Annotated in this window: 50 protein-coding genes and 1 tRNA gene; 32 read left to right on the top strand and 19 right to left on the bottom strand. The window is 60.9% G+C overall.

Annotated elements, in window-relative coordinates:
• Positions 1–190: 190 nt before the first annotated feature.
• The 4 genes from JIN81_RS17530 to nagZ all read left to right on the top strand — a co-directional run bounded on the left by JIN81_RS17530 (position 191) and on the right by nagZ (position 2,535).
• Positions 191–553: an Hsp20/alpha crystallin family protein gene (locus tag JIN81_RS17530; protein ID WP_200283021.1), complete on the top strand. Its 363-nt coding sequence runs from the start codon at positions 191–193 to the stop codon at positions 551–553.
• 17 nt (positions 554–570) lie between these two features.
• Positions 571–1,017: an Hsp20/alpha crystallin family protein gene (locus tag JIN81_RS17525; protein WP_200283018.1), complete on the top strand. Its 447-nt coding sequence runs from the start codon at positions 571–573 to the stop codon at positions 1,015–1,017.
• A 127-nt stretch (positions 1,018–1,144) separates the two neighbouring features.
• Positions 1,145–1,447, top strand: coding sequence for a KH domain-containing protein (locus JIN81_RS17520; protein WP_200283015.1), 303 nt, complete (start codon positions 1,145–1,147; stop codon positions 1,445–1,447).
• Positions 1,448–1,464: 17 nt separating this feature from the next.
• Positions 1,465–2,535, top strand: coding sequence for a beta-N-acetylhexosaminidase (gene nagZ / locus JIN81_RS17515; protein WP_200283012.1), 1,071 nt, complete (start codon positions 1,465–1,467; stop codon positions 2,533–2,535).
• On the opposite strand, the gene JIN81_RS17510 is transcribed toward nagZ, so the two are convergent.
• The 3 genes from JIN81_RS17510 to JIN81_RS17500 form a co-directional block, all read right to left on the bottom strand.
• Positions 2,529–3,986: a sulfatase gene (locus JIN81_RS17510; protein WP_200283010.1), complete on the bottom strand. Its 1,458-nt coding sequence runs from the start codon at positions 3,984–3,986 to the stop codon at positions 2,529–2,531. The genes nagZ and JIN81_RS17510 overlap by 7 nt on opposite strands.
• A gap of 5 nt (positions 3,987–3,991) precedes the next feature.
• Positions 3,992–5,377, bottom strand: coding sequence for a sulfatase family protein (locus JIN81_RS17505; protein WP_200283009.1), 1,386 nt, complete (start codon positions 5,375–5,377; stop codon positions 3,992–3,994).
• A 148-nt stretch (positions 5,378–5,525) separates the two neighbouring features.
• Positions 5,526–5,612: transfer RNA gene (locus JIN81_RS17500), tRNA-Leu, on the bottom strand.
• A gap of 261 nt (positions 5,613–5,873) precedes the next feature.
• On the opposite strand from JIN81_RS17500, the gene JIN81_RS17495 reads away from it, so the two are divergent.
• The 7 genes from JIN81_RS17495 to speA are packed head-to-tail and all read left to right on the top strand — an operon-like array spanning position 5,874 to position 12,684.
• Entirely contained in the window at positions 5,874–6,605 is a 732-nt protein-coding gene (locus JIN81_RS17495) for a hypothetical protein (protein WP_234045261.1), read from the top strand.
• Between the two features lie 25 nt (positions 6,606–6,630).
• Positions 6,631–7,362 (top strand): glycerol-3-phosphate 1-O-acyltransferase PlsY, encoded by a 732-nt coding sequence (gene plsY, locus JIN81_RS17490; protein ID WP_200283005.1) that lies wholly within the window; start codon positions 6,631–6,633, stop codon positions 7,360–7,362.
• Entirely contained in the window at positions 7,359–8,360 is a 1,002-nt protein-coding gene (locus JIN81_RS17485; RefSeq protein ID WP_200283003.1) for an NAD(P)H-dependent glycerol-3-phosphate dehydrogenase, read from the top strand. Before plsY ends, JIN81_RS17485 begins: the two co-directional genes overlap by 4 nt.
• Position 8,361: 1 nt before the next feature.
• The gene (locus JIN81_RS17480; RefSeq protein ID WP_200283001.1) at positions 8,362–8,991 is read left to right on the top strand and encodes a YqaA family protein; all 630 of its coding nucleotides are present in this window, start codon (positions 8,362–8,364) and stop codon (positions 8,989–8,991) included.
• Between the two features lie 48 nt (positions 8,992–9,039).
• Positions 9,040–10,266 carry a carboxynorspermidine decarboxylase gene (gene nspC, locus JIN81_RS17475; RefSeq protein ID WP_200282999.1) on the top strand — a complete coding sequence of 409 codons (1,227 nt, stop codon included), beginning with the start codon at positions 9,040–9,042 and terminating at the stop codon, positions 10,264–10,266.
• 17 nt (positions 10,267–10,283) lie between these two features.
• Entirely contained in the window at positions 10,284–10,712 is a 429-nt protein-coding gene (locus JIN81_RS17470) for a hypothetical protein (RefSeq protein ID WP_200282996.1), read from the top strand.
• A gap of 55 nt (positions 10,713–10,767) precedes the next feature.
• Positions 10,768–12,684, top strand: coding sequence for a biosynthetic arginine decarboxylase (gene speA, locus JIN81_RS17465; protein WP_200282993.1), 1,917 nt, complete (start codon positions 10,768–10,770; stop codon positions 12,682–12,684).
• A 10-nt stretch (positions 12,685–12,694) separates the two neighbouring features.
• Here the strand turns inward: speA and acpS are convergent, their stop codons facing one another.
• From acpS to JIN81_RS17445, 4 genes are all read right to left on the bottom strand, one after another.
• Positions 12,695–13,081: a holo-ACP synthase gene (gene acpS, locus JIN81_RS17460; protein ID WP_200282990.1), complete on the bottom strand. Its 387-nt coding sequence runs from the start codon at positions 13,079–13,081 to the stop codon at positions 12,695–12,697.
• Entirely contained in the window at positions 13,078–13,818 is a 741-nt protein-coding gene (locus JIN81_RS17455; protein WP_200282986.1) for a pyridoxine 5'-phosphate synthase, read from the bottom strand. Before JIN81_RS17455 ends, acpS begins: the two co-directional genes overlap by 4 nt.
• Positions 13,819–13,830: 12 nt before the next feature.
• Positions 13,831–15,372 (bottom strand): bifunctional phosphoribosylaminoimidazolecarboxamide formyltransferase/IMP cyclohydrolase, encoded by a 1,542-nt coding sequence (gene purH, locus JIN81_RS17450; protein WP_234045260.1) that lies wholly within the window; start codon positions 15,370–15,372, stop codon positions 13,831–13,833.
• 114 nt (positions 15,373–15,486) lie between these two features.
• On the bottom strand, positions 15,487–16,338 hold the full coding sequence (locus JIN81_RS17445) for a fumarylacetoacetate hydrolase family protein (protein ID WP_200282983.1): 852 nt from the start codon (positions 16,336–16,338) through the stop codon (positions 15,487–15,489).
• Between the two features lie 158 nt (positions 16,339–16,496).
• Here JIN81_RS17445 and tgt point away from each other — a divergent pair, with 158 nt between their 5' ends.
• The 9 genes from tgt to JIN81_RS17400 all read left to right on the top strand — a co-directional run bounded on the left by tgt (position 16,497) and on the right by JIN81_RS17400 (position 31,595).
• Positions 16,497–17,618, top strand: coding sequence for a tRNA guanosine(34) transglycosylase Tgt (gene tgt, locus JIN81_RS17440; protein WP_200282981.1), 1,122 nt, complete (start codon positions 16,497–16,499; stop codon positions 17,616–17,618).
• Positions 17,615–18,025 (top strand): preprotein translocase subunit YajC, encoded by a 411-nt coding sequence (gene yajC, locus JIN81_RS17435; protein ID WP_200282979.1) that lies wholly within the window; start codon positions 17,615–17,617, stop codon positions 18,023–18,025. The genes tgt and yajC overlap by 4 nt, the downstream gene beginning before the upstream one ends.
• A 78-nt stretch (positions 18,026–18,103) precedes the next feature.
• Positions 18,104–20,536 carry a protein translocase subunit SecD gene (gene secD, locus JIN81_RS17430; RefSeq protein WP_200282977.1) on the top strand — a complete coding sequence of 811 codons (2,433 nt, stop codon included), beginning with the start codon at positions 18,104–18,106 and terminating at the stop codon, positions 20,534–20,536.
• Positions 20,537–20,677: 141 nt separating this feature from the next.
• The gene (locus JIN81_RS17425) at positions 20,678–21,370 is read left to right on the top strand and encodes a hypothetical protein (RefSeq protein ID WP_200282975.1); all 693 of its coding nucleotides are present in this window, start codon (positions 20,678–20,680) and stop codon (positions 21,368–21,370) included.
• 277 nt (positions 21,371–21,647) lie between these two features.
• On the top strand, positions 21,648–22,898 hold the full coding sequence (gene nuoD / locus JIN81_RS17420) for an NADH dehydrogenase (quinone) subunit D (protein WP_200282972.1): 1,251 nt from the start codon (positions 21,648–21,650) through the stop codon (positions 22,896–22,898).
• A gap of 20 nt (positions 22,899–22,918) precedes the next feature.
• Positions 22,919–23,599, top strand: coding sequence for a thioredoxin-like domain-containing protein (locus tag JIN81_RS17415; RefSeq protein ID WP_200282970.1), 681 nt, complete (start codon positions 22,919–22,921; stop codon positions 23,597–23,599).
• A gap of 9 nt (positions 23,600–23,608) precedes the next feature.
• The gene (locus JIN81_RS17410) at positions 23,609–24,181 is read left to right on the top strand and encodes an NADH-quinone oxidoreductase subunit NuoE family protein (RefSeq protein ID WP_200282968.1); all 573 of its coding nucleotides are present in this window, start codon (positions 23,609–23,611) and stop codon (positions 24,179–24,181) included.
• A gap of 20 nt (positions 24,182–24,201) precedes the next feature.
• Positions 24,202–25,608, top strand: coding sequence for an NADH-quinone oxidoreductase subunit NuoF (gene nuoF, locus JIN81_RS17405; protein ID WP_200282965.1), 1,407 nt, complete (start codon positions 24,202–24,204; stop codon positions 25,606–25,608).
• Between the two features lie 179 nt (positions 25,609–25,787).
• A complete protein-coding gene (locus JIN81_RS17400; protein WP_200282962.1) occupies positions 25,788–31,595 on the top strand; it encodes a non-ribosomal peptide synthetase in 5,808 nt (1,935 codons plus the stop codon).
• A 100-nt stretch (positions 31,596–31,695) separates the two neighbouring features.
• Here the strand turns inward: JIN81_RS17400 and JIN81_RS17395 are convergent, their stop codons facing one another.
• From JIN81_RS17395 to JIN81_RS17375, 5 genes are all read right to left on the bottom strand, one after another.
• Entirely contained in the window at positions 31,696–32,232 is a 537-nt protein-coding gene (locus tag JIN81_RS17395; RefSeq protein ID WP_200282959.1) for a hypothetical protein, read from the bottom strand.
• Between the two features lie 78 nt (positions 32,233–32,310).
• The gene (locus JIN81_RS17390; RefSeq protein ID WP_200282956.1) at positions 32,311–32,931 is read right to left on the bottom strand and encodes a hypothetical protein; all 621 of its coding nucleotides are present in this window, start codon (positions 32,929–32,931) and stop codon (positions 32,311–32,313) included.
• Between the two features lie 78 nt (positions 32,932–33,009).
• Complete coding sequence (locus tag JIN81_RS17385) at positions 33,010–34,185, bottom strand: RsmB/NOP family class I SAM-dependent RNA methyltransferase (protein ID WP_200282954.1); 1,176 nt, start codon at positions 34,183–34,185, stop codon at positions 33,010–33,012.
• Positions 34,182–34,775 carry a ribosome biogenesis GTP-binding protein YihA/YsxC gene (yihA, locus tag JIN81_RS17380; RefSeq protein WP_200282952.1) on the bottom strand — a complete coding sequence of 198 codons (594 nt, stop codon included), beginning with the start codon at positions 34,773–34,775 and terminating at the stop codon, positions 34,182–34,184. Before yihA ends, JIN81_RS17385 begins: the two co-directional genes overlap by 4 nt.
• Positions 34,776–34,781: 6 nt before the next feature.
• On the bottom strand, positions 34,782–36,206 hold the full coding sequence (locus JIN81_RS17375) for a sulfatase (RefSeq protein ID WP_200282950.1): 1,425 nt from the start codon (positions 36,204–36,206) through the stop codon (positions 34,782–34,784).
• 150 nt (positions 36,207–36,356) lie between these two features.
• Here JIN81_RS17375 and JIN81_RS17370 point away from each other — a divergent pair, with 150 nt between their 5' ends.
• The 8 genes from JIN81_RS17370 to JIN81_RS17335 are packed head-to-tail and all read left to right on the top strand — an operon-like array spanning position 36,357 to position 42,189.
• A complete protein-coding gene (locus JIN81_RS17370; protein WP_200282948.1) occupies positions 36,357–36,785 on the top strand; it encodes a hypothetical protein in 429 nt (142 codons plus the stop codon).
• Positions 36,786–37,532 (top strand): metal ABC transporter ATP-binding protein, encoded by a 747-nt coding sequence (locus JIN81_RS17365; protein ID WP_200282946.1) that lies wholly within the window; start codon positions 36,786–36,788, stop codon positions 37,530–37,532. It abuts the gene before it with no gap.
• A 4-nt stretch (positions 37,533–37,536) separates the two neighbouring features.
• Positions 37,537–38,376, top strand: coding sequence for a metal ABC transporter permease (locus JIN81_RS17360; protein WP_200282944.1), 840 nt, complete (start codon positions 37,537–37,539; stop codon positions 38,374–38,376).
• 23 nt (positions 38,377–38,399) lie between these two features.
• The gene (gene crcB / locus JIN81_RS17355) at positions 38,400–38,789 is read left to right on the top strand and encodes a fluoride efflux transporter CrcB (RefSeq protein ID WP_200282941.1); all 390 of its coding nucleotides are present in this window, start codon (positions 38,400–38,402) and stop codon (positions 38,787–38,789) included.
• A 1-nt stretch (position 38,790) separates the two neighbouring features.
• Positions 38,791–39,681, top strand: a complete 891-nt coding sequence (locus tag JIN81_RS17350) for a glucosyl-3-phosphoglycerate synthase (RefSeq protein ID WP_200282940.1) — start codon at positions 38,791–38,793, stop codon at positions 39,679–39,681.
• A complete protein-coding gene (locus JIN81_RS17345; RefSeq protein WP_200282939.1) occupies positions 39,678–40,124 on the top strand; it encodes a GNAT family N-acetyltransferase in 447 nt (148 codons plus the stop codon). The genes JIN81_RS17350 and JIN81_RS17345 overlap by 4 nt, the downstream gene beginning before the upstream one ends.
• On the top strand, positions 40,121–41,545 hold the full coding sequence (locus JIN81_RS17340) for a glycosyltransferase (RefSeq protein WP_200282938.1): 1,425 nt from the start codon (positions 40,121–40,123) through the stop codon (positions 41,543–41,545). Before JIN81_RS17345 ends, JIN81_RS17340 begins: the two co-directional genes overlap by 4 nt.
• On the top strand, positions 41,542–42,189 hold the full coding sequence (locus tag JIN81_RS17335) for an HAD family hydrolase (RefSeq protein ID WP_200282937.1): 648 nt from the start codon (positions 41,542–41,544) through the stop codon (positions 42,187–42,189). The genes JIN81_RS17340 and JIN81_RS17335 overlap by 4 nt, the downstream gene beginning before the upstream one ends.
• Before the next feature lie 33 nt (positions 42,190–42,222).
• On the opposite strand, the gene JIN81_RS17330 is transcribed toward JIN81_RS17335, so the two are convergent.
• The gene (locus JIN81_RS17330; RefSeq protein ID WP_200282936.1) at positions 42,223–42,747 is read right to left on the bottom strand and encodes a hypothetical protein; all 525 of its coding nucleotides are present in this window, start codon (positions 42,745–42,747) and stop codon (positions 42,223–42,225) included.
• A 51-nt stretch (positions 42,748–42,798) separates the two neighbouring features.
• Positions 42,799–44,679, bottom strand: a complete 1,881-nt coding sequence (locus JIN81_RS17325; RefSeq protein ID WP_200282935.1) for an ABC transporter ATP-binding protein — start codon at positions 44,677–44,679, stop codon at positions 42,799–42,801.
• 154 nt (positions 44,680–44,833) lie between these two features.
• Here JIN81_RS17325 and JIN81_RS17320 point away from each other — a divergent pair, with 154 nt between their 5' ends.
• On the top strand, positions 44,834–46,420 hold the full coding sequence (locus tag JIN81_RS17320; protein ID WP_200282934.1) for an NAD(P)/FAD-dependent oxidoreductase: 1,587 nt from the start codon (positions 44,834–44,836) through the stop codon (positions 46,418–46,420).
• A gap of 1 nt (position 46,421) precedes the next feature.
• Here JIN81_RS17320 and JIN81_RS17315 read toward each other — a convergent pair whose 3' ends face one another.
• Genes JIN81_RS17315 through JIN81_RS17305 form a run of 3 tightly spaced genes read right to left on the bottom strand, consistent with a single transcriptional unit; the run spans position 46,422 to position 49,944 of the window.
• Positions 46,422–46,955, bottom strand: coding sequence for a SixA phosphatase family protein (locus JIN81_RS17315; protein WP_200282932.1), 534 nt, complete (start codon positions 46,953–46,955; stop codon positions 46,422–46,424).
• A gap of 12 nt (positions 46,956–46,967) precedes the next feature.
• Positions 46,968–47,714, bottom strand: coding sequence for a 3-oxoacyl-[acyl-carrier-protein] reductase (gene fabG / locus JIN81_RS17310; RefSeq protein ID WP_200282929.1), 747 nt, complete (start codon positions 47,712–47,714; stop codon positions 46,968–46,970).
• A gap of 52 nt (positions 47,715–47,766) precedes the next feature.
• Complete coding sequence (locus JIN81_RS17305; protein WP_200282926.1) at positions 47,767–49,944, bottom strand: sulfatase/phosphatase domain-containing protein; 2,178 nt, start codon at positions 49,942–49,944, stop codon at positions 47,767–47,769.
• Positions 49,945–50,059: 115 nt separating this feature from the next.
• Between JIN81_RS17305 and JIN81_RS17300 the strand changes: the two genes are divergently transcribed.
• On the top strand, positions 50,060–50,365 hold the full coding sequence (locus JIN81_RS17300) for a Dabb family protein (protein ID WP_200282923.1): 306 nt from the start codon (positions 50,060–50,062) through the stop codon (positions 50,363–50,365).
• Positions 50,366–50,443: 78 nt separating this feature from the next.
• Here JIN81_RS17300 and hrpA read toward each other — a convergent pair whose 3' ends face one another.
• Positions 50,444–54,169, bottom strand: a complete 3,726-nt coding sequence (gene hrpA / locus JIN81_RS17295; protein ID WP_200282920.1) for an ATP-dependent RNA helicase HrpA — start codon at positions 54,167–54,169, stop codon at positions 50,444–50,446.
• A gap of 180 nt (positions 54,170–54,349) precedes the next feature.
• Here hrpA and JIN81_RS17290 point away from each other — a divergent pair, with 180 nt between their 5' ends.
• The gene (locus JIN81_RS17290) at positions 54,350–55,828 is read left to right on the top strand and encodes a Gfo/Idh/MocA family protein (RefSeq protein ID WP_200283042.1); all 1,479 of its coding nucleotides are present in this window, start codon (positions 54,350–54,352) and stop codon (positions 55,826–55,828) included.
• 352 nt (positions 55,829–56,180) lie between these two features.
• On the opposite strand, the gene JIN81_RS17285 is transcribed toward JIN81_RS17290, so the two are convergent.
• Positions 56,181–57,236 (bottom strand): transposase, encoded by a 1,056-nt coding sequence (locus JIN81_RS17285; protein WP_200282917.1) that lies wholly within the window; start codon positions 57,234–57,236, stop codon positions 56,181–56,183.
• Here JIN81_RS17285 and JIN81_RS17280 point away from each other — a divergent pair.
• Positions 57,209–57,547 carry an integrase core domain-containing protein gene (locus JIN81_RS17280; RefSeq protein ID WP_234045257.1) on the top strand — a complete coding sequence of 113 codons (339 nt, stop codon included), beginning with the start codon at positions 57,209–57,211 and terminating at the stop codon, positions 57,545–57,547. The two genes, JIN81_RS17285 and JIN81_RS17280, sit on opposite strands and share 28 nt — an antisense overlap.
• Positions 57,548–57,671: the final 124 nt, after the last annotated feature.

The following is a 57,671-nucleotide window of genomic DNA, read 5'->3' as shown; positions in this document are numbered from 1 at the left end:
CGAGAAACCTCACCGACGTGACAGAACATCACGCCAATTTGACGCAGCTGGGACATTTTGATTCAGGTAGCTGCTATGATTGGGTTGCCCGTAAATCCACCTATCTCTCTGGCTTTCTGTCACTTGCGACAACCACCTCCCTTCTGGCATCCGCGCTGCATAGGAAGGGCCATCACCAAATCAAACCATCATGATTCTACCAAATTACCTTAGAAACAGCAGCCCATGGCTGAGCGAATTCAGCCGCTTCTTCGAATCCGGTCTTCGTCACGTGGCATCCACGCCTCCCGGTCTCCGGGTCTTCGATGACGAGTCCGGTTGGACCCTCGAGCTCGACTACCCAGGCGTCTCCAAAGACGAGCTGGGGCTGAAAGTCGAAAACAAGGTGCTCCTCCTCGAAGACAAACGGGAAGACGCCGGTCATCCGGACTACCGCCTGCCCTTGGGCGACAAAGTCGATCAGGAGCAGATCAAGGCCACCCTCGAGAACGGCGTCCTCACCGTCCGCCTGCCTCGACTCGAAGCCGCACTGAAATCCATCGAAATCCAATAATCTCAACCAATCATCACATGAACGATTCCACACAAACGACCTGCAAGGAGAGCTCCTGCAATGAGACTCTCACCGACCGCAAGAATGAGGTCCTCAGCCAGCCAACCGACACCAAGGCGGAAGTCTGCAACGAGGAAACCCTGACCACCGCCCAGCCCGCTTGGCATGCCGAGCGCACGGACGATGGGGTGGATCTCGAAGTCACCCTCCCGGGGGTGCTTCGTGAGAACCTCGATCTCCAGGTGGAGGGTCGCGAACTGCGACTCAGCGCCCGCCGCGAAAACGCGGGCTCCTCGCGACGACTGATCCTCGGCCAACCGGCCCCGGATACCTACGCCCTCAAGCTACGGCTTGGCGAGTCGCTCGACGGAGAGCAACTCTCCGCCGCCCTCAAGGACGGCATTCTCAAAGTGAGCGTTCCGCTGGCATCGGAGGCGAGGCCGCGAACGATCTCTATCGACTGAGCTTCTATCAGTTTCATGGAATGGGTAGGTCCGCATCGGGTGGTTCCGGTGCGGGCCGTTTCTTTTCACCCGGTTCCCGGCACGATTGCAGATTGAACCCTCGCCCATTCCGGTTCATTCTTCCCCCATGCAGGTGATCACGGATCAGATCCGGAACTTTCTTCAGTACGTTGCGGTGCAATTCATCGAGCACCCGGATCGCGCGCAGTTGAAGGTCGCCGAGGTCGCCCCCAACCGCTTGCGCTTCAAGATCGTGCTCGAGCGCTCCGATGTCGCCCTGATGATCGGCCGCGCCGGATTCAGCGCATCAGCCATCCGTGGCGTGGTCAAGGCAGCCTCCGAAAGGGCCAACGTACAGGTTTCCATCCAGATCCACTCACACGAGGAAGAGGAAGAGATGCTCGCCCGCGAGTCGAATCCCAGCGAGTAAGCCAAGCTCCTCCTTCCATGCACCCCGGCCAGCATCTGCTCCTCGGCATCGAGGGCCCCGAACTCACCGCCGCCGAGCGCGCACGTTTTCACAAGCTCAAGCCCGCTGGCTACATCCTCTTCTCGCGGAACATCGAGTCGCCCGAGCAAACGCGGGCACTCACCGACGAGCTTCGCGAGTTCGACACGCTCGATCCCATCATCGCGATCGACCAGGAAGGCGGACGCGTCACACGAACCAAGGAGATCGCTCCCGCGCTTCCCTCCGCCGTCGAACTCGCCGCCCACGGCAAATTTCCGGCCATGGCCGATGCCGGTCACCTGACCGCGGAGTCCCTGCGTCTGTTGGGCTTCAACATGAACTTCGGCCCCGTGCTGGATCTCGACCATCACCCCGGCGCCCAGAACGCTCTCCGTGACCGCTGTTGGGGACGCGACTCCCAGCGCGTGATCGACTGCGCCGGCATGTGGAACCGCTGGATGCGGAAAGCGTCGATGCGATCCTGCGGCAAACATTTTCCGGCCGGCGGCCGCGCGCTGTCGGACCCGCACCACGACCTCCCCGGATCCGATGCGACGCTCGACGAACTGCTCGCCGAAGACGTGATTCCCTACACCGCGTTGATGCCGGAACTCGACGCCATCATGCTCGCGCATGTCCGCTTCCCGAACATCGATCCCGAATCCCCCGCCTCGCTTTCAAGGCGCATCGTTCAGGGGTTCCTGCGCGACCAACTCGGGTTCGACAAACACATCGTTCTCACCGACGACCTCGACATGGGCGCGATCGCCGATCGCTACCCCGACAGCACCGACGTGCCCGCCGCCCTGCAGGCGGGAAACGACCTCGCCATGATCTGTCATCGCACCGACCGTGCGGAAGAAGCAGCGGCCAGGATTGCCGAGGTGCCTTCCATGTTCCTCGATGATTCCTCCCGCCGCCTCGAACGATTCCGCAAGAAGGCACTGCGTGGTCGGCTCGGCTGGGACAAGACGAAGTGGGTCAAGACCTGCGACAAGATGAGGGAGCTTCGCGAAAGCGTGCCCACCCTTACAGGCGAATCCAATTCGCCCGTGGCGGACTACTGAGACTCAGACGGCTCCGCGCGATCACGCAGCAACTCAGCGGCGGCCGCGAAAGCCTCGTGGCCGGTCGACCCCTTGCCGAGCACCGGAGCGAACTCGCGGGGCAATTGACGCGCATGCCGATCCATCGCTTCACGCATCTCCGGGTTGCGCGCCAGATTGTTCCACTCGTTTGGATCCTTGCGATGATCGTAGAACTCCTCCGAACCATCCGCGTAGCGGATGTAACGGAAGTTCTCGGATCGCAGCGCGACATTCTCCGGCCCGAAGCTGGTCCTCGCCAGATGGGGCCACTCCGCGTCCGGATCCTTCAAAAGCGGGCGCAGGGAATGACCTTCATGCACCGGATCGCTCTCGAGACCTGCCAGATCCAACAAGGTCGGATAGAGGTCGATCAGCCCGACCGGCTTCGGGGAAACCCCACCGGCCTGCATTCCCGGAGCCACGATCACCACCGGAACCCGGGTGCCGTCCTCCCACAGCGACCGCTTGGCCCACCGCTGCTTCTCGCCGAGGTGGAACCCATGGTCGGAGAACAGGACCACGATCGTGTTGTCGCGCGCCCCGCTCTCGTCCAGCGCGTCGATCACGCGTCCGACACAGTCGTCGACGAATCGGACCGATGCCAGATACGACTGCACCGCATGGGCCCACTCTCCGCTTTCCTCGATCCATGACTGCTCCGGTGCCACATGCTTCTTCCGCGTGAGGTCGATGGCGTAGGCTGATAGATCATCCAGATCCTCCGCCTTCACTTCCGGCAGGCGGATCTCCTCCAGCGGATGCATGTCGAACCAACGCTTGGGAACAAACATCGGCACGTGAGGCCGATAGAAGCCGACCGCGAGGAAGAACGGCTTATTTTCCGGCAAGGCCGCCAACTTCTTCTCCGCCCAACCGGCGATCTTCGAGTCGGGCATCATCTCGTCCTTTTCCGGGAACGCGCCCCAGTCCCAAAGCGGGTGGCCGTGAGGCTGGCTGATCTTCTTCTTCGGCATCGGGCCGAAGCCACCGAAAGATCCCGCCCACTCCGGGAAATACTGCTTCGCCTCGACACTGTGGAACAACTTCCCCGCCGCCGCGACCTCGTAACCCTCCTTCGCAAACCGCTCCGGCATGGTCAGCACATCCTTCAACTCCGGCACCATGTTCAGCGACGGCGAGAGGAAGTAGATCCCGGAGGTTTCCGGATAGAGCGAGGTCATCAGACTCGCCCTCGACGGGTTGCACACCGCCGCCTGGCAGTGGGCGTTGGAAAACAAGACTCCCCGCTCCGCCAAGCGATCGAGATGAGGCGTCTTCGCCTGCGGGTGCCCACCAAGGCAACCGACCCAGTCGTTCAGATCGTCGATCGCGATCAGGAGCACGTTCGGGCGCTCCTTGGCCAGCCCCGGAGCCAGGAAGCCGGCCGACACCATGGCGGCACCGAGGAAGCATTTGAGGAAGGCATGCATCGTGCCTAATCCTTCACGGGTTCCAACACGACAGGCTCATCGCTCCACGTGGTCACCGTCTCGCGTTCCTTCACCGGATACCACGCTTCCAGTTTCTTCACCAACCGAGCGACCTCATCCGGACGTTCCGCGGCGAGGTTCTTGTTCTCATGCGGGTCGGCAACGAGGTCGTAGAGCTGCGGCCGGAAGTCCGTCGGAGGGTATTTGATCTGCCCCTGACGCCCGTCATAGGTGAGCAGCAGCTTCAAATGGTCATCAATTACCCAGCGATACATCAACGATGCCTCGGGTTTCATGATGTCGGCGATGTCATGCGCAAAGGACTCGCCATAAATGGTCTTTCTCTCCAAGGGCGCTTCTCCCTTCAAGGTCGGGAGCAAATTCAGCCCGGGAAAATCATGCGGAGCCTTGGCGCCGGTTGCCGCCACGATGGTCGGGGCGATATCCAGACTTGTGCACAGTTCCTTCCGCTCCCCCGGTTCAATCACACCGGGCCAGCGGAACATGATCGGCGTGCGCGTGCCGCCCTCGTTCGGACTGCGCTTGGAACGAATCGCATAGCTGCCGTTGTTCGGCATCTGAATCCATCCATTGTCCGTTACGTAAATCACCAGCGTGTCCTTGCTGACCCCCTTCTCGTCGAGTCCATCCAGCAGCTCGCCACAGGTTTCATCGAACCAATCGCACATCGCGTAGTAGCGCGCGACGGTCATCGGCAGCCCTTCACGACGGTACTTCGAAAACAGCCGTTCGGGCGGATTGTGGGGAGTATGCGGCAGGAACGGCGCATACCACAGGAAGAAGGGCTTCTCCTCCTTCACCGCCAGGTCGATGAAGTCAAAGACCGGCTTCATTCCCTTCCGCCCGATGTCCAAACCATCGTCTCCATGGCGGCCGCCCTTCTGCGGATAACCACGCGTCATGCCGTGGGTGAAACCACCCCGCTTGAAGTTGCCTTCCCACCACTTGCCCGATTGGAAACTCAGATAACCCTCATCCGCCAGCCACATCGGCAGCGCACCATGCCGGTCGATGTTCGAGATCAGCAACTCCTTCGCCGTTTTCCCCGCTTCCTCCACATGCTTCGCATTCGCTGCGGTCTTCGCGGGGTCGTTTCCGGTGATCAAGGTCTGATGGGAATAGAGCCCGGTGGCGATCGAGGTCAGCGCAGGACGACAGAGCGCCGTCGGCACGTAGCCACGGCTGAACACCGCACTCTCCTTCGCCAGCTGGTCAAGGTGAGGCGTCTTGATCTCCGGGTGCCCCATGAAACCGTAATCGGTCCATGACTGGTCGTCCGAAAGGATGATCACCACATTCGGCTGCTTGGCCTCAACAAGGCTACTCGAGAGGCCGACCGCGGCCACGCCCATAAGAATCCATTCTTTCATGTCCGGCCTTTACGCAGCGGCATTTGCGCAACCTTACAGAATCCTCCCTCATCAGCGACATTTTCGTGGCATCGCCGGGATCCTCGACCAAGACGCACAAAAGCCAGCCCCGGAGGACTGGCTTTTGGCTCAACTGAGTTGAAAAAAGTGGTGCGCACGAGAGGAATCGAACCTCCACGTCCGTGAGGACACATGAACCTGAATCATGCGCGTCTACCAATTCCGCCACGTGCGCTGTGACCGGTGAAACGCCGGGCGGCGAAAGCATCACGCCCGAGCAATTTTGGCAACACGAATTGTTCAAAAATCGATCATCCCCGCACGAACCCCGGGCGGACCCGCCTCAAACCCCGCCTTTCCCCGACCCCTCCATACCCACCACGGCAGGAAAAGCGCCGCCATCCTCCGGATTGCCTCCCTTTGCGCTTGGCAATCGACCACCAGCAGGCCGCAATCCCCGCCTTACAGCATGCCCGAGCCAGTCAACATCATCTGCATGAAGTGGGGCACCCGGTATCCGGCCCACTACGTGAACGTCCTCTATCGGTCGATTGAGCGGAATCTCTCCCGCCCCTTCCGCTTCATCTGCGTGACTGACGACACCACGGATCTCATCGAAGAAGTCGAGACCGCCGCCTTCCCGGAGAACCCCGGCATCACCCAGTCGAAGTGGCCGAATGTCTTCATGAAGCTCGTCATGACCCGGGACGGATACCTCAACCTGTCCGGCCCGACCCTGTTCCTCGACCTGGACCTCGTCATTCTCAATTCGATCGACTGCTTCTTCGACTACAAGCCCGGCAAGAACTGCATCATCCACAACTGGTGGGAGAAGCGGAAACAGATCTTCCGCAAACGGCCCGAGATCGGCAACTCGTCCATCTTCCGCTTCGAGGCAGGCAAGTCCCAGTACATCTACGACACCTTCATGAAGGAGATCGAGCGCGCCCAGGACCGTTCGATCTTCGTCACCGAGCAGCACTTCCTCACCTACGCCATGAAAGAGCGCTACTGGTGGCCCGAGGAATGGGTGCGCAGCTTCAAGTTCAACGTGCGCCCCCCCTTCCCGCTCAATCTCGTCATGAGCCCACCGCAACCGAAGGGCGCCAAGTTCCTCGTCTTCCACGGCCAACCGGATCCGCACGACGCCGTCAATGGATTCGAAGGCAAGAAGATTCACCACCGCGTCAAGCCGGTGCCATGGGTCGCCGACCACTGGAAGCTCTAGCAACCCCCATCGCTCCACCTCCTTCATGCAACTCTGGATCTGCCCAGTCCTCGCCTTCCTGCTTGGCTCGATTCCCTTTGGCCTCTTCATTGCCAGGCTCAAGGGCATCGACATCCGCGCCCATGGATCGGGCAACATCGGCGCCACCAACGTCCTGCGCGTCGTCGGCAAACAGTACGGCATCACCTGTCTCTTCCTCGATCTCCTGAAGGGATACATTCCCATCGTCATCGCGATCAACCTGATCCAGATCGACGGCAAGGCGATCGTGCCCCACCTCGGGTTCCTCGACGGACTCGCCATGCACCTGCCGGTGGAAAAGCAATTCACCGGTCAACTCGTCCACGTCATCACCGCGCTCTGCGCCGTGCTAGGGCACAACTACTCGCCGTGGGTCGGCTTCAAGGGAGGCAAGGGTATCGCCACCTCGGGCGGAGTCCTGCTCGGACTGATGCCGGCCGCCGTCGTCCTCCTCATCCTCGTCTGGATCATCCTCTTCGTGACCACCCGCTACGTCTCGATCGCTTCGATCGGTGCCGCCGCCGCCCTGCCCGTGCTGACCCACATCGGAGCTCGTTTTCACAAGAACGCCGACGGGATTTCACTGTGGGAAGCTGGAACCTGGAACAAGCCCTTGTTCTTCTTTTCACTCACCATCGGTCTGCTTGCGATCTGGAAACACCGCACCAACATCCAGCGCCTTCGTGAAGGCACGGAGCATCGCTTCAGCCGCAACAATACCAAGGAATCCTCATGATCCAACGCGCTGCCATTCTTGGAACCGGATCGTTCGGAACCGCCCTGGCCCACCTCATCGGCCAGTCGCTACAGGAAGTCGTCATGGTCGGCCGTGACCCGGAGGTCGCCGAGGGCATTACCCGCGACCATCGGAACCCGCGCTACATGACGAAATCGAGCCTGCCTGCCTCGGTCCGGGCTACGACTAGGCTCGAGGAAGCCGCCTCCGGTTTCCCCCTCATCCTCTTCTGTGTCCCCACCTCCGCCACGCGGGAAACCGCAACGCAGCTCGCAAATGCCGGACTCGATCCACAGACCGCCCTGCTTTCCTGTGCCAAGGGAATCGAACGTGGCACCGGCGAGCGCATGAGCACCATCATCGAAGCCTGCTGCCCGGGGCACCCGGTAGCGGTGCTGTCGGGCCCCAATCACGCCGAAGAGATCGCCACCGACCTCGCCACCTGCGCCGTCATCGGCTGCTGTGACGAGGCATTGGCCCGCGACCTCCAGACCCTCTTCACCTCGCCGAATTTCCGCAGCTACACCAGCGACGACCTCGCCGGCATCGAGCTCGGCGGGGCGATCAAGAACGTCTACGCCATCGCCGCCGGCATCACCTCCGGGCTCGGACTCGGCGACAACGCCATCGCCGCCCTCGTCACGCGCGCCCTCGCCGAAATGACGAGGCTCGGCGTGCAACTCGGTGGCCGGATCGAAACCTTCAGCGGGCTCTCCGGCGTCGGTGACCTGATCGCCACCTGCTTCTCGGTCCATTCACGCAACCACCGCGTCGGTCTCGCCCTCGGTGAAGGCCGGTCGCTGAAGGAAGCCGTCGACCAACTCGGCATGGTCGCGGAAGGCGTGCCGAACACCCAATCGATCTACGAGGCCGCGCGTCGGGTCGGCGCCCGCACTCCCATCATCGATGCCGTCTATGCCGTGCTCTACGAGCACAAGCCCGCCGGCCATGCCCTGAAAGAATTGCTCACCCGCGATCCACGCCCAGAAACCGACTGACATGTCCGATACCCTTGAAGCCCCTGCGGAACCAAAACAGGGCATCATCCGCCGACTCTACGCCTGGACCATCTCATGGGCGGACCGCCCCGGAGGCACTTGGGCCCTCTTCCTGATCGCCTTCGCGGAATCCTCCTTCTTTCCGATCCCACCCGACGTCCTCCTGCTCGCCCTCGTTTTTGGGGCCCGGGACAAGTGGGCAAAGTATGCCCTCGTTTGTACGGCAGGCTCCGTACTCGGGGGGATCCTCGGATGGCTGATCGGCTGGGGGCTGGCCGAGTCGGTCGCCAAGCCACTCCTGGGACTCTTCGACCCCGATGGACATACCCAGGAACAGATCCAGACCTGGTATGCCGAATACGGCTTTTGGGGCATCCTGATCGCCGCCATCACCCCCATCCCCTACAAGGTGTTCACCGTGGCCTCCGGACTCTTCCACTACAACCTTCCGCTCCTCATCGGTGCTTCCATCATCGGCCGCGGTTTCCGCTTCTTCGTCGTCGCCGGCATCATCCGGGTCTTCGGTCCGAAGATCCGCCCCTACATCGAGAAGCACCTCGAGTGGTGGTTCCTCGCCTTCGGAGTCCTGCTGATCGGCGGCTTGTTCGCGATCAAGTTCTTCGGGCACTGACCCCCGCCTCCCTGCACGCGCCGATTCGAAGCCCCGAAACCCGGTTCCATGGCCTCCTTCGTCATCTCCCTCGCCGCCCTGCAGTCCAATTCGGGCATCCTGCGGCACATCCGTGAAGAGGCCGATTGCCGCATCGTCCTCGCCCTGAAGGGCTTTTCATGCTGGAAGGCCTTTCCCTCGATTCGGGACGACCTCGACGGCTGCTGTGCCTCCGGACTCTGGGAAGCCCGGCTCTCACACGAACACTTCGGCAAGCACACCCTGACCTACTCCCCGGCCTATCAGGAGGATGAAATCAGGGCGCTGCTGGAATTCACCCACCACCTGGATTTCAATTCACTGACCCAGTGGCAGCAATTCGAGCCACTCGTCCGCAGTCATCCGCGCTACCTCGCGGGTGAGATCCAGTGCGGCCTGCGGATCAACCCCGAGCACTCCACCGGAGACACCCCGCTCTACGACCCGTGCACCCCGGGATCCCGGCTCGGCATCACCATCGACCAACTCGCCGGGCAGGACCTGACCGGTCTCAGCGGGCTTCATTTCCACACCCTCTGCGAACAGGGCGCCGATGACCTCGAGTCGACCCTCGATGCGGTCGATCGACGTTTCGGTGACCTACTACGCTCCTCGCAGTTCCAGTACCTCAATCTCGGCGGTGGTCATTGGATCACCAAGCCCGACTACGACCGCAGGCTTCTCGTCGACCTGATCCGTCGGACCCGCGAACGCTATCAGCTCGAGGTCTGGCTGGAACCCGGAGAAGCCGTCGCCATCCACACCGGTGTGCTTCGGGCGACCGTCATCGACGTCTTCGAAAGCATGGGGCATCGGCATGCCATCCTCGACGTCTCCGCCACCGCGCACATGCCCGACGTCCTCGAGATGCCCTACCGCCCGGATGTCTTTCTCGCCGAGCCCGGCACCCACCCGCCATCGGACTCGCCCCGTCCCGCCGTGACAATTGATGGCGAAAGCTACCACCCGACCACTGACCCGGCTCAGGCAAACGCTGCCCCCTCCGGGAACGATCGGATCTACCGGCTCGCCGGTCCAACCTGCCTCGCCGGCGACGTCATCGGCGACTACGGTTTCCATCGGCCCCTGGTGGCCGGGGACACCCTCGTCTTCGACGACATGGCGCACTACACGATGGTGAAGACCTCCACCTTCAACGGCGTCCCCCATCCCGACATCGTGCTGCAGCATCCGGATGGACGATTGGAAACCATCCGCCGGTTCGACTACTCCGACTTCAGGGACCGATTGGCATAAACTCATCCCGGCCATTCATGATCCCCGAGCTCCCCATCTTCAGCGACCTCTTCTGGCTCTTCTTCGGATTCGCCACGAGCATCCTCATGCTCAGTATCGCAGTGGCTTTCCGAAACCTCCGCACGGCTGCTTCGAGGGGCCTGCTGTTGGCGGCCATCATGGATCTTCCCTGCGCCACCTTCACCACCTGCTTTTGGAACGTCTGGCCCTACGGGTTCCTTGGTGACGGCGGGTTTTCAACCACCGACACCACCGATCTCGAAAGTGCTTTCGAGACCATCGAACCCGTCTTCAGTAATCTCTCGACTCTTCTGTTCCTGATCTGGATGGTTTGCCTCTTGTTCGTGGCGCTCCGGTGGCGACAGGAACACAAACGTCTCCACGAACTTCAGCACATCCTCGAGCAAAAGATCCACAGTGTGCCTCCATCCAACGAGGCCCCCTGAAATCCCTCACTTTTGTCTCTTCACCATCCAACATTTCCGAACTCCCTTCCGACCCATGGCACCGACCTCACCTGAACGCCCTTGGACCCCAGAACGCTCCGCCGAACTCTACGGCACCAAGGACTGGGGACACGGATTCTTCGACGTCAACGACGACGGCCACGCCACCGTGCGACTGCAGGATGGCGACGGCTTCCAGGACGTCTCCCTCCACAACATCATCGAGGGTTTGCAGGACCGTGGCACCGCCCTCCCTGTTCTCCTCCGTTTCCGGGACATCCTTCAATCCCGGATCGCCGAACTCAATGAGTCGTTCCAGTCCGCCATCAAGAAGACGAAATACCGCGGCAACTACCGCGGCGTCTATCCCATCAAGGTGAACCAGCAACGGCAGGTCATCGAGGAGATCACCGAGTTCGGGAAGAAGTTTCACTACGGTCTTGAGGCCGGATCGAAGCCGGAATTGATCGCCGCCCTGTCGCACATGCACGACACCGAGGCCTACCTGATCTGCAACGGTTACAAGGACGAGGAGTTCATCGACCTCGCCCTCCACGCCCAGAAGATGGGCCTGAAGGTGATGCTCGTCCTCGAGATGCCCACCGAGCTCGATCTCGTCCTCCAGCGTTCCCAACATCTCGGCGTGCTGCCGAATCTGGGAGTGCGCGTGCGCCTTTCCACCAAGGGCGCCGGACACTGGGAAGAGAGCGCGGGCGACCAATCGGTCTTCGGCCTGTCCGCCGCCCAGGTCATCGCCGTCGTCGACCGCCTCCGCGAGAGCGGACACCTCGGCTGCCTCAAGATGCTCCACTACCACCAGGGAAGCCAGATCCCCAACATCGCCTCCATCCGCGAGGGTGCGACCGAGGTCGCGCGGATGTATTGCGACCTGGTGAAGGAAGGTGCACCCATGGGAGTGCTCGACATCGGAGGAGGTATGGCCGTCGACTACGATGGCTCCCACACCAACTTCGAGTCCTCCTGCAACTACTCCGTGCCGGAGTACTGCGCCGATGTCATCGAAACGATCATGCAGATCTGCGACAAGAACGGGGTGAGCCATCCCGATCTCATCTCCGAGTCGGGGCGGGCCATCGTTGCCTACTACTCCGTCCTTGTCTTCAACATTCTCGACGTCTCAACCGTTCAGACCACCGAGGAAGCTCCCCCGGTCCCCGACGAAGCCCCACAGAACCTCGTCAACCTCATCCAGGTCGGCAAGGATCTGGCACCGCACAACCTGCAGGAGTGCTTCAACGACGCCACCTACTACCGCGATCAGGTCCGCGCCCAGTTCTTCTACGGGAACGCCACCCTGCGGGAGCGCGCACTCGCCGAATCGTGGTTCTGGCACCTCGTCACGCGCATCTCGAAGATGCTTCAGAAGCTCGACCACATCCCGGAGGACCTCAGGGAATTGTCGGACAGCCTCTACGACTTCTACTACGGCAACTTCAGTTTGTTCCAGTCGCTGCCCGACTCCTGGGCCATCAAGCAGCTGTTCCCGGTCATGCCGCTGCACCGTCTGGAGGAACGGCCCCGGCATCGTGCCGTGCTCGCCGACATCACCTGCGACTGCGACGGAAAGATCGACCGCTTCATTGATCGTGAGGACGTCCGCAAGGTCCTTCCCCTGCACGAACTGCGCCCGGATGAACCCTATCAGATCGGGGTCTTCCTCGTCGGCGCGTATCAGGAGACCCTCGGCGACCTTCACAACCTGCTCGGGGACACCAACGTCGTCGGCGTTCACCTCGAGAACGGCAAACCAGTCTACTCCCACGAGGTGGAGGGCGATACGGTGGCCGACGTACTTTCCTACGTCGAATACGACCCGAAGGAACTCGTCACTCGCTTCCGGGAGTTTGCCGAGCGTGCGGTCAGCCAGGGCCGCATCAGCCCCAAGGAAAGGCGCCACGTCATGGACCTGTTCCGCGCGGGCTTGAATGGCTACACCTACTTCGAGGACTGATTCCCCCGCATCAAGCGCCGCAGCACGCCAGCGCGTTGGCTGCGGCATACTGCTTGGCGTGACTCAGGCTGATCTTCACATCCGTGATGCCGTTCGCTTCCGCGAAGGCCTTCCCCGCACCGGAGAGCAAGAGCTTGGGAGCACCCAGGGCGTCGCGGGTGATTTCCATGTCGGTCCAGTTGAGGTCCTTTCCCACGCCGGTCCCAAAAGCCTTGGAAACCGCCTCCTTGGCGGCGAAACGGGCGGCATAGTGAGGCCTTGGGTCACGCTGGGAGTCGCAGTAGGCCCGCTCTGTCTCGGTGAAAACCTTCTCCGCGAAACGCTCGTCGTAACGGTCCAGAAGCAGACCGATTCGCTCGATCTCGACCACGTCCACCCCGATGCCGAAAATTGTCATCCCTGGTAAGCGGCCATGGCCTCCTTCATCTCACGCACAGCCGCGGTCATCCCGACTTGCACCGCGCGCGAAACGATCGTGTGCCCGATGTTCAGTTCGGACAGATGGGGCACCATGAACAACTGCGACAGATTCCGGTAGTTGATCCCGTGCCCGGCATTCACCTGCAGGTCCATGCCCGCCGCCACCCGGGCCGCCTCGACCAGACGGTCGACCTCGACCGCCACATCCTCGTTCTCCGCATTGGCGAAACAACCGGTGTGCAGTTCGATCATCTCGGCACCGCATTCCGCGGCGGCCTCGATCTGCGGCAGATCCGGATCGATGAACAACGACACCTTGATGCCGGCATCCTGCAGCCTCTTCGTGCAGGCGTTCACCTCCTCGAGACGGCTCAGAACGTCCAGCCCCCCCTCGGTCGTGACTTCCTCGCGGGTCTCGGGAACCAGGCAGGCGAACTCCGGTTTGAGACGAAGCGCCATCGCAATCATCTCCTCGGTCACCCCCATCTCGAAATTCAGCGGCAGCGATGATCCCGACCGCACTTCGAAGGCATCGCGCTCCTGCATGTGACGTCGGTCGCCACGCACGTGGATCGTGATCGAATCCGCGCCGCCAGCCTGCGCATCAAGCGCCGCCTGCAGGGGCGAGGGCTCCGCATTCGGCGAATCCGGCAGAAGCGCGTAGCGCGCCTGCCGGAGCGTGGCCACGTGGTCGATATTGACTCCCAGAAGCATTGCCGCGGCGGATCAGTGTCTGAAGTGGCGGTGTCCGGTGAAGACCATCGCAATACCGGCGGCGTCCGCGGCGGCGATGACCTCTTCATCCCGGATCGAGCCACCCGGCTGGATGCAAGCGGTGGCTCCGGCATCGATCGCGGTCTGCAGGCCGTCGGCGAACGGGAACATCGCATCCGATGCGATGACCGAACCTTCGAGAGAAAGTCCGGCGTCCCCTGCCTTCCACACGGCGATCCGTGAACTGTCGATCCGGCTCATCTGGCCGGCACCAATGCCGAGCGTGCGGTCTTCCTTCGCGTAAACGATGGCGTTGGACTTCACGTGCTTCACGACACGCCATGCGAAGCGCATTGCACGCATTTCCTCACTGGTCGGCGGACGCTTGGTCACCACCTTGCTCTCCAGGTCATCAAGACCGAGCGCCGAGTGGTCGCGGTCCATCACCATGAAGCCACCCGGGCTCGAACGAATGAGGGGCTCCTTCTTCGCGCTGAGATAAGCCTCGTTCATCTTCATCAGACGGAGGTTCTTCTTCTTCTGCAGCACGGCACGCGCCTCAGGCTCGTAGTCGGGAGCGATGATCACATCGGTGAATATCTCGGAGATGATCCGGGCCACGCCTTCGGTCAGAGGGCGGTTGCAGACAATCACGCCACCGAAGGGAGCCTGCTTGTCGGTTTCAAAGGCCTTCTTCCAGGCCTCACGCAGGTCACCATCATCCTGACCCACACCGCATGGATTCGTGTGCTTGAGGATGCCGATCGTCGGGCGGACGAAGTCGAGGATCAGGTCAGCCGCGGCCTCGATATCGAGTATGTTCGTGTAGCTGAGCTCCTTGCCCTGGAGCTGACTGAAACAACTACTAAATCCACCATAGATCGCGGCCTTCTGGTGGGGGTTGTCGCCGTAGCGAAGCTCCATGTCCAGGGGCAGGTTGAGCGAATAATTGCAGCCGGTTCCCTGGTCGCACTTGCCGAGGAAATTGGTGATCGCACCGTCATACTCCGACGTGCGCTGGAAAACCTTCACGGCGAGCGACTCGCGGAACCCAAGGGTGGTGTCACCCTCGTGATCCTTCATTTCCTCGATCACCCGTGCATAGTCAGCCGGGTCCGTGACCACGGTCACGCTGTTGTAGTTCTTCGCCGCGCTGCGGAGCATCGAAGGCCCACCGATGTCGATGTTCTCGATCGCTTCGGCCAGGGTGACGTCCTCCTTCGCGACGGTCGCCTCGAATGGGTAGAGATTGACCACCACCAGGTCGATCGCGGGAATGTCATGCTCCTTGGCCTGCTCGAGGTGGAGCTTGTCATCGCGCTTGTGGAGCAAGCCACCGTGGACCTTCGGGTGGAGCGTCTTCACCCTGCCCTCGAACAACTCGGGGGCACCGGTGAACTCGGACACGTCGATCACCGGGAGCCCGGCATCGCGCAGGGCCTTGGCGGTGCCGCCGGTCGAGAGGAGTTCGACTCCCATGTCGTGGAGTTCTTTGGCGAAGTCGGCGAGGCCGGACTTGTCGGATACGGAAAGGAGGGCGCGCTGGATGGACATCTGGGTGGAAAAGATTGTGCCCTCGCGTACCCCCACCCCTTGCCCCGGGCAAGCCTCAATCAACCGGACCCCACGCCGAGTCGCCACCCCCTCCGGCGGAAGCCGTGGTCCCGGTCAGGTTCCGACAATCCTCTGTTTCAGCTCCCCAAGCCCCTCCACCCCGCATTCCACGCAGTCTCCGGGGTCCAGAAACCGCGGTGGTTTCATGCCGCCGCCCACCCCGGCAGGGGTGCCGGTTGCAATGACGTCGCCGGGCAGGAGACTCATGAATCGGCTGATGTAGCTGATCAGGAAGGCCACGGGATGCATCATGTCGCCGGTCCAGCCGTTCTGGCGCATCTCGCCATTGACCTTGCACCAAAGACGGAGCCCCTGAGGATCAGGAACTTGCGACGCCGGAGTCAACCATGGCCCCATCGGAGCAAAGCCATCGCTGCTTTTCCCCTTCACCCACTGCCCGCCCATTTCCTTTTGGAAGGCCCGCTCAGAGTAGTCGCAGAATACCGAATAGCCCGCGACATGGCTCAGGGCATCCCGCTCCGCCACGTCCCGGGTGGTCCGGCCGATCACCACCGCCAGCTCCACCTCGTAGTCCAATTTGCGTGAGCCCCGCGGCCTCACGACCTCGTCGTAAGGCCCGCTCCACGCCGAATTCGCCTTCATGAAGAGAACTGGCTCGGTCGGGATCTCCTCGTCGAACTCCTTGGCGTGCTCGAGGTAGTTCTTGCCCACGCAGACGATCTTCGGCGGACGCTCGACCGGAGGCCCCAGACGGGCTCCGGCAGGGATCGATTCACCGTCCGGACATCCGTCGTCCACCCACGCCTGCAGGGCTTCCACGCCACCCAGGGCGAAAAAGCCCTCATCGTAGTCGTGAAACTGCCCGCTGGCATCCACACGACGACCATCCTCGAGAATCACTCCAGGCTCCTCGCGCCCCGGCTCACCAAAACGAATCAATTTCACGGCTCGTCACCTAACATAATCCGACAATCCAAGTCAAAGCCCCGAATTCCCCGATCCGTGCGCCCCATTTCCGTCGCCGACCCGGCCGCCATTCGCTCGTCCCGCCATCCTTTGGGCTTTCCGCTTCGGCGCGGATGGTCTATCCCCCGCCGCCCACGATGTTCGAAGTTCTCCATCGCGACCCAGCCACGTCCGCCCGGACCGGACGCCTCCAGCTTGCCCACGGCACGGTGGAAACTCCGATTTTCATGCCCGTCGGCACCCAGGGGTCGGTCAAGACCCTCCATCCCGATGATCTCGAGACGCTCGGCGCCCAGATCATCCTGGGAAATACCTATCACCTCTGGCTGCGGCCCGGCCACGAATTGATCCGCGACCTCGGCGGACTCCACAAGTTCGCCTCGTGGGACCGCCCCATCCTGACCGATTCAGGTGGATTCCAGGTCTGGTCGCTCGCGAAGCTCCGCAAGATCACCGAGGAAGGCGTGCGCTTCCAGAATCACCTCGATGGCGCGCGCATGCTCCTCACGCCCGAGCTGAGCATGGAAATCCAGGCGTCCCTTGGCTCAGACATCGCCATGCTCTTCGACGAGTGCCCGCCCTACCCATGTGAGGAGAAATACGCGGCGGAGTCCCTTGGCCTGACAACCCGCTGGGCAAGACGCTGCAAGGACTGGATCGTCGCCAACGAGCCGAAATCCGGCGACGGCCGACAGTGCCACTTCGGCATCGTTCAGGGCTCCACCTGGGCCGACCTCCGCGAGCAGTCCGCCCGCGAGCTCGTGGAACTCGACTTCGACGGCTACGCCATCGGCGGCGTCTCCGTGGGCGAGCCGGAGCACGAAATGTTCCGCGCGATTGAGAACGCCGTCCCATTTCTCCCCGAGGACAAACCCCGCTACGCGATGGGCCTCGGAACTCCACCCCAAATTCTCGAGATGATCGGCCGGGGTGTGGACATGTTCGACTGCGTCATGCCCACCCGCGTGGCACGTCACGGACAGGCCTTCACGCTGGACGGACCGATCCACATCAAGAACCTCGAGTTCGAGCGCGACGAATCACCGCTTTGTGAGTCGGCCCACCCCCACGTCGCACGCTTCTCCAGAGCCTACATCCGCCACCTTTTCCGTGCTGGTGAAATCCTCGCTTTGCGGTTGCTTTCCTTCCACAATCTGCATTTCCTCCTCGCTCTCGCTGGCCAAGCACGGTCTGCGATCCAAGACGGTAACTTCCCAGAATTCAAGGACTCCTTCATCCGCCGCTACACCAAGGCATGACCGACATGATCTCTCCAAGCACCTTCCTCCTCGCCCAAGCCGAAAACGCCGCCCAATCAACCGGGGGTGGCGGCCTCCTCGGGAACCCACTCGTCATGATGGGTTTGATGATCGTGATGTTCTACTTCCTGCTCATCCGTCCTCAACAGAGGCAGCGGAAGGAACTCCAACAACGGATCGATTCCCTCAAGAACGGCGACCGCGTCATCACGACCGCCGGCATCCACGCCATCGTTCACAACATCAAGGATAAGACCGTGACCCTCAAGATCGCCGATGGCACCATGGTCGAGTTCGACAAGCAGGCCGTCGCCAGCGTTCACAAGAAGGAAAGCAAGGGTGGCTCGAAGCCCAAGAGCACCAAAGCCGACCCGGCCGACATGACCGAGGCTCCCAAGGGCGAATGACCGCTCCGCTGCGACCCACCGTCGCAGCTCCCCCTCGTGGCCACCGCGCCGCCTGACTGACCAAAGTTCTCTTCCATCATGACTTCACCTCTCCTCGCTCTTGAGCTCGTGTCCGACCCGCTGGTTCTATTCCTGTCGGGTCTCGCGCTTCTGATCCTCTTCATCTGGTACTTCGCCACGGAGTCCGACCGCCGCAAGCGCAACATTGGCACCATCCTCATCCTCGGCCTCTGCTCGATCTGCCTTCTCGCACTCATCCCACCGAGCAAGACCCTCAAGGGCGGCATCGACATCGTCGGTGGCTCGGCCTTCACCCTGCGGGTGCAGCCGAATATCGATCCAACCACCGGAGAGGTCATCCCACTCAGCCCGACCAGCCTGGATCAGGCGGTCGAAACCATCGAGAAGCGCCTCAACGGTGGCGGTATCAGTGACATGCTCATCGCCAAGAGCGGCACCGACACCATCATCCTCCAGATGCCCGGCATGGACCCTGAGTCCGCTGCAGAGGTTCGCGAAACCCTTCAGAAGGTCGCCAAGCTCGAGCTGAAGGAAGTCAGCAACAAGAGCCGCCAACTCGCCGAACTCGTCTACAACGGCGAGGAAGTCGTCCCCGGTTTCTCCGCCTATAAATACGAAGGCGAAACCCGCACGGGTGAGCCTTACACTGAATACCTTCTCCTCGACAACCGCCCCGCCGTGGACGGCAAGGACGTCGCCGATGCCTGGCCGCAGACCCAAGGCGCGGACCACCAGGTCGGCATCAAGCTCACCGGTGAAGGCGGTGAGAAAATGGGCAACCTCACCCAGAACATGGAGCTCGGCTCGGACCGCATCGCCGTGCTGCTGGACAACGAAGTCATCACCGCGCCGGTCGTCCAGGACCGCCTGCGCAGCAACTTCGTGATCATGGGTCAGCGCAACTTCGACGAGGCCAGCAAGCTCGCGAGCCAGCTCCTCAACCCGATGGAGAACGCCCTCGACATCGAGGAAGAACGCACGGTCTCCCCCAGCCTCGGCATCGCCGTCGTCAAGCAGGGCACGACCTCCGCGCTCGTCGGCCTCGCCCTGACCGCTGTCTTCATCCTGATCTACTACCGCATGGCAGGCATCGTCGCGCTCTTCGCACTGGTGACCAATGCCATCCTGATCTTCGGAGCCATGGCCATGTTCGGCTTCACCTTCACCCTTCCGGGGATCGCCGGCATCATCCTCACCATTGGTATGGCGGTCGATGCCAACGTTCTGATCTACGAACGACTGCGGGAGGAACTGGAGAACGGCAAGTCGCTCGCAAATGCCATCGACACTGCCTACGAAAAGGCATTCTCCGCCATTTTCGACTCCAACATCACCTCGCTGCTGTCCGCCGGCGTCCTGCTCAGCATGGCAAGCGGCACCGTCAAGGGGTTCGCGGTCACGCTGACCGTCGGCCTCCTTGCCTCGATGTTCTCGGCCATCCTCGTCACCCGCGTGTTCTTCCGCTGGGCGACCGACACGGGAATGCTCAAGAAGCTCTCCCTGCTGAACCTCTTCAAGAAGACCAACTTCGACTTCCTCGGCAAACGCAAGACCGCCTTCATCATCTCGATGGTTCTGGGCATCACGGCCATCTCCGGATTCGCCATCAAACGCACCAATGCGCTTGGCGTTGACTTCACCGGTGGCACGATCATCAGCTTCCAGTTCCAACCCGATCAGGACGGCATCCGCCAGACCGATGCTGAGAACGCCCTCAAGGACCTCAACACCAAGGCTCGCCCGATGGTGCAGGAAGAGAAGGTTCCCGGCAGCGGTGAATTGCTCACCATCCGTGTCGATACGGAGGATGTCGTGAAGGTGGAGGAAACCCTCCGCGCCGCATTCCCCGTCCTCGGTGAACGCATCCCGAATCCCTCCTCGGCTGGCGACACCAAGTGGGCGATCGACGCATCCAAGGAAAGTGTCTCCGCCACCGCCGGTGCGGCATTCCTGACCAACTCCGGCATCGCCCTTCTCGTCGGCCTGATCGCGATCTCGATCTACATCAGCATCCGCTTCGAGTTCTCCTTCGCCCTCGGTGCCTTCGTCGCGGTAGTCCACGATGTGATCATCGCCGTTGGCCTCATCATCCTGATGGGCGGCGAGCTTTCTCTCATCCATGTGGGTGCGATCCTCACGATCGCCGGTTACTCGATCAACGATACCATCATCGTGTTCGACCGGATCCGGGAATCCCTGCTGACGACGTCCGGCAAGGTCGAGAACCTGATGAATCAGGCGATCAACGCAACCCTGTCACGGACCTTGCTCACCTCGACCACCACCATCACGACCGTGGCCATCCTGGCCATCTTCGGCGGTGCTTCGCTGCGCGAGTTCTCTACGATGATCCTCGTCGGACTCGTGATCGGCACCTACTCGTCGATCTTCGTCGCCTCGCCCGTGGTGCTGCTCTCCAGCAAGGGCAAGAACCTCCGCCGTCAGGTGCTCGACGCCAGCCTTGCCGGTGACACGGCCGCCAACGCCTGAGGCTCCGCAACCATTCCCCGTGTTTTCCTCGACTGCGGACCCTCATGGGTCCGCAGTTTTGCGTTCACCTGATCGGCTCATCTGCCGCGTCATCGATATTCTCCTTTCCAGCCAATCCGGGTTTCCTCCAGCATCGCCAACATGAAGCGCCTGCTTCCCCTGATTTTCCTCCTCCCCGCTTCGGCCCACGAAACCGACGACTCCTCCAGCGACCTGCTCTACGGCGTCGAAGTCCTGACCGGCTACCGATCGGAATACATCGATCGTGGCTTCAAGCTCGCCGATGGCCTGCTGGAAGTGCAGCTCGGCGCCGAGGTCGCGCTGAGCAACGACTGGATTCTCGATTTCGGTGCCTGGTATGGCACCGAGACTGGCTCCGGGTCCTTCGATCAAACCAGCGCCTTCCTCGGACTTCGCTTCGAGGCTGACACCTGGCAGACCGGACTCGATCTTGCCTACAACAGCTACTCAGACCTGATTTTCCAGGACGGCCTGCAGGTCGGCCCGTATTTTGATTGGTTTTTCGGCGATGACTGGCGCGTCGGAACCGCCGTTGAATACGACAGCGGCGCCGATGGCTGGTATGGCAAGGTCGAAGCCGAGTGGAGCAAACCCACCGGAGAGGACTCCTACCTGAGCCTGCTTGGTGGACTCAGCGCCACCTCGGATTTCTACAGCCAGAGCGGTGGTAACGACGGCTTCGCACGCCTCTCTTGGACCTACCAGATCAACCGCCACGTCGCCCTGACGCCCTTTATCGGCACCTCGATCGCCATGGATTCCAACCGCAGCAACCGGGTTTTCGGTGGGCTCTGGTTTGCCGTGAATTTCTGATTTCCCCTTGGTTGCGGCTTTCCCCCAGTGGGCTGCACCCCTCTGAACACGGCGGCAAGGTGTCGAAAGCGCCCGATCACCTCCGAAACGCCGCCAAATCGGCCTGTCGATCAGAGAAAACGCGTAGCTTGGACCCCATGGCTGACCGATCCAACCCACCCTGCAGAAACCTGATTTCCAAGTCATGATTTTCGTTCTGGCACGCTTGTGAAAAGTTTCACAAACCCCTTGCCCGTGACCCCGACATGTCGCCTTATTCCCCGCGCCGGGATTATTTATGAGCCGTTCATCCACGACTGATTACGAAGCACCAGACATTGCCTCGAAAGCCGCTGACTACCAGGCGGAAACCGAGGACATGATGGGCGAGAAGATGGTCCTCAACATGGGCCCCTCCCACCCCGCGACCCACGGCGTGCTGCGCCTGGTGCTGGAATTGGACGGTGAGAAGATCAACAAGGCGGACCCGGACATCGGCTTTTTGCACCGCGGCGACGAGAAAATCGCCGAGAACATGCACTACAACCAGTTCGTCCCCTACACCGACCGACTGGATTACCTCGCCCCCTTGGCCAACAATGTCGCCTACGCCTGCGCCGTTGAGAAGCTGATGGACTGGGAGCTGCCTCCACGTGGACAGGCCCTGCGAGTCCTTTGCTGCGAACTCGCACGCATCTCCTCGCACATGCTCGGAGTCGGCGTCTGCGCCATGGACGTGGGTGCCATGACCGTCTTCCTCTACACCTTCACCGAGCGCGAAAAGGTCTACAACCTGTGTGAGCAGCTCACCGGAGCCCGCTTCACCACCTCCTACACCCGCGTCGGCGGACAGGTCCGCGACATGCCTCCCGGCTTCGATGCCGCGGTGCGCAAATTCCTCAGCGAGTGCGAACAGACCATCGACGAGGTCGGCAAGCTGCTCGACAAGAACAAGATCTTCATCCAGCGGATGGCCGACATCGGCGTGATCAGCGGAAAGAACGCACTCGATTGGGGCCTCACCGGCCCGAACCTCCGCGCATCCGGAGTGCCACGCGATCTCCGCAAGGACAATCCTTACCTCGGCTACGAGAAGTATGACTTCGACGTCGTCGTCGCCGATGAAGGCGACTGCTACGCCCGCTATCAGGTACGCATGGAGGAAATGAAGCAGTCCATCCGGATCTGCCGCCAGGTTCTCGACACCATGCCGGATGGCCCTGTGAACATCGCCCACACCAAAAGCATGCTTCCCGACAAGGAGCGCGTGCTGATGTCGATGGAGGAGCTCATCCAGCACTTCATCGTCGCCACCCAGGGCATCGACGCTCCGGAGGGTGAGGTCTATTTCGGGGCGGAGAATCCGAAGGGAGAACTCGGTTTTTACATCCACTCGACCGGCGGCGGCGTGCCGAACCGGCTGAAGATCCGCAGCCCCTCCTTCTGCAACCTCTCGCTCTGTTCCACCCTTCTTCCCGGTCACATGGTGTCGGACATCCCCGCGATTCTCGGCTCGCTCGATTTTGTGATGGGCGAATGTGACCGCTGACTCCGCTATCCCGGTGTATTATGAAAGCAAACCTCCTCATCGCACTCGCTCTCGCCACCACCCTGATCACCGCCCGCGCGGAGACCTGGACAAGCTCTGACGGTCGCACGGCCAACATGACGCTGGTCGAAGTCACCGAAGAAGACGGCGAAAAGGTCGGCAAGTTCAAGCTCCGCAACGGAAAGACCACAACCATCAAGGCTTCCGGACTGTCTGAAGCGGATGCCAAGCGTCTCGCCGAGTGGGTCGATCCCAACGCGCCGGAGCCTGCCGGACCTGAAAGCGTCTTCGACGACGTTCTCGAGGGAAACCTCCTCCGCCTTGATGGCAAGTCCCTCAAGAAGTGCGAAGACGCGACCCAGCCCCAGAAATACTACGTGTTCTACTACACCGCGTCATGGTGCCCGCCCTGTCAGGCATTCACCCCGTCGCTGGTGGATTGGTACAACGACAACAAGAACGACAATTTCGAACTGGTCCTGATCACCTCTGACCGGGATGAAGATTCGATGGAAGGCTACGCCAAGGACAAGAAGATGCCCTGGCCACAACTCAAGTTGAAGGACGCCTCCAAATTCAAAAGCAAATTCAATCACGGTGTCAGCGGAATTCCTTCGCTCATCGTCTGTGACCTGGAAGGCAAGAACCTCGGCAACTTCCGAGGCAACCTCCCGGGTCTGACTGATCTCGTCAAAGACTGATCCACTCACATGTCCAAGACCATCCTCGAGGAAACCATCGCTTCGCCGGAAACCCCCGGCAGCAAACATTTTCCGCCCTTCGCTCCGAGTGACGCACTCGAGGCGGAAGCCGCCAAACGTCTCGCGCAGTTCCCGGACGACCAAAAACGGTCGGCCGTGCTGCCCATTCTCCACCACATTCAGCACCACCATGGTTTCCTCTCCGGAGAAGCCATCAACTGGACCGCGGAACGGGTGGGTATCGAGCCGATCAAGGTCGTCGAGGTGGTCACTTTCTACCCGGGTTTTCGCCAGACGGCCCCGGGCAAGTTCCACGTCCGGGTCTGCCGCACCCTCTCATGTGCCATGGGCGGATCCTACGAATTGATGGATCGACTCTGCGAAATCACGGGCATCGACCGCGATTCGCTCGATCCCCATCACCACCCGATCGCCGTGTCGCCTTGCGGCACCTGGTCGGTGGAGTTCGCCGAATGTCTCGCCTCCTGCGGCACGGCCCCCGTCTGCCTCGTGAATGATGACTTCCACGAAGGCGTCGATGCCGACAAGGCGCAGGGCCTTCTTGACGGCTATTCGAAGTAATACCTCAGAACTTTTCCGCCATGAGCGAAATCCAATACCTCGAAGGCAAGCAGCCTGACCCCCGTGAACACCGCCTCATCTTCAAGAATGTGGACCGGGTCGGATGGGATCCATCCATTGACTGCTATCTCAACGACGGTGGTTACGAGCAGCTGAAGAAGGCCATGGACATGGACCCCAAGTTCATCACCGAAGAGGTGAAGAAATCGGGTCTTCGCGGCCGTGGAGGCGCGGGTTTCCCGACCGGCATCAAGTGGACCTTCATCCCGCCGAACAACACCAAGCCGGTCTATCTGATCTGCAACTGCGACGAATCGGAGCCGGGCACCTTCAAGGATCGTTACATCGTCCACCAGGACCCGCACCAACTCATCGAAGGGATGGTCATCTCATCCTTCGCGGTGGGTGCCCACGTCGCCTACATCTACATTCGCGAGGAATTTCCCGAAGCCGCCAAAATCCTCGAGAACGCCATCGAAGAGGCCCGCGAAAAGAACTTTGTCGGCAAGAACATCCTCGGCTCGGGCTTCGATCTGGAAATCTACGTTCACCGCGGCGCAGCTGCCTACATCTGTGGTGAGGAAACCGGATTGATCGAATCCCTCGAGGGCAAGCGCGCCTACCCACGGATCAAACCACCCTACTTCCCGGCCGCACTCGGACTCTACATGTGCCCGACGATCGTCAACAACGTCGAGTCGCTTTGCCACGTGAAGCACATCGTCGACATGGGCGGTGAGGAATACGCCAAGCTTGGAGTGGCACGGAATACCGGAACCCGCATCCTCTGCGTGTCCGGCGATGTGAAGAAACCCGGCTACTTTGAAGTGGAGGTCGGCAAGGTCACCATGCGCGAACTCCTCTACGACATGTGTGGTGGCCCCAAGGATGGACGTGAGTTCAAGGCTGTCATCCCCGGTGGATCCTCATCGAAAATCCTGCGCTGCGACGAGACCTTCAAGATCAAGGGCAAGGACGGCGAGGAAACCGATCTGGCCTTCTGGGACATCCCGATGGACTTCGACTCACTCGCAGCCTGCGGGTCGATGGCAGGTTCCGGCGGCGTCATCGTCATGGACGACTCGCGCAAGATGTCCTGGGTGCTGAACAACATCAACCAGTTCTACGCCCACGAATCCTGCGGCCAATGCACCCCGTGCCGTGAAGGATCCACATGGATGCGCAAGATTTCCGATCGCCTGGTTGCCGGTGAAGCATCACCGGAAGACATCGAGACGTTGGAAAGCGTCGCCTATCAGATCGACGGTAAGACGATCTGCGCCTTTGGCGAGGCATCCTCCTGGCCGGTCGAAGCCATCATCGCGAAGTATCGCGAGGAGCTTCTCGCCGACACCAAGGAAGAGAATGCCCGCAAGCCGAACAATCCGGAAGCCGAGGCCCAACGGAAGTTCCTTCAACCGGGCTGATTTCGCCCGGGGTGGCCCCTCGTTGCAGGAGTGGCCATCTGGCTGATGCCGCCTCAGCGCTCATCGTCTCCCGGGAGGATGACAAGTCGTCCAGCCTACGGCATCGCGTAGCTGGTCGGTATGTGGTATTTCGGGAAGGGTTTACCGTTAACCTCTCCGATTTCCGGCGCTTCATCTGAATGGCCCGTGCCCCTAGCCAAGCAGGCAGCCAGCGTTTCCCCTCGGCTGCCCTGATATCCGATTTCCTCCGTCAACGAGCCGGGGAAACTCCGGAGGCTTTGGCGTTTCGATTTCTGCACGACGGAGAAGGCGAGGCCCAGCAGGTCTCCTACTCAGACTTGATGCAGAGCTCTGAGTCGGTAGCAGCAGCTTTGCTGGATCGGCAAGTGCACGGCGAGCCGGTGTTGATTGCAACAAGGCCCGGCCCTACCTTCCTCTCCTCACTTTTCGGCGTGTGGGCCGCCGGCGCGGTTGCGGTCCCGGCCTACCCTGCACAAGGCAGCCGCCACCGCGCCCGGCTCGAGGCGATCCGCAACGACAGTGGCGCCACCTTCTGCCTTGGTACATCTCCCGAGCGACCGATCGAGGGGCTCACTTTCCTCGATCCATCGCAGCTCCCAAGACGTGAGGTAAACCCGTATGCCCCCAAAAACGGCAACCTCCCCTGTCTTCTCCAGTATACCTCTGGGTCGACCGCCTCACCGAAAGGCGTCGTGCTGCGCCACGAAACCCTGTCGGCGCACCTCGACCGCATCCATGAAGCACTCTTGCCGCAAGAACTGGAATCGATCCTGACCTGGCTCCCCCCCTATCACGACATGGGCTTGGTCTTGAAACTTCTATATTCGATCCGGGCAGGACTTCCCCTCACATGGATGGCGCCAGATCACTTCGTTCAACGACCTGGCCGATGGCTGGAGGCGATCGATCGATACCGCGCAACGATGAGCGGCGGACCAAACTTCGCTTTTGAATGGTGCCTGCGCTCGATGACTGAAGAGGACATCCACAGCCTGGACCTGTCGTGTTGGAGAATCGCTCCGGTGGGGGCGGAACGCGTGCGACGTGACACCTTGGAGCGCTTTGCCAAGCGCTTCGAGCCTTCCGGATTCAATGCCACCGCCCTGAGTCCAGGATATGGACTTGCGGAAGCAACCCTCGTCGTTACCTCCCACCTGTTCGGTCCCGGGGAGCGTTGGCACCATTCGAAATGCGATCCAGCTCAGGTATCCTGCGGCAAATGCATCGATGGAACCCGGATCCGAATCGTCGATCAAGAAACCCGCTCCGAACTCCCCGATGGCAGAACCGGGGAGATCGAGATTGCATCTGAATCGCTCGCAGACGGCTACTGGAAGAAGCCTGAAATCTCAGCCTCGGCATTCTCAAATGGATGGCTTCGCTCGGGTGATCTTGGCTTCGTCGAAGATGGCAACCTTCATGTCGTTGGTCGAATCAAGGACCTCATCATCGTCGATGGAGTCAATGTCTCAGCGGAGGACATCGAAACAGCGGTCATTGCAACCAATCCGCAATTGGTTGCAATGGGAGCATTTCCCATCGACACAACCCGTGGAGAACGCATCGGTCTCGCCATCGAACTAGGTCGTCTGGGCGGTGACCAGCAAGCCCGCTTCTGTGCCCGAGTGAGGGCGGAAATGGCGGAAAGCGGAGGCTTCCCCGTCGAGCGCATCCTACTGATCAGACCCGGCCTGTTGCCGCGGACGACCAGCGGCAAGATTCAGCGCCACGCGATCCAACGGGCCTTTGTGGAAGGCAAGCTTCCCGTCCTCTTCGATGATGGTGCCCCCACTACCCCGACCTTATCCCCTCGAAAGAAGCCGGCCCTCGATGCGCTGATCGAAGCGGTCCAGGAAGTAACCGGACACACCGACGTCCGCCCGGAGGACAAACTGCCGGATCTTGCGGTAAGTTCCATCGACGTCACCCGGATCATTGCTCTTGTTAGAGAATCCACCGGGGTGGTGCTGAAGCATCCGGACGTATTCGACGCAACCGACCTCCGCTCACTTTCAGACAAGATCGAAGAACGTCACCCGGAATTACCGTTTCAGGAGATCGCACCAGGATCCGGCCGAAACTCAGGCCGTATCAGCCATTCCCAAGAACGCATGGCGTTCCTCAACCGAATGGATCCATCCAGTGCCGCATACCATGTTTTCGGGGCGCTTGAGCTACGAGGTCCACTGGACGTTGGCTGCCTCGAGAAAGCATACCAGCATTTCTTGAGCTGCCACCCCATACTCCGGACTCGCTCGAGCGAACATGACGGCCAACCTGTGATGCACTTCGATCGCCCGACGATGCCGATCACGAAGCACTCCGGCGAAGTCAACGAGGTGCTCACCCAGCTTGCCAAACGTCCATTCAACCTGGCCGAAGAACCTCCGATCCGCGTCTGTCTGATCGACGCCGGGACGAACCTGCATTTACTAGGACTCTGCGCGCACCATATCGTAGCAGACGGCTGGTCGGCCCGCATTCTGGCCACCGAGCTGGCAAAAAACTACGAGATCTACCGTAGTGGCGGGACCCCTGAAACACCCACCACCGATCCGGATTTCATCGACTACGCCGCATGGCAGCGGAAACGGATCGATGATGGAGCCGCCGACACTCAGATCGACTATTGGAAGGCGCATCTCGATGGACACAGTGGAAGGCTTGAGCTGGTTACGGACTTCAACCGCCCACCAAACGTCAGCTCGGACGGGTCGGCCGTGTTGCAAGATCTTTCGCCTGACCTTGAACAAGCCATCACGAAACTTGCCAGAGAATGCCGGACCACCCCATTCGTGGTGAAGTTCGCTGCTTGGCTCATGCTCCTCCGAGGCCACCGCGGCGGCAACGACCTGGTCTCGGCGGTCCCTGTAGCCAACCGCCACCACGCGATCACCGGTCATCTCGTCGGCACCCTCGTCAACACGCTACCCTTGCGAGTGATCCTCGATGAACAGGAGCGATTCACCGACCTGCTTGAGCGGGTTCGCAGCGCCTCCTTCGATATGCAGGAGAACCAGGAAGCCCCGTTCGAGAGAATCATCGAGGCCGTGAACCCCACCCGCTTTCGGGACCGGGCACCCATTGCCCAGGTCATGTTCGATCACCAGGAGTTGGCCGTGCCGCACCGCTGGGCGGAAGACATCGAGTGCAATCCGCTCCTGGTTCATCGGGGAGCCGTTCAGTTTGACCTCAGCTTGATCAGCTTCCGCCTTCCCGGCCGCACACAATTGGTCTTCGAATACCGAAGCGACCTCTTCCGGAGGGAGACCGCAGAGGTAATGCTCGAGCGCTATCTCACCCTGCTGGACGCGGCCTGCAAGAGCCCGAGGACTCGCGTCGGCCGACTGGGCATGCTCTCAGATGCAGATCAACGGCAGTTGGCTGCCTTCACCAATGGACCTCACCGAAGCGGCTTCACCAAGCGAACCACCCTGGACCTGATCCTGCTGCGGGCGTCAGAACACCCCGAGCGCAGTGCCTTCCTCACCCCGGACGGATCACTCAGCTACGAGGATCTTGCAAAGCGCTCTGATGCGCTTGCCACCGGACTCCGCTCAAGAGGTGTGGGGCGAGGAGACCGTGTCGCCTTGCTGATTGATCGGACCATCGATCTGCCCTGCGTATTGCTCGCCATCTGGAAGTGTGGCGCCGCGTATCTCCCCCTTGATCCAAAGAATCCGGCCGGACGGATCTCACTGATTCTGGAAGACCAGCAGCCCATTCAAGTCCTTGCCTCCGCAGCACTTCAGGATCGCTTACCGAAGAAGGTCAAAGTGATCGACTTTGGCGAATCACTCTTCAAGAACCCTGCCACCCGCAACGAAACGCCCCTCCCAGCGGATCCCGCCTACATTCTCTACACTTCCGGCTCAACGGGAAAGCCGAAGGGTGTGGTCGTTCCCCATTCGGCATTGTCGAACTTCCTGCTCAGCATGGCCGAGACCCCAGGGTTCGGCGAAGGGGAGAAACTCCTCGCTGTGACAACGGTCTCATTCGACATCTCCGGACTTGAACTGTTTCTTCCCTTGGTATGCGGCGGCACAGTGGATCTCGTTTCCAGCCAGATCGCCCGCGATGCCCCGGCTCTGCTCGACCGCTTGAGAGAAAGCGATCCTCACGTGATGCAAGCGACACCCGCCACATGGCGGATGCTGATCGATGCGGGTTGGGGAGGATCAGACAAACTGAAGATCCTCTGCGGTGGAGAAGCCCTCGATCTGCCACTGGCACAGAAACTCCTCCCGCTTGGAGCCGAGCTGTGGAACATGTACGGCCCGACGGAAACAACCATTTGGTCCACCGTCTGGAAGGTTCCCGAGACGGTGGAGCACATCACGATCGGAAAGCCCATCGCCAACACCTTCATCGAAATCCTTGATCCGACGAACCAACCGACTCCACCAGGCTTGCCCGGCGAACTGTTCATTGGCGGAGATGGTCTCGCGACTGGATACTGGCAACGTGAGGAATTGACAGCAGCACGATTCGTCGAAATCCGAGGCAAGAGGCTCTACCGAACCGGAGACTTGGCGAAGTGGCTTGGGAATGGCGAAATCGAGTGTCTTGGCCGGACCGATGATCAGGTAAAGGTAAGGGGATTCCGAATCGAACTTGGCGAAATCGACAATGCGATCCTTTCACACCCGGAGATCGAGGAGGCAGCCACGGTGCTCATCGGAGATCGTCTGGTTGGCTACATCCGGTCCTCCTCGGAGGTCGATACGGGCAACCTCAGTGACCGATTGAGATCCATTCTACCTGATTACATGGTTCCCTCGCCACTCATCCCGCTCAATACCTTCCCGCTGACTGCAAGTGGCAAAATTGACCGGAAGGATCTCGCTTCGCGGCCACTCCCGGAGGTGGAATCCCCTCATCAATCCCAACTGACGAAAGACCCTCTCGTCCACGAACTGACCAGACTTTGGGCGAACGTGCTTGGAATCAAACGGGTCGCTCCCGACGACAACTTCTTCGATCTTGGAGGACACTCCCTGCTCGCGGCCCGACTCGCAACGGTGGCAGGCCGCGAGACTGGCCTCGAGATTCCGCTTGATTGGTTGTTCGACCGGCCGACACCGGCAGGAATGGCCAACCGCTTGCGCTCGGACTCATCGGCTGATCTGGAACGTCCACGGGCGATCACCCTTTCCTCTGAAAGCGGCGGCACTCCTCTTTTCTGGGTTCATACGCTGGTAGATGGCGGCATGGGATTGCTGCCCTATCGTGAAACAGCGAACATGCTGTCCGATGTCACCACTTCCTATGGCATCGCCGAGGGAACGAAGACCTTCGATTCACTCACCGAGATCGCAGCCGCCCACGTGAAGAGCATTCGTGCGGTACAACCACACGGCCCCTACCGACTCGCAGGTTTCTGCTTCGGCGGTAATGTCGCAGCGGAGATCGCAAGCCAACTTGCCGACGACGGTGAAACGATCGAGTTGCTCATACTACTGGAATCCAGCCCTCCACGCACTGCTACAGAACCAGGTTGGTGGCTGAACCCGAACAACTGGCGGCACCTCCTTGCTCGACTGCCCGGACGTCTCGGCAGTCTGGCTGGGCGCGATCCAGCTTCGCTTGTGCGAAGACTCAGGATCAAGCGCCGGGCGGCATCGTCAAAAGTCGAACAGCTCGTCACCAAGGGCAACCACATCCCGGATATTCGGGGAGTTCTCGACCTTGAGTTGCTGGACGAGGATTCTCGCAAGCGGGCAACCCATCATTGGGAGGCGCTGCATCGCCATGAACCTCGTCTACCAACGGCTGAACGCCTGGTCCTGATCCGTGCTTTTGACGAAGGCTGGCTGCCACGCGATCCGAACCTCGGTTGGAAGCCACCCACGCCATTCGAAATCCACGCGGTTTCAGGACGGCACGAGGAATTCCTACGCAACCACTCCGCGAGGGAAGTCGCGACAGTGCTAAGGGGCCTTTTCTCGAAGGAGGATACCCATTAACAGCCGTTCTGAATCAGTTGGGTGAACCTGGCTTATCCTGCCCCGGCGGATCGGGTCATGAATCTAGGTGAAAGAACCCAGAGCTTTCCACTCGAGCTCATCAAGGCCCTTGCCTTACGTCATCGATTTGCAGCAAGAGTTTCTGCCTCTGTGCATCATAGGCACGCTTTCCGGTGCGGTACTGCTCGGCCTTGTCCGCCCCCCGGACCATACCGACGACGGCAACGACGATGAAGAGCAGGCCGAAGAGAGGGAAGATCCCAGGGGCCCCCATCGAGCTCGCCATCACCATCCAGAAGATCCCGAAGACCACGGCCACCATCCCACCCACCATCGAGCCGGCGGAGGATGGCACGGACTTCACCCCGTGCTTGTTTGAAACCATGAAGTCCTCCGATCTCATCGCCCACTCACGATCGAGTTTCTCAAGCTCGTTCTGAAGCCGGATGATCTTGAGATCATCAGCCATCTCTCCGGTCTTCTTCTCAAGCTTCTCCAACAGCTTCGAGTGCGTCACCGACTTGTCGTGTACGATCTCCAAACGGGAATGGCAGTAGTTGCAGGTCACGAAGCGAATGCCTTCATCCACCTCCAGATCGGCTCCACATCCCTGACAGCATACCTTCGTAACGTTCATCGATGCTGCCAAGCTACACGAAACGGGGAACGGAGTGCACTTCCAGAATCCATCCGATTTTCCAATCCCATCGGGTGATCAGAAAAAGTCCTGATAGCGTTCCTCGGGCTTTCGCTCGTAGGCCGATTCCCACTCGGGCTCTGCCACGAACTCCGTGCCGTTCACTGATCCGTCCGGCAGCCCCAACTCGACCCTCAAGCCATCCAACACCTTGGTGATCTCAAGCCGAGCCGCCAGCATCTCCGCCTTCTCCGCGCGGAAACGCCGGATCTGCCAACGCCTCCATTCCAGGAATGCCGCAGCGCCAAGACCTCCAATGACGGCCGCCGTTGAGACGGCAATTTCGAACGAACTGAAGAAGACAAGGGCCACGGCCCAGAGAATCAGCGCCTGGGAAAAAGCCATGACACCATTCGGCTCGAACCGGGCTTCTTTCCACCTCCACAACATCGGCGCCTTCCGCGCTTCCCAGTCCTTGTCGAACTCCTCAAGCCGCTTTCGGGTTTCGAAATACTCCACCTTATTCGCAAGCAGCTCATTCTCACCCACCAACTCCCTCACCACCCGCGAAGCCACCGCGGTGTCATCGTGGACGACCTCCAGGCAGGCATCGCAGTAGCGGCACGTCACATACCGGTCGCGCGGGTTCACCTCGAGGTTCCCTCCACAGCTTTCGCAACCGACACGGACCAACTTCATCAGCCAACTCTCTAGCAGACTATCCCGCTACATGCTCTTCCATTGCGATGTCACTTTTGGAACGAGCCGTAAGATTGATCAAGCCGCCCCGCAGCGTGCCATGTAGAACCCGTCGAAATCGGTCGTCGCCGGATCCACTCCGGCTTCTTCGATCAAGGCCCATCGAGGGTCGCGGTGGAGCAGGTTGTCGATCTGCCCGCGGTTCTCGGATGGCATCACGGAGCAGGTCGCATAAACAAACGATCCGCCCTCACGCAGCAGCTCCGGATAGTGATCGAGAAGCTTGCGCTGGGTACGTTTCACCTTGGCGAAACCCGCTTCGTCGAGCCGCCATTTCAGGTCCGGCTGTCGGCGCAGCGTGCCGAGACCGGAACAAGGCGCATCGATCAGCACGCGGTCGGCCCAGCCAGAGTATTTCCTCAGAGTCGAGGAATCCCACTTGGCGACCCGAACGTTCCTCACGCCCGCTCGCTTCGCCCGCTCGGACAGTTGCTTGAGTTTGCGTGCATTCACATCCAGTGCGAGCACTTCCCCCTTTCCTTCCATCAAGGCCGCAAGATGGAGGGTCTTCCCTCCGCCTCCCGCGCAGGCATCCACCACCTTCATGCCGGGTTCCACCTGCACCATCGGCGCAATCATCTGCGACCCGCCATCCTGAATCTCCAGCCGCCCGTCGACCGCCCACTTTTTCGGAAGAATCCCGGCGATCTGGATGGCGTCGGGCAGGCCCGGCACCACCGCGGCCTCCACACCATCCGCGGTGAGAAGCTCCAGCAGCACGTCCCCTGAAATCTGCAGCGTGTTGGCCCTGACGAAGACCGGTGCCCGCTTGTTGAGAGCCGACAAGACCTCATCCCAGCGTGGTCCCAACTCTTCCGCCCCAAGCCCGTCCATCCAATCAGGGATCGACTCACGGACCCGGCGCGGTTGATTCGCCAATTCCATTTCCCGCTCGGCCATGGCATCGAGAGAAGCCCCCCTCCAATCCCACCATTCGGGAATTTCAAATCCCTTGCGTCTCCACGTGGCCACAAGCATGGCTCCCGCTTCATCCGAGTCGCACACATACGCCAATGCACGCCGCCACCGCACGACATCCCAGACGGACTCGGCGACGAAGTTGCGGTCGCGCTTTCCCCAGCGGGGGTTCTTCCGGAAAGCCTGCCCAACCACCCGGTCGAGCACCTCACCCTGGTCGAACACCTCACGCAACAAGCCTGCAGACGCTTCTGCCAACAATCGGTGGATCCTCATGATTTCAGTGCTTGGTCGATGAAATCCAGAACCTCACCCCGCCCCGTGCCCTTCTCAGCGGATGTGAGAAAGGTCCGCGGTTCTCCATCCACCCGATCACTCAGGGACTTCAGAAACGCAGCCACATTCGACTTCACTTTTCCCGCCTTGGATTTGTCGATCTTCGTGAAGGCGAGAACGAATGGAACGCCCGCATTGGCAAGCCATTCGGCAAAATCCAGATCGATTTTCTGTGGCGTATGCCGGGAGTCCACCAGGACGAACACGCACCGAAGGGAATGCCGATTGGCAAGATACTCGCTCACCATCACCTGAAACCCGTCGCGAACCTTCTGCGGGGTTTTCGAGTAGCCATAACCCGGGAGGTCGACCATGAACCACGATTCGTTGATCGTGAAATAATTGATCAACTGGGTCGCCCCGGGTGTCGACGAAACTTTCGCCAAGCCCTTCGAGCGGGTCAGCATGTTGAGCAAGGACGACTTGCCGACGTTCGACCGACCGATGAAAGCAAACTCCGGGAGTTCGCTTTCCGGGCAGCCTTCCAGATCGGCAGCGCTTTTGAGGAATTCAGAGGTGTGGATCTTCACAAAATTTCAGCGTTTGATTCCCCGGTAATCGTCATCCCGGCCCGGTTGGGTCAGCCAGTAGTCATGTTCATACAACTTCCGGTTGTAGGTTTGCCAGTAGGCATCCTCCAACCAGTGGGGCGTGTCTTCCAACGTGTCCTCCCACTTGTTGAGCCAACCCCATAGCCTTTCGACGATCTCGGGATGTTTGCCATACAGGTTGTTCACCTCAGACACATCGTTCTCCAGATCGTAGAGAGCGGGCGGCGTATGCACGTTGACCAGCAACTTCCACTTCCCCTCGCGGACGGCGCTTCCCCGTAGTGTCATCCTCCAGAACAAGGCTTCGTGAGGAGCCTCCTCGTTCTCACCTCGCAGGAAGGGCAGGAGATTCTGACCATCCCATTCCACCACCGACTTGCGTCCGACCTTCCTTTCCCTGGGAGGCATCTCGGCACCGGCCGCCGCCATGAAGGTAGGCAGGAGATCGAGCGAGATGATGGGCTCGCCGAATTCCTTTCCCGCGGGAAGTCCAGCCGGCCAGTGCCAGATGAATGGAACCCGGATCCCCCCTTCGAGGAAACTCCCCTTCATGCCCCTCAACGGAGCATTGCACGCCGCCGAAGCGGTCACACTGCCTCCATTGTCACTGAAGAATACGATCAGCGTGTTCTCCAACTGATCGGATGCCTTCAGGCCCTCGAGAATTCTGCCGATGTTCTGATCCATGCACCACTGCATCGCGGCATAGGTGCGCCGCTTCTTGTCAGGAATGTGGGCAAAGCGCTCGAGGTCTTCCTTCTTCGCCTGCATCGGCGTGTGCGGCGTGTTGTAGCTCAGGAAAAGAAACCACGGCTTGTCGCCATCCGCCGCCATGAAATCCATCGCTTCCTCGGTGAACCAATCGGTGAGATACGGCGTGCGGATCTTCTCCGCCTTGTCTTCGTTCCTCATCAACTTGTGCTTCCTGGGCTGGGGAAAGTAGTCGTGCCCCCCGCCGTGCATCCCGAAGAAGAAATCAAAGCCGCGCGCATTGGGCAGCATCTCCGGGATCGAGTCACCGACGTGCCATTTGCCGACAATCCCCGTGCGATACCCGGCGTCCTTCAGATGATTCGCGATGAGTTTCTGTTCCTTGGGAATGCCGAGACGTTCCGGAAAGGTCGGGAATCCACGGTTCAGATTGTGCTCGAAACCGAAGCGCTGCTGATACCGACCGGTCAGCAAGGCCGCCCGCGAAGGCGCACAGACATTGCCCGCCACGTAGCCGTCCGTGCAGCGAACGCCAGCACTCGCCATGCGGTCCAGGACCGGGGTCTCGATCTGCTTCGAGCCATAGCAACCGAGATCGCCATAACCCATGTCATCCGCAAGAATGATCAGGAAGTTCGGCTTTTCGACCGCCGGCGCCATCGACAGCGCGAAACCAGCGATCACCACTTTCGTAAACATGGGCGGCAGACTGTCGCGGCATCCCCGTACGGTCCAGCCGTATTCCCCCATCGTCTGGGCCAACAGTGAATGCACGCCCCTTCCAGCTCGAAACACCTTCATGCAAACCTCTTGCGTTAAAATGCATTGGGAGGCAACTTGCGCCCACCCATGCGCGGCTCGCCATTGATACGCACTCTCTTCCTCGTGTTGGCCCTCGGGCTTACGGGCCTGGGCATCTACAAGCTCACCCGGCCATCCCCAGCGGTGGCGGAAGCGCCGGTGGATCCGCCTCCCTCGGAGGCCCCCGAGCTGCTCGAGACCCCCTTCTTCCTCACCCTGTCGGACGACCCCGAACTCGTCTCCATCGAGTCAGCTGGCAAGACGGTCGAAATCCGTGTCGACAGTCGCACCCATACCGGAACCATCCATCTCGAATCCGGCCATCCAACCATCTTCATCACGGTGCAATGGCGGACGAAGGATCCTGCGCCACGTTTCGCCAAGCTCTCACTCGAGCCCCCCGGCCTGCCGACCCAGCAACAAGTCTTCGATGCCATGGGAGAAATCTCCGACGTCTGGGAACCCCACATCCACTGAATGAGCGAACCCCATCATTCATGCTGTGAGCACCACGACCACCACCACGAACTGGTGGTTCAAGGACTCCGTGTCAGCTACCGGAACACCGTGGCCCTGAAGGACATCAACTTCGCCACTTCCTGCGGCAATCGTGTGGCTCTGATCGGTGCCAATGGTGCGGGCAAAAGCACACTCATCAAGGCCATTGCCGGCCTCGTCCCCCGAAGCCGCGGCAGCATCCACTGGCGCGGCACCACCGTCAGGCGCTGGTCGAGGGAGTTCGCCTACCTTCCCCAGCGTGAGGAAGTCGACTGGTCGTTCCCCATCACCGTCCGTGGACTCGTCGAAATGGGCCGCTACCCACAGGTCGGATGGTGGAAACGCTTCTCCAGGACCGACGATGAGTCGGTCGAATCAGCCCTCGAGACCCTCGACCTCAAGGACCTCCAGAACCGGCAGATCCGCGAACTCTCCGGGGGTCAGCAGCAACGCGCATTCCTCGCCCGGGCCATCGCTCAGGAAGCCCATGTCCTCCTGTTGGACGAACCTTTCACCGGACTGGACCGCCGGGCTGCAGGCCAGCTGGGCGAGCTGCTGGCCCAACTCGCCCACGAAGGACGCCTGATCATCGCATCCCACCACGATCTTGGCAGCGCACCCCGCCTGTTCGATGAAGCTCTGCTCCTCGCTACCCATCAGGTTGCCTTCGGGGCGGTCGAGCACACACTGACAACGGCCCAGCTGGAAACCTGCTTCGCCCCGTGATCCCATGACTCTCGATCTTCTCCAGAATCCGTTCTTCCAGCGCGCGCTTGCCGCCGCACTGATGATTGGCTTCGCCAACGGATTCTTCAGTGGTTTCGTCGTCCTGCGCAAACACGCACTCTCCGTCAGCGCACTCTCCCACACGATGCTCCCGGGCATCACCCTCGGCATCCTCATCGCCGGGGCCCTCACCCAACTCAGCGCCTTCCTCGGTGCTCTGTTCGCCGCCCTCTTCGTCGGACTCGGCTCAGTCGCGGTGGCACGCGGGAAACGCATCGCGCAGGGCACCGCCCTCGCCGTCCTCTACACCACCGCCTTCGCCGCCGGTGTCGCCATCCTCCCCCATCTCGAAACCCGCCAGGAGCTGGAACACTGGCTGTTCGGGGAAATCCTGGCCGTCGGCACCACCGACCTCTGGATCACCTTCGGCATCGGCACCCTGACCCTCCTGACGGCCAATCTGTGGATCCGCCCCATCCTCCTGACCCTGTTCGAACCGAATGTCGCAGCCGCGCAGGGCGTCCCGGTACGACGCATGCAGTATCTTCTCTTCACCCTGCTCGCCCTTTCACTGGTGGCCTCGCTGCAAGCCGTCGGCTGCGTCCTTTCGGTCGGACTCTTGGTCGCACCAGCAGCCACGATCTCACTCCTCACCGACCGCACTCCGCTTCTTTTCTGGGGAGGTGGGATTCTCGGGGCCGCCGGCTCGGTGGCCGGGGTCATCCTCTCGGCGGCACTCAATCTCAGCGCAGGCCCCACGATCGTCATGGTCCTCGGTGGGCTCTTCATGCTCGCATGGCTCTTCAGCCCGAAGTATGGTGTGCTCGTCCCCGGTCGTCGTTAGAACCCAAGCCCACCACCTCGCCCATGCCTCCTGCACTCCTCATCTTCCTCGGTGGCGGACTGGGTGCCATCAGCCGGTGGGGGTTGTCCATGGTGGTCGAGAATTTCACCGAAAAAACCGAACTCCATCGCTTCCCCTGGGGCATTCTGGCCTGCAACCTCGCCGGCTGTTTCCTGATCGGCATCGTCTTCGGCGCCGTGGTCGGGCGCCATCACCCCGGATGGCTTTTCCCCTTTCTCGTCACCGGATTCCTCGGCGGCTTCACCACCTTCTCCACGTTCGGCAACGACTCGAGACAACTCCTCATGGAAGGTTTCCACATCGCGGCGTTCACGAATGTCCTCGTCTCGACCCTTGGAGGAATCGCCCTCGTCTTCATCGGCTTCCGCCTTGCCCACAGCCTGAGCCAGTAGGATGAAGAGCTTCCATCATCAGTCCTTCGCCGATCTGGCCCGACTCGTCGAAGCGAAGCAGGAATCCCGGCAAACCATCAGCCTGTGCATTCCCACCCTCAACGAGGAAGGCACCATCGCCCGGATCGTGGAAACCGTGCGCCATGCCCTGATCGACAAATTCCCTCTCCTCGACGAGCTGGTGGTCATCGACTCCGAATCGACGGACCGCACGCGGATGCTGGCAGCCGATGCGGGAGCGGAAGTCTTCCTTTCCCGGGACATCCTTCCTTTTCAGGGAACCCGTCTCGGCAAGGGCGAGAACCTTTGGAAGGCCGTCCACCAGTGCAAGGGCGACATCATTGCCTTCGTCGACGGCGACATCACCAATTTTCATGCACGCTTCGTCTACGGCACCGTCGGCCCACTCCTCGATCACCCCGAGCTGTCGTACGTGAAGGGATTCTACGAACGCCCACTTCTCGTCTCCGAGGGTGTCGACCCCCGTGGTGGCGGTCGCGTGACCGAAATTCTCGTCCGCCCTTTGTTCGAACGCTTCTGTCCGGAACTCGCTCAGCTTCACCAGCCGCTCGCCGGTGAATACGCCGCCCGCAGGTCGGTGCTCGAACGCATCCCGTTTCCAACGGGGTATGGCGTCGAGACTTCCCATCTCATCGACGTCTGGAATGCCTACGGTCTCGAATCGCTCGGCCAGACGGATCTCGATGAACGCTGCCACCGAAACCGGTCGCTCGCCGACTTGGGGCGCATGTCCGATCAGATCCTCGATGCCTTCTTTTCCAGGCTTCCCACACGCTCCGAACCGACCGCGGAACGCCCGCCCATGATCACCCTTCCCGAGTATCTTGAGCGCTTCCCAAATCGCGAACGCAAAGGTAGAAAGCCAGCGTGAGCTCCCTCAGCATTCGCCCGCTTGAAGAACGTGATCATCTGGCTGCCACCGGCCTGCTGGTTCACCTGAATCCGGATTGTTCCACCGATGTCCTGATCAAGCGATTCAGGACCATCCTTGCCGATCACCCGCACTACCTGCCGATCGGCGCGTTTGATGGGGAAACCATGATCGGATTCGGCGGAGCCTGGATCGCAACGAAAATCTGGTGTGGACGCTACCTTGAGGTCGACAACATCGTGGTTCACCCGGAACACCGCTCATCCGGTATCGGCAGCGCCCTAATGGAGTACTTTGAGAAGATCGCCCACGAACGGGACTGCAACATCGCCGTGCTCGACAGCTACACGTCGAACTACGATAGCCATCGTTTTTACCACCGTCACGGCTATCAGATCTGGGGATTTCACTTCGTCAAGCCCCTCGCTTCCATCGACCGTTGAAACCCACCCGCGCCCACACGGAAGGTGAGCTTCACATCATCGTCCACCATCACCTCCGTCATGGAGGAGTGAGTCGTGTCATCGCGGCGACCAGTCACGCCTTGAGCAAGGCCGGGGTCGAACATGTCATCCTCTGTGGTGACCTTCCTTCCGACGCCGAAGAACTCCCGGTCATCGTCATCCCGGCTCTCGACTACGATCCGACAAATCGACCGGGGCTCGAGAAGTCCATGGTCCGCGAAATCGAGGCCAGATTCGGGAAACGGAGCGTTGTGTGGCACTTTCATAATCCTGCCCTCGGCAAGAACCCGTCCCTGACCCGGGCTGCCGCAGCCCTTGCAGAACAAGGGCACCCAATCACTCTCCAGCACCACGACTTCGCCGAAGACTACCGGGCTGAAAACTACGCCCGCCTCAGGGATTTGGACCTCCTCTACCCGACAGCTCCCCACATCCGTCACGTCTGCATCAACTCCCGGGACCGGAGCACCCTCATCCGCGCCGGGCTTCCCACCGGTCAGGTCCAAGTCATCCCCAACCCGATCACCGTCGCCCCAATCACCAGACGGGAGCCACGCTGGATTTTCCAACCGGTCCGCGGCATTCGCCGGAAAAACCTCGGCGAAACCCTGCTCCTCGCCGCACACGCACCGAACGGGACACGATTCGCCATCAGCCGCCGACCGGATCAGCCGAACTGGCAAGCCCTCCACGACCACTGGTCGGGGTTGGCCGAAGAACTCGACCTGCCCGTCGAGTTTGCGGTCTCGGACCGCCTGCCGCCCACCGAAGGAGCCGGCACTTCGTTCACCGACTGGCTCCAGCACTCCAGTCACCTTCTTACCACATCGGTCGCCGAGGGATTCGGACTGACTTTCCTCGAAGGGGCCGCCCTGCAGATCCCCGTGATCGGTCGACGCCTGACAGAGCTCGATCCCGACCTTGAAAGCCTTCCTTTGGACCCGCTCTACACCCGACTCCTCGTTCCCTCTGCATGGCTGGACATGCGCAGGCTGGAGAAGCTCGCAGCCGAGTCATTGAGCCGCATCTTCCAGTCCTACGACCTTCCGATTCCCCACCATGAGGAAGCCCCGGATCCACCCCATGTGGAATTTTCCCGACTTCCCGAGGAGATGCAGGCCGAAGTCATCACATTGTCGACAAGCCATCCCTCTGGCATCCTCGCGGAAACCCAGAGCGGAACACGACCCCTCACGGACCACCTCCGGGAGGTTCTTTCATCCTCGGAAGCCCCGGCTGTTGATCTGCACCGTTTCCATCCTGATCAGCATGTCGCCTCCTTGATCGATATCCGCAAGCAGTTGCTTCGGGCTCCGCGAAAGCCGCCCGTCGATCTGAACCGGGAGACCATCCTCCGACAATTTCTCGACCCTTCCCGCTTTCACTTCCTTTGCCAATGAGGGCCGTTCTCTTCGATGTCTATCAGACCCTGCTAGAAGCCACTCCCATTCCCCGGGGGGACCGCCGCGAGGCCATGGCAGAGGTTGCCCGCAAGTTCGACCTTCCGACCCAGATCCCGCTGGATCAAGCCTTTGAAGAGGCGATCCGGAAAGCACACCACGAATCCCTCTTCCCCCATCCTGAAGTCGACGTCCGCGAGATCTGGCAATCCATCTCCCCCGAGCTATCCGATCCCGCTGGCTTTGCGGCCGCGATCGAGGATGCGGTCAACCCGACCCGGTCCGTGCAGGGAGCGCCCGAACTCATCATCTCGCTCCACCGGCAAGGACTCAAGCTCGGCATCGTATCCAACGCCCAAGCCTACACGCTCCCCCTGTTGGAACGCCATCTGGGTGAGGCCGCATCCTACTTCAAGCCGGAACTCTCGGTCTTCTCCTACCAGCATCTGCGGGCCAAGCCGGATCCCGAGCTATTCCGCATCGCCATCGAGCCTCTACTTCTTCGAGGCATCCCTGCCTCCGAAATCCTCATGGTCGGCGACTCGCGGACCAATGACATCGAGCCAGCGAAAGGATTGGGACTCCAAGCCCACCTGATCCCTCCCGCCGAGCTCTCGATTCCAGCGGATCTACTACGGTTGTAGGCAACACAACCCCGGCCCACCCGAGGCAACCCGCTACATCTCGGACATCCAACCGACGAGAAGCCCGTTGCAACCGATGATCAGAATCCCAGCGATGATTCTTCCACGCACTCCCATCGTGATCCACCGCCGAGCCGCACCTGACTGGATCAGGAAATCCGACTGCGAAAGGACCAAGCAGACGGTGACGATCAAAGGCAGTGCAAACAGACAGACGACCCCGATCGTTTGCAGCAGTGTCGCCGAGGCGACGAGTGAAACATACACCCCGGTCAGCGCGGCCATGCTCAGAATGCTGACGACCATGACAGAGCATGCCCTCAGGCACTGAGGGATCGGACGCTCTCCCCTCGACTTCCACCGCACCAATCGGGATCCCCACTCGCAGGTTCCCACCACGTTGCCAATGATGAGCAATTCCAGCAGACAGAACGCCCCCAGGGAAAACGGCGTCGGATTGCCCAGCAGTTCGGCAGCAGCCAGCGGGAGCGAGAGGGTGTGAAACAGGATGAACCCGTAGAGAAACACCAGGTAGCAGATCCACGCGATGGCCTTCATTGGAATCTCAGCTGGGAAAACTCATGGCCATTCCACCACCCGCCTGCATCTTCAATGCCGTTGGTTCTGCAGCAGACTCCGGAACAAATCGTTGGATTGCTCCAGCTCCTCGAAGGTGCCGTCACCAATGATCCGCCCCTTGTCGAATACCAGGATCCGGTCCGCGATGCGGATCGTACTGAACCGATGCGCGATGATCAGGGTCGTCCGTCCCCTCGTCAAGTCAGCCAGTTCTCCCTGGATCTGTGACTCCGTATCCGCATCAAGCGCTGCGGTCGCTTCGTCGAGGATCAGCACGGGCGCATCCTTGAGGAAGGCGCGGGCAATCGAAATGCGCTGCTTCTGACCGCCGGACAACTGGGCACCACGCTCGCCGACCGGAGTCGCATAGCCATCCGGAAAGTCCTCGATGAAGGTGTGGGCATTCGCCCGCTTGGCAGCCCGCTCAATGTCCCCCTTTGATGCGTCCAATTTGCCCAACTGGATGTTCTCTTCAACCGTCCCCGAGAACAGGACCGCCTCTTGGGGAACGATGGTGATGTGATCCCGCAGGTCCTTGAGACGCAGTTTCGTCAGGTCCACGCCGTCCAGTTCGATGGTCCCGTCGACTGGATCGTAAAAGCGCGGAATCATCGACGCGAAGGTGGTCTTGCCGGCGCCGGATGGCCCCACAAGGGCCACCACCTGACCCGCCGGGATGTCGATGGAAATGTCCTTCAGGGCAGGGGCCTTGCCATACGTGAAATTGACCGAGTCGAAGCGGATTCCACCGCGAACGTTGTCGATCGTCACCGGGTTCGGCGGATCGGTCACTCCTTCTTCAGCATGGAGAATGACCTCGAGACGATCGAGTGAGGCTTCACCCTGCTTGAGGCGATTGTGTACCGCTCCGAGCTTCTTGATCGGCTCGTAGCACATGTAGAGGGCGATCGCGAGGGGCACGAAGCCATCCAGCGTCATTCCCCGCTGTGAACCATAGGTCAGCGCCGCAGCCAATGCGCCCGCAGCAAGCATCTCAATGATCGGGGGAACCAGATAGCGGTACTTGATCACCTTCAGATGGAGGACGGTCCAGCGCCTGACTCCCTCGAGGAACCGGCCGGCTAGCATTTCCTCCAGATTGAAGGCACGCACCTCGCGGGTCGCCCCCAACGTTTCAGCGAGGATCGCCGTATTGCTCCCCGCCTCCTTTTGCATGTTGCCGGCACGCCGCATCAACCGCTTGCCAAGAATGCGGATTGGGATGATCGAAATCGGAATGGTCAGCAGGCAGACCAACACAAAGAACGAATTGCTGTCCGAGATGCTTCGGTAAACGAGGTAACAAAGCGCCGCGATCAAGGTGAAAGGCTGCTTGATCAAATCGTTCGAAATGGTGGTCACCACCCCTTGCAGAATGTTGGCATCCCCATTCACCCGGCTGATCAAGTCTCCCGTCTTGTGACCGCTGAAGAAACCGAGAGGCAACCTCTGGATCTTGTGGAAGACCTGCCCCTGGATCCTGCGGAGAACATGCAATCCCGCCGCCGTGACCCAGTAGACATTGAAGAAACCCGCCAAGCCCTTGAGCAGCGTGACCAACGGCACCAGAAGAGCCGCCGCGACCAACATCGCCAAAGGACCATCTTCAGCCCCGAATTTGTCAGCAAACCAAGCCCGGACCGCACGGGTCTCCTCTAGGCTCTTCATTTCACCGGGAAATGCCTCATCGAGGATTCGCTTGGCCTCTTCGCTCCCCTCGGCCGCCGAAAGGGTTGAAATCACCGTCTCGATCTCAGGCCGGGCGCCAAAGATCACCGGAAACACCTTCTCAACCATGAACGGAAGGCCAAAACCGCTGAAAACGGCGAAGAGGAGACCCGCTGCGATGCCCGCAAGGAAGGTGAACTTCGCTTCGGCGAGGTAGGCAAAATAGGGTCGGAAGCGCTTCATTCGAGAGGCGTAAGACTCCCCGGCATCGACCCCGGGCGCAAGCACCGATAAGCCGCAGAAAAGCCCGGCTCCATCTGCAATCCATCCTCCCCTAGCCCCTCTCTGCTACCTGATTCTTGCGCCACAGCCCAAGTGGGCTAAACTCCGCGCCAAGATGGTATCCGCCGCCGAATCCCAGCCCACAAGTGACCACTACGACCTCGTCATCCTTGGGGGGGCGTTCTCGGGCAGCTCACTCGGGTTGCTGATGCGTCGCCAACGACCCGGAACCCGCATCCTCATTCTCGAGAAGTCGGAAAAGTTCGATCGCAAGGTCGGAGAATCGACGTCGGAAGTGGCCGGCTGCTTCCTCACCCGGGTCCTCGGGCTCTCGAGCTACCTCGCCCGCGAGCACTTCCAGAAGAACGGACTGCGGCTTTGGTTCAACAAAGAGGGCAATGATTGCCCGAGCGCCTGTAGCGAGATCGGCCCCTTTACCCAGGCCCGTTTCCCCACCTACCAGCTCGACCGCTCGAAACTGGATACCCACCTGCTCGGCATGGCCGATGAAGAGGGATGCGACGTGATCCGCACCGCCAGCGTCAAGACCTTCGAACTCGATGGAGCAGGCAAGAACACCGTCACCTTCAAGCATGATGGCATGACCCGCACCGTCACCGCGGATTGGATTGCCGACTGCTCGGGGAAGGCCGCTCTCATCGGCCGGATACGGGGAACCCTCCGCCCGCTCGACGGTCACCCGGTTCATTCCATGTGGGTCAGGTTCCGCAATGTCACCGACCTCGACAGCTACAAGGCCCGAATGGCCTGCGAAGCACTCGACGAAATGAAGACACCGGTGGGACGCACCAGCGCCACCAACCACCTCATGGGACGCGGATGGTGGTCGTGGATCATCCCGCTCGCCAACGGCGAGTTCTCTGCCGGAGTCACCTGGGACGAACGACTCTTCACTCCCCCTGCGGAAGGTCCGGTCGGCCAACGGGTGAAGCAGCACCTCCTCACTCACCCAATCGGCAAGCTGATGTTTGGCGATGCAGAACCCGTCGAGAACGACTCCCGCATCTACAAGAACCTGCCCTACTATTCCACTGAGGTTTGCGGCGATGGGTGGATGTGCATGGGGGACGCCGCGGGTTTCATGGATCCGCTCTATTCCCAGGGACTCGACTACTGCGCCCACAGTACTTACACTTCCGCATCCATCCTGAGGATGGCGATGGACGGAGAGGATGTCAGCGAGAGACTCGAGCGCCACAACCACGAGTTCGGCCAGTCCTACCACCGCTGGTTCAACGCACTCTACCGGAACAAATACCAGTATCTCGGGGACAGCGACATGATGCGTGCCGCTTTCCTCATGGACATCGCGACCTACTTCCTCGGCCCTGTCCAACTGGTCTACAACTGGACCGATCAGGAATTCTCGAAGATGCCCTACCATGGGGTGCCAGGCGGAATCTTCGGGCGCTTCATGGCCTTCTACAACAAGCGGCTCGAACAGATTGCCCGGAAGCGACTCAAGACGGGACGTTACGGGGTCAACAACCTCCACCATCCCTACCTCATCAAAACGCCCTTCGTGGCGAGTGTTAAGGCATCGGGACACCTGTTCCGGGGCCTATTCGCCTGGCTGAAACTCGAACTCGAAACCGCCTTCGTCCGCCCGGAAGAGCCCGTCCCGGCACCCCGGGATCATGCGACGACACCGCGGCCCCTCGCCGAGGCCACATCATCGTGAGTCAAGCGAGGCCCCCACGCGGGCCATCGGCACTCAGGTCACCCGGAATGGCTCGGTTCGCCCGGCGCATCAATTTCGGAGGCACCAGACACCGAAGGGTGCTTCCCCGGCCGGAAAGGGGCATGTCCAACTCCACGAGGGCGCCTTTCTTGACTTCGATGGCGGCACCGCCTCCGACGCCCAGCAGGTACTCGACCAGACCGGACAGATCCGGCTCATGCCCGACAAGCATGACCCGTCCGAAATCGCGGAAGGCACTCAGTTCGCTGAGTGCTGTCGCAGGAGACATCCCGCAATTGATCCACGCCTGAATCACCGGACCCGGCATCTCCGCCGCGTCACAAAAGGCTTCCGCGGTTTCCACACACCTTGTCCGTGGACTCGTCAGAACCACCTCGGGTCGCGCATCCAGCAAGCGCAGCACACGGCCCGCACGGCGGCTGTGCTTTATCCCTCTCTCAGTCAGGGCGCGGGCGGCATCCCCAGCAGGATTGAAATCCTCTGCGTGCCCGTGTCGAAGCAGCATCAAATCCATGAACGGAGCCTGTCACATGGTCATTCCACCATCCACGGCCAGAACCTGACCCGTGATGTAGCGTGCAGCCGGCCCCGCCAGATAGACCACCATGTCGGAGATGTCTTCAACCTCACCGAACTCACCCAGAGGGATCTTCCCGAGAATCGCTGCCTTCACATCGTCGGATAGGGCGTCCGTCATGTCGGTCCGAATGAAGCCCGGAGCGATCGCATTGCAGGTGACCTTCTTGCCCGCCAGCTCACGCGCCACCGACTTGCTGAATCCGATCAGACCCGCCTTGCTCGCCGCATAGTTGGCCTGTCCCGCGTTGCCGATCAAACCGATCACGGACGCGATGTTGATGATCCGCGCGTCCTCGGCCTTCATCAGCGGACGCATGAACGCCTTCACCGTGTTGAAGGCCCCCTTGAGATTCGTGTCGAGGACCGTCATCCAGTCTTCCTCCTTCATCCGCATGAGCAGACCGTCGCGGGTCACCCCGGCGTTGTTGACAAGAATGTTCACCCCTCCGAAATCCGCCACGACCTCCTTGCCGAGCGCCGCCACGGCATCGTGATCCGCCACGTCCAGGGCATACGCCTTCGCGGCACCGGGAAACTCGGCGTTGATCTCGTCCGCCGTCTTGCCGCAGCTCGCCTCGCTTCGACTCACCACGGCCACCTTCGCCCCGCGGGCAGCCAGTGCCTTTGCGATGGATCCACCAATCCCCCGGCCACCACCCGTGACCACTGCGACCTTTCCTTCAAATGACTGCATGGCGTGAGGCTGGAATGCCCCATCGCCGATGCCAAACCAAAAAATCCGCTTCCTACTTGCCCAACAACTCGGTGATCTTCGGCTCCATCGCCTCCGCCCAGACCCGGTAGCCCTTCTGCTTGGGATGGAGGAAATCCGGCATCATCTCCTTGGGCATGACACCATCCTCACCAAGGAACTCGTCCGAGATGTCCAGGTAGTGGATGTGCTCGCCATCCGCCATCTTCGAGATCAGCTCGTTGATGCCCACATTGATCTTCCGTTTCTCGCCGTCGGGCTGCTCATCGCGGGGGAACACACCGAGCAACAGGACCTTCGCATCCGGCTTCCGATCCCGCAGCAACTCAAGGATCATCTTGATCCCATCCGCGGTCACTTCCGGTGGATCCTGACGGTGTCCGGTGTTGTTGGTCCCGATCATCATCACGATCAACTTCGGATCGACCTCGGCGAACTCACCATTCATCAGGCGCCAAAGCACATGCTCGGTCCGGTCGCCGGAGAATCCGAGATTCAAGGCCTTGCGATCGCCGTAGAATTCATCCCAGACCTCCTTGCCGGCTCCCTCCCATCCCTGCGTGATGGAATCGCCGATGAACACCAGGTCATGCTCCCCTTGGGCAGCCTTCTTCTTCGCACTGTGGCGTTGCTTCCACCACTTCTGATCGAGTCGATGGGCGGGCACGGTGGCGTCGCTGACGCGGTATTTCGCACGCAGCCCGTCATACAGCCCCTTCATCTTCTGCAACACCTCCGCATACTCCGGATCGTCGGCAACCGACTTCATCTCCTGTGGATCCTTCTCAAGATCGAACAGGTTCCATTCCTTGGTATTCGGGAACCACATCAGCTTGTAGCGGTCACTCCGGACCCCATCGTGCTTCGCCACCTTGTGGGTCTGTTCTCCACTGTAGTAATAGTAGATGGCCTCCCTCCAATCCTCTGGCTCCGCACCGGAAGCCTTCAGAACGGGAACCAGACTTCGTCCCTGCACCGCCTCGGGAATCGGCGCTCCCGCCAGTTCGAGAAATGTCGGCGCGTAGTCGATATTCTGAATCATCGTGTCACTGCGGGAACCCGGCTTGATGACATCCGGCCAGCGCACGATGAATGGCATCTGAAGGCTCTCCTCAAACATCCAGCGCTTGTCGTACCATCCGTGTTCGCCGAGGTAGAATCCCTGGTCGGACGAGTAGATCACGATGGTATTCTTCGAAAGTCCGGTCTTGTCGAGATGATCCACGAGTCGTCCGACATTCTCGTCCACCGCCCGGATGCACCGCAGGTAGTCCTTGATGTAGCGCTGGTATTTCCAACGGGTGACCGCCTTGTCGTCCAACTTGCCGGCCTTCATGTCCTCGATGAACTTCTGATTCTTCGGCTCATACGCGGCGTCCCAAGCCTTCTTCTGCTCGTCGTTCATCCGCTCATAGTTGCTGCCCCACTTGTTGCCGACGAAATGATCCGGGAACAAATTCTCCCCCTTGAATTTCATGTCGTGAGTCCACGTCATGTCCTTCGCGATGCTCATCGCCTGCTTCTTGAGGGTCTTGGAGCGGTTGGCGTAGTCATCAAAAAGGGTGGCCGGCTCGGGAATTTCCAAGTCATCGAACAGGGTCAGGTGGCGCGGAGCAGGAGCCCAGTTCCGGTGCGGTGCCTTGTGCTGGCACATCAGCACGAACGGCTTGTCTGCATCCCGCTGGTTGTCCAGCCAGTCGATCGCCAGATCCGTCACGACGTCCGTGCAGTACCCCTCGTAGCGCTTCGTGCTGCCATCCATCCGCTTCATGTCCGGATTGTAGTAGGCCCCCTGACCGGGCAGCACTTCCCAGTAGTCGAAACCGGTAGGATCCGTGACCAGATGCCACTTGCCGACGATGGCCGTCTGATAGCCCACCTTCTGAAGGAGCTTCGGGAAGGTCGTCTGGGTCCCGTCGAACGTGGAATTCTGGTTGTCCACGTAGCCGTTGATGTGGCAGTGCTTGCCGGTCAGGATTGCAGCGCGCGACGGACCGCAGATCGAGTTCCCGCAGTAGGAGCGCGTGAAGATCGCCCCCTGCTCGGCAAGCTGGTCGAGACGCGGCGTCGGAGCCACCTCCTTGAGCGGCCCCCCATAGGCCGAAATCGAGTTCAAGGCATGGTCATCGGAGAAAATGAACACGATGTTCGGGCGCTCTGCCGCCTCAAGGCCGAGGCAGGTCGCGAGAATCAGGGAGAAGAAGCACTTCATAAGAGAACCAATACCCTCCCAAGCGTCCCCTCTTACAGGGAAATTTTCGCGCCACCGCCCGATTACGACCCAGCCGGGACTTGCCCGTCGGTCCACCAGCGGATAGTTCACGGGCATGGAACACCACGTCTATTTCTGGCTCAAGGAAGCTCACCGCAACGACGCCGACCGCCAAGCCTTCGAAGACGGGCTGCGCGCCCTGTTCAAGATCCCGCAGGTCGCTGGTGGTCTCTTCGGCAAGCCGGCCGACGTGATGGAGCGCCCTGTGATCGACACCACCTGGGACTACGCCACTTCCATGCGCTTCGAGTCGGTCGAGGATCAGGATGCCTACCAAGTCCACCCGGATCACGATGCATTCATCGAGAAGTTCTCCTCCTGGTGGGAAAAGGTGCAGGTCCGCGACCTGCAACCCCTCTAGTCAAGGTCAGGAACAAACAGGCGGAGGCGTTCGTCAAAGACGGACCCTCACCCCCCACCACGATGCCGGGTGCGCAGCTCACCACCCTTGGTTCAGCATCTTTTCCGAGACCTTCCCGGCGACCGGAACATCAGGCGCAAAGAGCGAGGTCCTGAATTCGAGAAGCATCCAGCCGTATTCCCACAGACCGGGATCATGCGGCTGCTCGGTCCACTGACGGAACCATGGTTCCCAGTAGCGCCGGACCCGATCCATTTTCTCCAAATCCTTGCTGATCGGCATTCCTGACAGACGCGAGATCCGCGCGCGGATGGCCTGCATCTGACGCTTGTAGTCCACCGTGCGCCAGTAGCCCGCGCGCCACGGGAATTGCACTCGGAACAGCCACATCAACTGCTCATCGAGATCTGCTGCGATCTCGGCGTAATGGCGGTCGTTGCGATTCGCATCGATCCACGCCCGGACTTCCTGCCAATCCCCGATCGCCACCTCCATCGCATCCGCGATCTTCTGCGCTGCATTCCACCACTCCCCACGCGCTAGCGCCGCGCGTTCTGAAAATTCCTCGGCCGAACTGATCCGACCCCGGCCAAGCGCCCCTTCACCCGCCGTCGGGATCAAAAGCTCGACTCCTGCCTGCAGACGCGGCAGCTCGAGCTTTGCCATCAGATCGAGGGGAAACTTCTTCTTCAGGTAGGCCACCTGATCCGGCTGATCCAGCATCAGCAGCCTGACCACGCCGCCGCGATGCGCTTCATGCGCCTCGGCGGCCCTGGAATACGCCCGACTTCCGACACCATCCCGCTCATCAATCAAGGCCGGATAGGCACGACCGCTCGCCGTATCCACCCACTCGGGGAGATCGAAGTCCGGCCAGCCGTCGAGACCGTGCAACTCCCATTCCTCGTTGGCCGCCTGTTCGAAACGCTCCTCCACCACGGAGCCGAGCTGCGCCTGCAACTCCGCGACCGATACCCCCATCGCGAGTTCCTCCCCATCGTCGTCGCACACCCAGACCTTAGTGACCAACTCATCCGGCAGGCGGGTCAGATCAAAATCACCAGCGCCCACCTGGAACCCGGTGGCTTCTGTTAGGAACTCGGCCAGACGAACCTCCACCGGGCCATCCTTCACCGCGGCCCACCACCGATCGGAAAATTCCCGCGCTCTCGTGCTGATCGGCTGGCAGGCCCGACGCAGGTCCTTGGGCAGCGAACGAATCATCCACTCGGCACGTCGCTCGAGATCTCCGGGAACACCCCAGCCCGGAAGCCAATCCGGCACCTGACCCAACTGGTCGACATGGACTCCGATCGTCAGACCATCGTCACGCTCACCCGGCGCACAGCGGTAGTAGAGCGAATAGCTCTCTCCATCGAAATCCAGCGAGTCCGGAAAACCCTCCAGGTCCAGGCGCTCCAGACCCTCCCACACCACATCCTCCAGCCCGGGCAGATACCGCTCCTCGTGATCCTTCCGCCAGCGATGATACGCCTTGGTCGTGCACATGCCATCGGGCAGGCATTTCTCGAAGAAGGCCACGACCGCCTCCTCGCTCCACAGCCCACCGGAACGGCGCAGCTTGTGCTCGATCAACTCCACCTCCTCCTTCAGTTCCTGAAGCCTCGCCGCGGCCAGTGACTTCCCCTTCACGCCCCCCTGCATCAGGCCCTCGCAGATGAAGATCCGACGCGCCCCTTCAGGATCGATCCGACCAAAGTGGACACGCCGCCCGGTCACGATGGGCAGACCACCACAAAGGACCGTCTCCTTGGCATAGACCGCACCCTGAGCCGCGTCCCAGCGCCCCTCACTGAAGCGACTTCGACAAAGATGAGGCGCTACGGCTTCCACCCACGCAGGATCGATCTTCGCCACCCGGCGGGCCCACAAACGAGTCGTGTCCACCAGCTCCATCCCCATCACCCAGTCCCATCGTTTGCCACCAAACACATAGGACCCGGGGAAGACCGCAAAGTGCCCACCACTTGCACTCCGATACGCACGCTCCTCGCGGTCCCACAGACCGAACTGCTTCGGCACCCCGGCCAGCAGCGCCCGGTGCAGGGCGTCCGCCCCCGCATTCCCCTTCCGCGCCCCCTCGGACTTGGGCAGGCAGGCCCCCTCGTAAATCTCCAGCTTGAGCACCCGCTTGACCACATCACGCAGCTCGTCGTGCACATTCGCCCACTCGGTGACCCGGCGGAAATTGAGGAAATGCTTCCGGCAGAACTTCCGCAGTTGGTTCCGCTGCCACCGGCGACCCCGGCGCATCGACTGCAGTTCATCCCACAAGGCGAGCATCGCCATGAAGTCACTCTCCTCATGCTTCCATCGCTTGTGCGCCGCATCCGCCTCCTTCGCCTTCTCCGCAGGCCGCTCTTTCGGGTCCTGGGTTTCCAGCCCCGCAATGATCGGCAGCACCCCGGCGACACAACCTTCCTCTTTCGCCTCCAGCAGCATCCTGGCAAGCCGCGGATCCACCGGCATGCCGGCCATCAGACGCCCCGACTCCGTGAGCTCCCGATCGCGATCAAGCGCCCCGACCTCGCGCAAAGTACGATAACCCTCGGAGACAGCCTTCGGCGCCGGCGGATCAATGAAGGGAAACTCATCGATCTCAGGAAGCCCGAGCGACTTCATCTGCAGGATCACTCCCGCAAGCGAGCTCCGGCGGATCTCCGGATCCGTGAACTCCGGGCGGTCCTCGAGATTCTCATCGCCATACAGGCGGACACAGACACCTTCCCGCACCCGGCCGCAGCGCCCCTTCCGCTGACGGGCACTTGCCTGCGAAACTTCCTCGATCTGCAAGCGCTGGACACCCCGGCCCGGACTCCAGCGGCTCACCCGGGCGAGCCCGGAGTCGATCACACACACAATGCGCGGGATCGTCAGCGAGGTCTCCGCCACATTGGTTGCCAGCACCACCCGCCGCTTCGGCCCGGGATGAAACACCCGCTGCTGGTCACCCAGACCAAGCCTCGCATACAACGGCAAGATCTCCGTGCCACGGTAGTTCCTGCCTTCCAGCCTCTCGGTGCACTCCCTGATCTCCCTTTCCCCGGGCAGGAACACCAGCACATCCCCGTCGCTCTCCACGCCCGTCAGCCAATCCACCGCCCGCACGACATGATCGGCCAGTTCCTCATCCTCCCAGCCCGGGAGGAAATGCTCCTCCACAGGAAAGGTCCGGCCTTCCGCTTCGATCAACGCCGGAGCCTTCCCCGTCACCCCCGTGAAGAACTCCACGAAGCTACCGGCGTCCAGGGTCGCCGACGAGATCACCAGCTTGAGGTCCGGCCGCCGGTCCAGCAGCCGCTTGAGATAGCCCAGCAGGAAATCAATGTTCAGCGATCGCTCATGCGCCTCGTCGAGGATGAGCGCCCCGTAGCGCTTCAAATCCGGGTCACCCTGCGTCTCCGCCAGCAAGATGCCGTCGGTCATGAACTTGATCCGCGTGTCGCGCGACGTCCGGTCATCAAAGCGAACCTGATAGCCAACGAAGCCACCAAGCGGAATCCCCAGCTCCTCCGCCACCCGCTCCGCCACGCTCGAAGCCGCAATCCTCCGCGGCTGGGTACACCCGATCAAGCGAGGCCGCCGACTCCTCCGCTCGTCCGCGCCGGCCTGCATCGCCAGCACCTCCGCCACCATCTTCGGCAGCTGGGTCGTCTTCCCCGAACCCGTCTCACTCACCACCACCACCACCTGATGATCCCTCACCGCCTCCACGATGTCCCGACGCCGGGCCACCACCGGCAGTGATTCTGGATAATTCAGTCCCGGCAGTCCCTCGTCCATCGCGCGGGGCTTAAAGCGTGCCCAGCGCCGCGAAACAAGCGCGAAGCAGGCCGCACTGCCCACCACTCCAAGGAAAATCCCTCAATCGTCTGACAGGTTTCCACCGAAATCGTCGTCGAATGAGTTGCAAAGCGAAAGGACCTAGCATAGACCGAACGTATCTTTCTCGCACGAAAAATGATGAATTCGAACACAAACACCAATCCTAGCTCCGCAGGACGCCGGGGGTTCCTGAAGAAACTCGGCGGAATTGGCGCAGGAGTCGCCGCAGCCGGCCCCATTCTCAGGGCGGCTGAATCCGCCCCGGCACGGCTGAGCGGAGCGAAATACATGGGCGACTTCGTAGCCCCGAAGCTGGAGAAGGTCAAAGTCGCCATCATCGGTGTCGGTGCTCGTGGGCCAACTCACCTGTCCCACGCCGCCGCAGCCGAAGGCACGGAATTCGTCGGCATCTGCGACCTCTACGAAGACGCCTGCAAGCGCGCCAAGGAGCGCGTGCTGAAGGCCGACCCGGAGCGCCACAAGAACGTCAAGACCTACCACGGCGACAAGCACGCCTACCGCAAGATGCTGGCCGAAACCAAGCCCGATGCGGTGTGGATCGCCACTCCGTGGGAATGGCACGCTCCCATGGCCATCGACACCATGAATGCTGGCGCCCACGCCTTCGTCGAGGTGCCACTTGCCACCACCCTCGAAGACCTTTGGAAGATCATCGACGCCTCGGAGAAGACCGGGCGTCACTGCATGATGATGGAGAACGTGAACTACGGCCGCGAAGAACTGATGTTCCTCAACATGTGCCGTCAGGAAGTCTTCGGCGAACTCCTCCACGGCGAAGCCGCCTACATCCACGAACTCCGCGGACAGATGAACCAGTACGAAAAGGGTCGCGGCACCGGATCGTGGCGCACCCTTCACTGGGCCCAGGAAAATGGAAACCTCTATCCGACCCACGGACTCGGCCCGGTCGCCCAATACATGAATCTGGGACGGGGCGATGACAACTTCCGCCGCCTCGTGTCCTTCTCTTCGCCCGCGCGCAACCACGCACTCTACGCCAAGGAACGCCTCGGTGAGGATTCCAAGTCCGCCAAGCTCGACTTCAACGGTGGCGACATGAGCACCTCCATCATCAAGACCACCCTCGGTCGCACGGTGATGGTCCAGTGGGATGAGAGCAGCCCACGCCCCTACAGCCGCCACAACCTGATTCAGGGAACCCGCGGCACCGGAGCCGGCTTCCCCGCCCGCATCGCCCTCGACTACACGTGGAAGAACGCCACCCCCGCGCTGCGCAAGTTGCTCGACCTCCCGGAAGACAAGCCGAACAAATCATCCAACTACCACTCCTGGATTCAGGGTGACGGCTTCAATGCCTTCTACGAGCACTTCGACCACCCCCTCTTCGTCCGCATGCAGGACATCGCGAAGAAGCACGGCGGTCACGGCGGCATGGATGCCATCATGAACTTCCGCGCCATCGAGTGCCTCCAGAAGGGCGAACCACTCGACCAGAACGTCTACGAAGGTGCCTTCTGGTCCGCAGTGACCCCACTCTCCCGCAAGTCGGTCGCCGAAGACGGCATGCCTCAGGACTTCCCCGACTTCACTCGTGGAAACTGGAAGACCACCAAGCCACTTCCAATCGTTTCCTGATCATCGCGACTCCTCTCTCAAGGCGCGACTCCCTCACCGGGGTCGCGCCTTTTTCTTTTGCTGGATCCGTGCTGCTAAAACCGGACGCACCCAAACCAACCCCGCATCACCAAAAGATGCCACCTGCTGGCAACCAACAAACCCCGCTTCCCCCGCGCTCCCGCCTGCCCCCGAAGCCCACGCTCCATCCTCTTCTCCACTCATGACGGGTAAGGAGTGCGGGCAATCCTGCCCGCAGAACAACAAACCCATTCGGTCGCCTCCCCCACGCTTCGCCGGCCTCAAAAGCCAGCAATCTGTCCATTGATCGTTTTCTAGGACTGGACCCACCCACCGACGGACCCCGCACCACCTACGTCTCGATGCCCACGCGCAGGTCACGCGCCGACCAGATATCCCCGGACAAGGCAGCCAAGGCACCTCGCGGTTTGCGCGCACCGGTCTTTCGATTCTGACCAAATCGATCCCGACAATCCCGGAACACCTCGTCCACAAACCCACGGCCGCCGATTACCGCTCCATCCGAAAAATACCTCACTCGATGACGGATGAGCTTCGAGATCGATACATCCCGCTTCCGCGCCTCCATCGCCTGGAGCTCCTTCTCCGCCACCTCGCGCTTCATCCCCTTGCGCCGGACCTTGCCGTCCACCTTCACTTCCACACCTTTCCCTAACAGGATGACCCGATACTCCTTGGCCAAGCCTCCCTGTGCCCACGCTCTGGCCGTCCCTACATTCCCTTCGTGCCCGCGCAACGCACGCACCAAGCCAGCCCGAGCCCTCTTTCCACCCGCCACCGCCTCCGCATAGCTACTCCACCGGTAGTCCGCAGGATCCTTGCAGATCCCGGCTCGAACCGGATTCAAGTCGATGTACGCCGCCATCGTCCGCGCCGCCACACCATCCTCCACGAGCACACTCTTGAAGCGCTGCTCCCAGAGCCGCCCCGTTCGTCCCTGCGATCGGTTGAACCAGTGACTGAAGCGCTGCAGCAAGCCCTTCATGAACTCGCTCAGATCGTGCATTCGATAGGCGTATTGCCCGACGATGCGCTCGACCTCAGCCTGATCCCCCACCTTGCGTGCCGCACGCAGCGAACCCGCAACCGCATCGACCCTCGCCTTCGAATAGAGCGCACCCAAGCGCCGTAGAAAGACCTCATCCGACAGGCCTTCCGCCGGCATGGGCGGGACCTCCAGCAAGAGATGGAAGTGATTGGACATCATGCAGTAAGAGAGCACACGGCAACCCGTGAAATTCTCCATCATGCGCATGAACATACAGAATTTTTCCCTCTCCTCCGGCCCGAAAGCCATCCGTCGATCCACGACCCGCGAAATCAAGTGGTAGATCGCAGGCTTCTCCTGCGAATCCTTCCATGGAGCAATCCACCGCGCCTTGGCCATGGCAGAACCTTGCCACCTTCTCCAGCCCCTTACAAGCAGCAAATCCTATAAAAGGTGTGTCCTTCTATTATGTGTCCTTCTATTATGTGTCCTTCTATTATGTGTCCTTCTATTATGGGTTCCGCGACCTCGAGGAGGTTCGAAGCCATGCCGAGAAATGGCGCATCACCTACAACACCGTGAAACGCCACGGCTCACTCAACAAACAGACCCCAGAGCAATTCGCCGCTCAATGCCGTCTTCGGTCGGCTACGCCTCCCTTCGCCGGCATTGAGCCAAAACCAACAGAAACCCTGGTCGGACTAACTTAGCCAATGCTCCAAATTAGGGGTGCGCACCACTGCAAGCCCGCCATGCTCCACGCCTGCATGGAAGCCACCGGTCCCTGTGGCGACGAACTCGCCCTTTTCCTCGACACCCACATCGGCAAACTCA

Origin of the sequence: Haloferula rosea (assembly GCF_016595525.1) — a bacterium.
Classification (GTDB): Bacteria; Verrucomicrobiota; Verrucomicrobiia; order Verrucomicrobiales; family Akkermansiaceae; genus Haloferula; species Haloferula rosea.
Note: the sequence above shows the minus strand (reverse complement) of the source record. Positions and strands in the feature narration are given on the sequence as shown.

Coding starts and splice junctions, on each gene's coding strand:
- JIN81_RS17325 (WP_200282935.1), bottom strand. CDS start 44,679: ATGAAGCGCTTCCGACCCTATTTTGCCTACCTCGCCGAAGCGAAGTTC.
- JIN81_RS17305 (WP_200282926.1), bottom strand. CDS start 49,944: ATGAAGTGCTTCTTCTCCCTGATTCTCGCGACCTGCCTCGGCCTTGAG.
- JIN81_RS17385 (WP_200282954.1), bottom strand. CDS start 34,185: ATGAGGATCCACCGATTGTTGGCAGAAGCGTCTGCAGGCTTGTTGCGT.
- JIN81_RS17335 (WP_200282937.1), top strand. CDS start 41,542: ATGAGGGCCGTTCTCTTCGATGTCTATCAGACCCTGCTAGAAGCCACT.
- JIN81_RS17390 (WP_200282956.1), bottom strand. CDS start 32,931: ATGAAGTTGGTCCGTGTCGGTTGCGAAAGCTGTGGAGGGAACCTCGAG.
- JIN81_RS17530 (WP_200283021.1), top strand. CDS start 191: ATGATTCTACCAAATTACCTTAGAAACAGCAGCCCATGGCTGAGCGAA.
- purH (WP_234045260.1), bottom strand. CDS start 15,372: ATGTCCATCCAGCGCGCCCTCCTTTCCGTATCCGACAAGTCCGGCCTC.
- JIN81_RS17495 (WP_234045261.1), top strand. CDS start 5,874: ATGAAGTGGGGCACCCGGTATCCGGCCCACTACGTGAACGTCCTCTAT.
- JIN81_RS17510 (WP_200283010.1), bottom strand. CDS start 3,986: ATGCATGCCTTCCTCAAATGCTTCCTCGGTGCCGCCATGGTGTCGGCC.
- JIN81_RS17505 (WP_200283009.1), bottom strand. CDS start 5,377: ATGAAAGAATGGATTCTTATGGGCGTGGCCGCGGTCGGCCTCTCGAGT.
- JIN81_RS17300 (WP_200282923.1), top strand. CDS start 50,060: ATGGAACACCACGTCTATTTCTGGCTCAAGGAAGCTCACCGCAACGAC.
- JIN81_RS17290 (WP_200283042.1), top strand. CDS start 54,350: ATGAATTCGAACACAAACACCAATCCTAGCTCCGCAGGACGCCGGGGG.
- JIN81_RS17315 (WP_200282932.1), bottom strand. CDS start 46,955: ATGGATTTGATGCTGCTTCGACACGGGCACGCAGAGGATTTCAATCCT.
- JIN81_RS17395 (WP_200282959.1), bottom strand. CDS start 32,232: ATGAACGTTACGAAGGTATGCTGTCAGGGATGTGGAGCCGATCTGGAG.
- JIN81_RS17370 (WP_200282948.1), top strand. CDS start 36,357: ATGCGCGGCTCGCCATTGATACGCACTCTCTTCCTCGTGTTGGCCCTC.
- JIN81_RS17280 (WP_234045257.1), top strand. CDS start 57,209: ATGGAGCAATCCACCGCGCCTTGGCCATGGCAGAACCTTGCCACCTTC.
- JIN81_RS17330 (WP_200282936.1), bottom strand. CDS start 42,747: ATGAAGGCCATCGCGTGGATCTGCTACCTGGTGTTTCTCTACGGGTTC.
- tgt (WP_200282981.1), top strand. CDS start 16,497: ATGTTCGAAGTTCTCCATCGCGACCCAGCCACGTCCGCCCGGACCGGA.
- JIN81_RS17455 (WP_200282986.1), bottom strand. CDS start 13,818: ATGCTTCTGGGAGTCAATATCGACCACGTGGCCACGCTCCGGCAGGCG.
- JIN81_RS17425 (WP_200282975.1), top strand. CDS start 20,678: ATGAAGCGCCTGCTTCCCCTGATTTTCCTCCTCCCCGCTTCGGCCCAC.
- acpS (WP_200282990.1), bottom strand. CDS start 13,081: ATGACAATTTTCGGCATCGGGGTGGACGTGGTCGAGATCGAGCGAATC.
- JIN81_RS17410 (WP_200282968.1), top strand. CDS start 23,609: ATGTCCAAGACCATCCTCGAGGAAACCATCGCTTCGCCGGAAACCCCC.
- JIN81_RS17320 (WP_200282934.1), top strand. CDS start 44,834: ATGGTATCCGCCGCCGAATCCCAGCCCACAAGTGACCACTACGACCTC.
- JIN81_RS17400 (WP_200282962.1), top strand. CDS start 25,788: ATGGCCCGTGCCCCTAGCCAAGCAGGCAGCCAGCGTTTCCCCTCGGCT.
- nuoD (WP_200282972.1), top strand. CDS start 21,648: ATGAGCCGTTCATCCACGACTGATTACGAAGCACCAGACATTGCCTCG.
- JIN81_RS17285 (WP_200282917.1), bottom strand. CDS start 57,236: ATGGCCAAGGCGCGGTGGATTGCTCCATGGAAGGATTCGCAGGAGAAG.
- JIN81_RS17365 (WP_200282946.1), top strand. CDS start 36,786: ATGAGCGAACCCCATCATTCATGCTGTGAGCACCACGACCACCACCAC.
- hrpA (WP_200282920.1), bottom strand. CDS start 54,169: ATGGACGAGGGACTGCCGGGACTGAATTATCCAGAATCACTGCCGGTG.
- JIN81_RS17415 (WP_200282970.1), top strand. CDS start 22,919: ATGAAAGCAAACCTCCTCATCGCACTCGCTCTCGCCACCACCCTGATC.
- yajC (WP_200282979.1), top strand. CDS start 17,615: ATGACCGACATGATCTCTCCAAGCACCTTCCTCCTCGCCCAAGCCGAA.
- crcB (WP_200282941.1), top strand. CDS start 38,400: ATGCCTCCTGCACTCCTCATCTTCCTCGGTGGCGGACTGGGTGCCATC.
- nagZ (WP_200283012.1), top strand. CDS start 1,465: ATGCACCCCGGCCAGCATCTGCTCCTCGGCATCGAGGGCCCCGAACTC.
- plsY (WP_200283005.1), top strand. CDS start 6,631: ATGCAACTCTGGATCTGCCCAGTCCTCGCCTTCCTGCTTGGCTCGATT.
- speA (WP_200282993.1), top strand. CDS start 10,768: ATGGCACCGACCTCACCTGAACGCCCTTGGACCCCAGAACGCTCCGCC.
- secD (WP_200282977.1), top strand. CDS start 18,104: ATGACTTCACCTCTCCTCGCTCTTGAGCTCGTGTCCGACCCGCTGGTT.
- nuoF (WP_200282965.1), top strand. CDS start 24,202: ATGAGCGAAATCCAATACCTCGAAGGCAAGCAGCCTGACCCCCGTGAA.
- JIN81_RS17480 (WP_200283001.1), top strand. CDS start 8,362: ATGTCCGATACCCTTGAAGCCCCTGCGGAACCAAAACAGGGCATCATC.
- nspC (WP_200282999.1), top strand. CDS start 9,040: ATGGCCTCCTTCGTCATCTCCCTCGCCGCCCTGCAGTCCAATTCGGGC.
- JIN81_RS17470 (WP_200282996.1), top strand. CDS start 10,284: ATGATCCCCGAGCTCCCCATCTTCAGCGACCTCTTCTGGCTCTTCTTC.
- fabG (WP_200282929.1), bottom strand. CDS start 47,714: ATGCAGTCATTTGAAGGAAAGGTCGCAGTGGTCACGGGTGGTGGCCGG.
- JIN81_RS17375 (WP_200282950.1), bottom strand. CDS start 36,206: ATGTTTACGAAAGTGGTGATCGCTGGTTTCGCGCTGTCGATGGCGCCG.
- JIN81_RS17525 (WP_200283018.1), top strand. CDS start 571: ATGAACGATTCCACACAAACGACCTGCAAGGAGAGCTCCTGCAATGAG.
- JIN81_RS17520 (WP_200283015.1), top strand. CDS start 1,145: ATGCAGGTGATCACGGATCAGATCCGGAACTTTCTTCAGTACGTTGCG.
- JIN81_RS17485 (WP_200283003.1), top strand. CDS start 7,359: ATGATCCAACGCGCTGCCATTCTTGGAACCGGATCGTTCGGAACCGCC.
- JIN81_RS17350 (WP_200282940.1), top strand. CDS start 38,791: ATGAAGAGCTTCCATCATCAGTCCTTCGCCGATCTGGCCCGACTCGTC.
- JIN81_RS17360 (WP_200282944.1), top strand. CDS start 37,537: ATGACTCTCGATCTTCTCCAGAATCCGTTCTTCCAGCGCGCGCTTGCC.